This window comes from Hymenobacter telluris (assembly GCF_017313265.1).
Lineage (GTDB): Bacteria > Bacteroidota > Bacteroidia > Cytophagales > Hymenobacteraceae > Hymenobacter > Hymenobacter telluris.
Window position 1 is genome coordinate 1 of the sequence record NZ_JAFLQZ010000014.1, and the last position, 57671, is coordinate 57671.

General features: G+C 56.6%; 49 protein-coding genes and 2 tRNA genes (1 of these 51 running past the window's edge). 20 read left to right on the plus strand and 31 right to left on the minus strand.

The window, feature by feature from the left end:
* Positions 1 to 547 precede the first annotated feature (547 nt).
* The 8 genes from J0X19_RS17715 to rpmH form a co-directional block, all read right to left on the minus strand.
* A complete protein-coding gene (locus J0X19_RS17715; protein WP_206985763.1) occupies positions 548 to 1804 on the minus strand; it encodes a serine hydrolase in 1257 nt (418 codons plus the stop codon).
* A 153-nt stretch (positions 1805 to 1957) separates the two neighbouring features.
* Positions 1958 to 3208 carry a hypothetical protein gene (locus tag J0X19_RS17720; protein WP_206985764.1) on the minus strand — a complete coding sequence of 417 codons (1251 nt, stop codon included), beginning with the start codon at positions 3206 to 3208 and terminating at the stop codon, positions 1958 to 1960.
* Positions 3209 to 3364: 156 nt separating this feature from the next.
* On the minus strand, positions 3365 to 4678 hold the full coding sequence (locus J0X19_RS17725) for an APC family permease (protein WP_206985765.1): 1314 nt from the start codon (positions 4676 to 4678) through the stop codon (positions 3365 to 3367).
* Between the two features lie 166 nt (positions 4679 to 4844).
* Positions 4845 to 5360 (minus strand): DUF2480 family protein, encoded by a 516-nt coding sequence (locus J0X19_RS17730; protein WP_206985766.1) that lies wholly within the window; start codon positions 5358 to 5360, stop codon positions 4845 to 4847.
* Between the two features lie 85 nt (positions 5361 to 5445).
* Entirely contained in the window at positions 5446 to 6141 is a 696-nt protein-coding gene (tsaB, locus tag J0X19_RS17735; protein ID WP_206985767.1) for a tRNA (adenosine(37)-N6)-threonylcarbamoyltransferase complex dimerization subunit type 1 TsaB, read from the minus strand.
* Positions 6142 to 6247: 106 nt separating this feature from the next.
* Entirely contained in the window at positions 6248 to 7945 is a 1698-nt protein-coding gene (locus tag J0X19_RS17740) for a S41 family peptidase (protein WP_206985768.1), read from the minus strand.
* A 106-nt stretch (positions 7946 to 8051) separates the two neighbouring features.
* A complete protein-coding gene (locus tag J0X19_RS17745; protein WP_317194790.1) occupies positions 8052 to 8528 on the minus strand; it encodes a ribonuclease P protein component in 477 nt (158 codons plus the stop codon).
* 6 nt (positions 8529 to 8534) lie between these two features.
* Positions 8535 to 8693 (minus strand): 50S ribosomal protein L34, encoded by a 159-nt coding sequence (rpmH, locus tag J0X19_RS17750; protein WP_019948384.1) that lies wholly within the window; start codon positions 8691 to 8693, stop codon positions 8535 to 8537.
* A 240-nt stretch (positions 8694 to 8933) separates the two neighbouring features.
* Here rpmH and J0X19_RS17755 point away from each other — a divergent pair, with 240 nt between their 5' ends.
* Complete coding sequence (locus J0X19_RS17755) at positions 8934 to 10667, plus strand: M61 family metallopeptidase (protein ID WP_206985769.1); 1734 nt, start codon at positions 8934 to 8936, stop codon at positions 10665 to 10667.
* Positions 10668 to 10700: 33 nt separating this feature from the next.
* Positions 10701 to 11516, plus strand: a complete 816-nt coding sequence (locus J0X19_RS17760) for a hypothetical protein (RefSeq protein ID WP_206985770.1) — start codon at positions 10701 to 10703, stop codon at positions 11514 to 11516.
* 65 nt (positions 11517 to 11581) lie between these two features.
* Here J0X19_RS17760 and J0X19_RS17765 read toward each other — a convergent pair whose 3' ends face one another.
* From J0X19_RS17765 to J0X19_RS17775, 3 genes are all read right to left on the minus strand, one after another.
* Positions 11582 to 11824: a hypothetical protein gene (locus J0X19_RS17765; protein WP_157530812.1), complete on the minus strand. Its 243-nt coding sequence runs from the start codon at positions 11822 to 11824 to the stop codon at positions 11582 to 11584.
* Between the two features lie 154 nt (positions 11825 to 11978).
* Positions 11979 to 12914, minus strand: coding sequence for a PfkB family carbohydrate kinase (locus tag J0X19_RS17770; RefSeq protein WP_022825498.1), 936 nt, complete (start codon positions 12912 to 12914; stop codon positions 11979 to 11981).
* Between the two features lie 189 nt (positions 12915 to 13103).
* A tRNA-His gene (locus J0X19_RS17775) sits at positions 13104 to 13177 on the minus strand.
* 178 nt (positions 13178 to 13355) lie between these two features.
* On the opposite strand from J0X19_RS17775, the gene J0X19_RS17780 reads away from it, so the two are divergent.
* Positions 13356 to 14783, plus strand: a complete 1428-nt coding sequence (locus J0X19_RS17780; protein WP_206985771.1) for a DEAD/DEAH box helicase — start codon at positions 13356 to 13358, stop codon at positions 14781 to 14783.
* 166 nt (positions 14784 to 14949) lie between these two features.
* Here J0X19_RS17780 and J0X19_RS17785 read toward each other — a convergent pair whose 3' ends face one another.
* The 3 genes from J0X19_RS17785 to J0X19_RS17795 form a co-directional block, all read right to left on the minus strand.
* The gene (locus J0X19_RS17785) at positions 14950 to 15402 is read right to left on the minus strand and encodes a hypothetical protein (RefSeq protein WP_206985772.1); all 453 of its coding nucleotides are present in this window, start codon (positions 15400 to 15402) and stop codon (positions 14950 to 14952) included.
* Positions 15403 to 15541: 139 nt separating this feature from the next.
* On the minus strand, positions 15542 to 16237 hold the full coding sequence (upp, locus tag J0X19_RS17790) for a uracil phosphoribosyltransferase (RefSeq protein ID WP_206985773.1): 696 nt from the start codon (positions 16235 to 16237) through the stop codon (positions 15542 to 15544).
* Positions 16225 to 17184: a GNAT family N-acetyltransferase gene (locus J0X19_RS17795; protein ID WP_206985774.1), complete on the minus strand. Its 960-nt coding sequence runs from the start codon at positions 17182 to 17184 to the stop codon at positions 16225 to 16227. The genes upp and J0X19_RS17795 overlap by 13 nt, the downstream gene beginning before the upstream one ends.
* Positions 17185 to 17363: 179 nt before the next feature.
* On the opposite strand from J0X19_RS17795, the gene J0X19_RS17800 reads away from it, so the two are divergent.
* From J0X19_RS17800 to J0X19_RS17835, 8 genes are all read left to right on the plus strand, one after another.
* A complete protein-coding gene (locus J0X19_RS17800; RefSeq protein WP_206985775.1) occupies positions 17364 to 19187 on the plus strand; it encodes a hypothetical protein in 1824 nt (607 codons plus the stop codon).
* 101 nt (positions 19188 to 19288) lie between these two features.
* Complete coding sequence (locus tag J0X19_RS17805) at positions 19289 to 19648, plus strand: hypothetical protein (RefSeq protein ID WP_242582911.1); 360 nt, start codon at positions 19289 to 19291, stop codon at positions 19646 to 19648.
* Positions 19649 to 19779: 131 nt separating this feature from the next.
* Positions 19780 to 21627, plus strand: a complete 1848-nt coding sequence (locus J0X19_RS17810; protein ID WP_206985776.1) for an ABC transporter ATP-binding protein — start codon at positions 19780 to 19782, stop codon at positions 21625 to 21627.
* A 95-nt stretch (positions 21628 to 21722) separates the two neighbouring features.
* Positions 21723 to 22013 (plus strand): hypothetical protein, encoded by a 291-nt coding sequence (locus J0X19_RS17815; RefSeq protein ID WP_206985777.1) that lies wholly within the window; start codon positions 21723 to 21725, stop codon positions 22011 to 22013.
* Entirely contained in the window at positions 21997 to 22350 is a 354-nt protein-coding gene (locus J0X19_RS17820; protein WP_206985778.1) for a hypothetical protein, read from the plus strand. The genes J0X19_RS17815 and J0X19_RS17820 overlap by 17 nt, the downstream gene beginning before the upstream one ends.
* Positions 22351 to 22483: 133 nt before the next feature.
* Positions 22484 to 22900, plus strand: a complete 417-nt coding sequence (locus tag J0X19_RS17825) for a hypothetical protein (RefSeq protein WP_206985779.1) — start codon at positions 22484 to 22486, stop codon at positions 22898 to 22900.
* Between the two features lie 18 nt (positions 22901 to 22918).
* On the plus strand, positions 22919 to 23509 hold the full coding sequence (lpcA, locus tag J0X19_RS17830; RefSeq protein WP_317194791.1) for a D-sedoheptulose 7-phosphate isomerase: 591 nt from the start codon (positions 22919 to 22921) through the stop codon (positions 23507 to 23509).
* A gap of 162 nt (positions 23510 to 23671) precedes the next feature.
* Complete coding sequence (locus tag J0X19_RS17835; RefSeq protein ID WP_206985780.1) at positions 23672 to 25210, plus strand: YifB family Mg chelatase-like AAA ATPase; 1539 nt, start codon at positions 23672 to 23674, stop codon at positions 25208 to 25210.
* 123 nt (positions 25211 to 25333) lie between these two features.
* Here J0X19_RS17835 and J0X19_RS17840 read toward each other — a convergent pair whose 3' ends face one another.
* Both J0X19_RS17840 and J0X19_RS17845 read right to left on the minus strand, forming a co-directional pair.
* Positions 25334 to 26080 carry a LytR/AlgR family response regulator transcription factor gene (locus J0X19_RS17840; protein WP_206985781.1) on the minus strand — a complete coding sequence of 249 codons (747 nt, stop codon included), beginning with the start codon at positions 26078 to 26080 and terminating at the stop codon, positions 25334 to 25336.
* A gap of 51 nt (positions 26081 to 26131) precedes the next feature.
* Positions 26132 to 27163, minus strand: a complete 1032-nt coding sequence (locus tag J0X19_RS17845; RefSeq protein ID WP_206985782.1) for a sensor histidine kinase — start codon at positions 27161 to 27163, stop codon at positions 26132 to 26134.
* Positions 27164 to 27391: 228 nt separating this feature from the next.
* Between J0X19_RS17845 and J0X19_RS17850 the strand changes: the two genes are divergently transcribed.
* Entirely contained in the window at positions 27392 to 29815 is a 2424-nt protein-coding gene (locus tag J0X19_RS17850; protein ID WP_206985783.1) for an outer membrane beta-barrel protein, read from the plus strand.
* Positions 29816 to 29908: 93 nt separating this feature from the next.
* Here the strand turns inward: J0X19_RS17850 and J0X19_RS17855 are convergent.
* Positions 29909 to 29984: transfer RNA gene (locus J0X19_RS17855), tRNA-Lys, on the minus strand.
* Between the two features lie 234 nt (positions 29985 to 30218).
* On the opposite strand from J0X19_RS17855, the gene J0X19_RS17860 reads away from it, so the two are divergent.
* Complete coding sequence (locus J0X19_RS17860) at positions 30219 to 31247, plus strand: quinone-dependent dihydroorotate dehydrogenase (RefSeq protein WP_206985784.1); 1029 nt, start codon at positions 30219 to 30221, stop codon at positions 31245 to 31247.
* Here the strand turns inward: J0X19_RS17860 and J0X19_RS17865 are convergent.
* Together J0X19_RS17865 and J0X19_RS17870 are read right to left on the minus strand one after the other, a co-directional pair.
* Positions 31244 to 31930, minus strand: a complete 687-nt coding sequence (locus J0X19_RS17865; RefSeq protein WP_206985785.1) for a DUF2306 domain-containing protein — start codon at positions 31928 to 31930, stop codon at positions 31244 to 31246. The genes J0X19_RS17860 and J0X19_RS17865 overlap by 4 nt on opposite strands.
* Before the next feature lie 143 nt (positions 31931 to 32073).
* Entirely contained in the window at positions 32074 to 33201 is a 1128-nt protein-coding gene (locus J0X19_RS17870; RefSeq protein WP_206985786.1) for an acyloxyacyl hydrolase, read from the minus strand.
* A gap of 198 nt (positions 33202 to 33399) precedes the next feature.
* On the opposite strand from J0X19_RS17870, the gene J0X19_RS17875 reads away from it, so the two are divergent.
* The 3 genes from J0X19_RS17875 to J0X19_RS17885 all read left to right on the plus strand — a co-directional run bounded on the left by J0X19_RS17875 (position 33400) and on the right by J0X19_RS17885 (position 35907).
* Positions 33400 to 34158 (plus strand): porin family protein, encoded by a 759-nt coding sequence (locus tag J0X19_RS17875; protein WP_206985787.1) that lies wholly within the window; start codon positions 33400 to 33402, stop codon positions 34156 to 34158.
* A gap of 152 nt (positions 34159 to 34310) precedes the next feature.
* Positions 34311 to 34973 (plus strand): porin family protein, encoded by a 663-nt coding sequence (locus J0X19_RS17880; RefSeq protein ID WP_206985788.1) that lies wholly within the window; start codon positions 34311 to 34313, stop codon positions 34971 to 34973.
* A 337-nt stretch (positions 34974 to 35310) separates the two neighbouring features.
* Complete coding sequence (locus tag J0X19_RS17885) at positions 35311 to 35907, plus strand: porin family protein (RefSeq protein ID WP_206985789.1); 597 nt, start codon at positions 35311 to 35313, stop codon at positions 35905 to 35907.
* A gap of 78 nt (positions 35908 to 35985) precedes the next feature.
* Here J0X19_RS17885 and J0X19_RS17890 read toward each other — a convergent pair whose 3' ends face one another.
* The 5 genes from J0X19_RS17890 to J0X19_RS17910 form a co-directional block, all read right to left on the minus strand.
* Complete coding sequence (locus tag J0X19_RS17890) at positions 35986 to 37353, minus strand: dipeptidase (RefSeq protein ID WP_206985790.1); 1368 nt, start codon at positions 37351 to 37353, stop codon at positions 35986 to 35988.
* A 50-nt stretch (positions 37354 to 37403) separates the two neighbouring features.
* Positions 37404 to 37901 carry a DUF2199 domain-containing protein gene (locus tag J0X19_RS17895; RefSeq protein WP_242582946.1) on the minus strand — a complete coding sequence of 166 codons (498 nt, stop codon included), beginning with the start codon at positions 37899 to 37901 and terminating at the stop codon, positions 37404 to 37406.
* Positions 37902 to 37921: 20 nt separating this feature from the next.
* Positions 37922 to 38563, minus strand: a complete 642-nt coding sequence (plsY, locus tag J0X19_RS17900) for a glycerol-3-phosphate 1-O-acyltransferase PlsY (protein WP_206985792.1) — start codon at positions 38561 to 38563, stop codon at positions 37922 to 37924.
* A gap of 281 nt (positions 38564 to 38844) precedes the next feature.
* Positions 38845 to 44295: a hypothetical protein gene (locus J0X19_RS17905; protein WP_206985793.1), complete on the minus strand. Its 5451-nt coding sequence runs from the start codon at positions 44293 to 44295 to the stop codon at positions 38845 to 38847.
* Positions 44296 to 44649: 354 nt separating this feature from the next.
* Positions 44650 to 45669 carry a LacI family DNA-binding transcriptional regulator gene (locus J0X19_RS17910; RefSeq protein ID WP_206985794.1) on the minus strand — a complete coding sequence of 340 codons (1020 nt, stop codon included), beginning with the start codon at positions 45667 to 45669 and terminating at the stop codon, positions 44650 to 44652.
* A 338-nt stretch (positions 45670 to 46007) separates the two neighbouring features.
* Between J0X19_RS17910 and J0X19_RS17915 the strand changes: the two genes are divergently transcribed.
* Entirely contained in the window at positions 46008 to 46829 is an 822-nt protein-coding gene (locus J0X19_RS17915; RefSeq protein WP_206985795.1) for an SDR family oxidoreductase, read from the plus strand.
* 210 nt (positions 46830 to 47039) lie between these two features.
* Positions 47040 to 48212 (plus strand): mannonate dehydratase, encoded by a 1173-nt coding sequence (gene uxuA / locus J0X19_RS17920; protein ID WP_206985796.1) that lies wholly within the window; start codon positions 47040 to 47042, stop codon positions 48210 to 48212.
* Between the two features lie 218 nt (positions 48213 to 48430).
* Here the strand turns inward: uxuA and J0X19_RS17925 are convergent, their stop codons facing one another.
* From J0X19_RS17925 to J0X19_RS17935, 3 genes are all read right to left on the minus strand, one after another.
* Positions 48431 to 50035, minus strand: coding sequence for an alpha-N-arabinofuranosidase (locus J0X19_RS17925; RefSeq protein WP_242582914.1), 1605 nt, complete (start codon positions 50033 to 50035; stop codon positions 48431 to 48433).
* Positions 50036 to 50251: 216 nt separating this feature from the next.
* Entirely contained in the window at positions 50252 to 51583 is a 1332-nt protein-coding gene (xylA, locus tag J0X19_RS17930) for a xylose isomerase (protein WP_206985797.1), read from the minus strand.
* On the minus strand, positions 51561 to 53087 hold the full coding sequence (locus tag J0X19_RS17935; RefSeq protein WP_206985798.1) for a xylulokinase: 1527 nt from the start codon (positions 53085 to 53087) through the stop codon (positions 51561 to 51563). Before J0X19_RS17935 ends, xylA begins: the two co-directional genes overlap by 23 nt.
* 426 nt (positions 53088 to 53513) lie before the next feature.
* Here J0X19_RS17935 and J0X19_RS17940 point away from each other — a divergent pair, with 426 nt between their 5' ends.
* Positions 53514 to 54659, plus strand: coding sequence for a substrate-binding domain-containing protein (locus J0X19_RS17940; protein ID WP_242582917.1), 1146 nt, complete (start codon positions 53514 to 53516; stop codon positions 54657 to 54659).
* 233 nt (positions 54660 to 54892) lie between these two features.
* Entirely contained in the window at positions 54893 to 55234 is a 342-nt protein-coding gene (locus J0X19_RS17945; protein ID WP_022825463.1) for a hypothetical protein, read from the plus strand.
* A gap of 117 nt (positions 55235 to 55351) precedes the next feature.
* On the opposite strand, the gene prmA is transcribed toward J0X19_RS17945, so the two are convergent.
* The 4 genes from prmA to J0X19_RS17965 all read right to left on the minus strand — a co-directional run.
* Positions 55352 to 56182 (minus strand): 50S ribosomal protein L11 methyltransferase, encoded by an 831-nt coding sequence (gene prmA / locus J0X19_RS17950; RefSeq protein WP_206985800.1) that lies wholly within the window; start codon positions 56180 to 56182, stop codon positions 55352 to 55354.
* Between the two features lie 94 nt (positions 56183 to 56276).
* On the minus strand, positions 56277 to 56660 hold the full coding sequence (locus J0X19_RS17955; RefSeq protein WP_242582920.1) for a DUF6150 family protein: 384 nt from the start codon (positions 56658 to 56660) through the stop codon (positions 56277 to 56279).
* Positions 56661 to 56786: 126 nt separating this feature from the next.
* Positions 56787 to 57551 (minus strand): triose-phosphate isomerase, encoded by a 765-nt coding sequence (gene tpiA, locus J0X19_RS17960; protein ID WP_206985801.1) that lies wholly within the window; start codon positions 57549 to 57551, stop codon positions 56787 to 56789.
* A gap of 50 nt (positions 57552 to 57601) precedes the next feature.
* Positions 57602 to 57671 carry the end of a hypothetical protein gene (locus J0X19_RS17965; RefSeq protein WP_206985802.1) on the minus strand. Its footprint extends 746 nt past the window's final position, so 70 of the gene's 816 nt are visible here — the last part of the coding sequence; the start codon falls outside the window, past its right edge — the gene reads right to left on this strand; its stop codon occupies positions 57602 to 57604.

Below are 57671 nucleotides of genomic sequence, written 5' to 3' on the forward strand. Positions count from 1 at the left end.
AAGTTGAAATTTATTTTCTATCCCTTATCTCGCTCTCTTCTGCTGGTCGCCTCCCATCGAAGCGGGCTGCAAAGATAGAAAAGCTTTATTTCAAAACAAGAAGCTGTCAGATTTTTTTGAATTTTTCTGAGTTCTTATTTACCGCTTATCAATAAGACGGTGCAAAGCTAAACACTTTATTTCTTCACTCAAAGGCCAGAATCGAATTATTTCCCGACCTTTTTCTCGACCTCTTTCAAGTTAGAGACGCAAAGGTATGAGGATTATTTTTAGTTGAGCAATTACTTTCTCCTTTTATTTTCCTTTTGGAGGAAAGGTGAGAAATGAACTCAAAAAACGATAGCCAGCCTTTTGAAAACCCTTTTCAATCCGCGTTTCGAATTGGGAGTGCAAAAGTAGGAGGCTTAACTTGCTTTTGCAAGCGGATGCCTAAAAAACCGGTTTGCTTTCAAACAAGTATTCTCCTCCATACGGCATAGCCGAAACTCAGCACGCTGTTGACTAACTACTTGCGCTTACTATTTGGTTCACGGCAACTGTGTTTTTTCTACCGAATTATTTCGGGCGGAAAGGCGGCACTCGGGTTGTTGGGTTGCGAATGATTGCGGCTAGCCTCATATTGCTGGATAGCTTGCCCCAGATTAGCGAGAAACGGTAAGCCAATACTATTGTATTCGTAGACACCATCATTGATGACTCCGTCTTGGTTGACATAGAGCACGGCACTAAGCAAAAACTCGGTCTGCTGGCTGAGGTCAACGAAATAGGCTACGTCAGCAAGATAACCATGTGACATACCCACTATGTTATAGATGCGCATAGTGGAATCGGTGGGGGTTTGTGGAGAACGGCCGTAATAGAGGTACTTCTTGTAGGCATCGAAAAACTGCTTGGAATTGTAGGGGCTGTAGCTGGAACTATGGGGAGTATGGTGCAAATAATAGCGCAGGAAAGCGTAGTCATCGGGGGAGAGGTCGAACTGCTGGCTGGCAGGCGTGACTTCGGGAAAAAGCACAGCCTTTAGAATATCGGTGATGCTTTGGAGCGGCAAGTAGTTGGCAGTAGTGAAATCATAGGGACGGGGAATGATCCGACCACCCGCTTGGTAGGCGCGACCTTTGGTGATGCGGCCCAAAGGAGAAGTGAGAGCCACTGCATTGAAGGCGGCGGGCTGCTGGTAGACGAGTTGGCCGCTGGTATTAAGAAAGTCGATGGGATTGGTGTGGCGATTGGCGGTGGTGTCGCAGGGGGCGAAGCGCCGGGTGATGCGGCTACTGGGGTAGCCAAGCTGAGCTAACCGCTCGTTGAGTGGGCGCTGGCCAAGGAATTCGTAGAGCCGGTTGTACGCGCTATTGTCGCTAACCAATAGCATGCGCTTGATGTAGTTGCCAACCGTATTCACCCGGTCGGAATCGGCAGCAGGATTGTAAGGAGCGGCGGTTTGACATCGAAAAGCGGTGTGGGTGACCATTGGGCTACGCCGCGTGAGGCCGGGCAGGTGCAAACGGTTTAGCTTTTCGAGAGCCAGAGCGGCAACCGGTAGCTTTACTAAGCTGGCAGGATTGAAATATTGATGAGCATCGAGTTGGAAATCGTGCTGAATGAAATGCGGCTGATTACTGACGTCACGAGTAATCTGGGTGTAGATGATTTGCAACTCGTATTTGCGAGCTTGGCTCACTACCGGAGCAAGCCGCTTATCAGAGCGTAGCAGGCTGTCGAGCAACGGGCTGTTGGAGATGCGGACAGTTTGGGAAGGCTGACCAATGCTAACCAGTGGCAATAGTGCAGCGCTTAGTGACACAAGCAAAATGGCTATGAGGAGTTGGCGAAGCATGTTTGCAGTGAAAGGCAGAAAAGTGAATGTGCGCTATTTATATATAGTACACCATTAAACAGAACGAGCTGTGATAGTAAATCACAGCTCGTTCACGACAAATAATACGCCCGTATTGGTCTACAGTGGCTTTTGCCGGCGTGCTAGCAGCAGGTTTGAATCGTTTTGGCGCCAGTTGTAGCCGGTACCGAATGGTAGAGGGCGCGGCCGATGCACGGTATCGGTATAAGCGGCTGTCATGGCGGGCTGGTAATGGTTGGCGAATAGATTGATAGGGCGCTTGTACGTACCGTAATATGTCAACTGCCAATCAGCAGGGCGGAAATATTTGAGTGCAATGCCCGAATCGTCTTGCAGGATGTAGTTGCTACGCTCCAGAATTAGGTTGCGGACTTTGCTGAAATACGACTTATGCATCAGGTAAGTGGCCGACTTCACGTACGTGGTCAGTTCACCTAGGCTTTGCGCGTATTTGATAACTGCATCATTGGTGCTACCCATCTTCCAGTCGCTAATGTCGGCGGAGAAGTAATAGACCGTTTGCTCGGTTCCGGCTTGGCTGAGCATCTTGACCTCAACACCTGGTACTGTTTTGAAGCCTGGCTTACGGATTACGGTGCTGTCGGCATCAAGTAGCTGGCCTTCCTTATCAAGCTGCACGTAGCGGACGGCCTGCACTTGGTGGCCGGTGCGGGTGGCAAACAACAGAATCAGGGGGAGCGTGCCATCCAAGACAACTGCTTTAGTTGGCTTTACGGCCGTGGTATCAGGGGTAGTCTTCCCCTGAGACTTTCTGGCATTTCGGGCATTCAACTCAACGGCCATGTCGTTGGTGCGAAAGAAGCTGAAGTTGAGCACCGACCAGAGTGAAGCTTTGACGGCGGGAAACAGCTTAGGGTTTTCCAGTAAGCCAGCTTCCGGTATCGACCCAACGGGCTCCAGACCAAGCAGCACGTAGGTTTTGCTAGCGGGAAACATAGTTACCACATTCAGTAGATCGGGGCCGCTGAAGGGGTAGAAGATGGTAGGGCTGGCAACTCGCACCGAATCCAACTCGGTGGCGGCCCAGCTTTCTATCTTGGTGGTTCGGGTGGTATTATAGGTGGCCCAACTCTTATCAGCATCGGCGGCGAAGGCCTGCCAGGCAGGTTGAGTTGTGAGAGGTTGCAGCTTGCTTTGCTGGCTCACGGGCTGTCCGGCAAGGTAGGCAGCCACATCCTGCACGTAGGCGGTATCGGGGCGGACGGGCGCGGGCGGCGTAGTGGCAACGGTATCGATGGGTGCCGCCGGAGTAGCCGGTTGGGTTTGGGCGGTTTGCGGTTTTTTCTGCTCGGAACAGGCGGTGAGCAGGCTTAGAACGGTTGGCAGCATAAGTTGCCAAGCTGGAAAACGCATCGGGAGAGGAATTGATGAGAGGCGAAAGTTACTTGATACAAGTTGAGTGGCTTGGTGCTAGTACTGCTGCTAGCCTTGGGTATGGGTTACCGAAACCTAGTAAGGTTTTCGATTTACCTCACCCCCAACGCTTTACTCCGCCGACTGGCGGCGCAGACTCAGGAAGTACACCACCAAGCCAATACCTACTGTTAGTAAGCCATACAACGACTCAGTGGGCTTGTCGTGAACGATGAACCAGAGCGTCCAGCCGTTGAGCAGCAGAAACAACAGCGGTGTGATGGGGTAGCCCCAGGCGCGGTAGGGGCGCGGCAGATCAGGCTGGCGCACCCGCAATACAAACAAGCCTAGCACGGTCAGGAACGTGAACAAGCTCAACACAAAGCCTGCGTAAAGCAACACCTGCTCAAAAGTTGAGGTGATAATAAACAGCAGCGTAAGTGCCGTTTGAAACAGCATAGCCCGCACCGGAATGCCGGCACGGCTCCGCTTGGCCAGCACCGCCAAGGCCGGCAGGTCCTCCCCCATTACCTGCACCACGCGCGGACCGGCAAAAATCATGGAACTGATAGTGGATAAGAGCAAAGCGGCAATCATACCGCCCATCAGCCGCCCGCCCATCGAACCGAAAAGTTGAGTAGCGGCCACAAACGCAACTTCCACCTGACCGCGCAAGCTGGCTATAGGAGTTGAATACAGGAATACGAAATTCAGTGCTACATATAATAAGAGTACGGCAGCTGTGCCTATTAGCAGAATGCGGGGCAGGTTGCGCTGGGGCTCAGTTACTTCGCCCGTCAGGTATACTGCTGCATTCCAGCCGGAATACGCGTACGACACGTACACCAACGACACGGCAAAGGCTGGGCTTAGCATCTCCTGCCAGCTACTTGCTGTAGGACTAAATACAATAGGCTGCGGTGTAGCCATCAAGAGCCCAACACCGATGAAGGCTACCAGCACTGCCACCTTGAGCGTGGTAACTGCCACTTGCAGCCGACTACCGGCTTGCCGACTGGTAGCATGCACCGCAGTCAGGAGTAGCACCACGCCTATCGACAGCCACTCGGGCTGCAAAGGGGGCCATACGCTTTTGGCGTATTTGCCGAGGGCCATAGCCGCTAGTGCGGTGGGCGCCGCAAAGCCTACCGTAACTGAAACCCACCCCGACAAGAAACCGATGGCCGGATGATAGATGCGGGACAGAAAATGATATTCCCCGCCGGAACGGGGCATTGCCGCAGCCAGCTCGCCGTAGCTGAGGGCACCGCATAGCGCAATCAGGCCACCTACGGCCCATAGCATCAGCAGCGCGAAGCCACTTTGAATATCGAACAGCTGAAACCCTAAACTGGTGAAAACGCCCGTGCCCACCATATTGGCTACCACAATGGAGACGCCAGTGGTGAGGCCGATTTTGTAAGTAGCAGCAGACGGTTGGGCCATAGAAAGTGGATTGCGCGGTTAAATATGCGAAGTTGTGTTGACTGTCTCCGTTATATAGGGTACGAGCAGCACCTCCTCCGTCTGTAGCAGAAAAGCCGGACCCTACGTTTATCAACGCAGAGCCCGGCTTAAACAGACCAGTGGATTTCGTTCCTAACTAGAGGCGTTATGCTCCTTTCGGACGCTTATAAAGTGGCACCGTGCTGCACGGCTCGCCATACATGATGCTCGACGTAACGGGCAGCAGCTTCTGCATGATGGCCACGTAAGCGTAGGTAGGCACGGGCTTCTCGCCGCATCCTTTCACTACCAGTTTCGCGTCACGATACTCTTCGGCGTCTATGCTGGCAATGGCTTCATGAAACAACTCCTGCTCCAGTGCCTCTAAGTTGCCAAACACGTAGCGGTGCGCATGGCCTTGTAGCTTGCTAGCTAGCAGCATATAGGCCCAGGTGGGCACAATGGCATCGGCGGAGCAGATGATGGCCACGTTTTTACCGTCGTACTGAGCCCAATCGTGGGTTTTAATGAATTCGCGGAAGTCTTTTTCACGCAGCATAAGCCCATGAAAAAGGTTGTCCTTGATATCATATACCACCCGCTCGCCCGGATGAATGAACTCTTCCAGGTTGAGCGTGGTCAGGGCGCTGGTTGCAACGCGGTTGATGAGCGTGTCTTCCATAGTATGTGCTTTGTGCTTGCTTGGTGGTACCTCGTGCTTGGTTTGATTACTGGCTGCCTAAGCACGAAGCACTAATAACTAAGCACTATTTTTTCGGCGTGGTGGTGTACACTTCTTTCAAATAAAACGGCTCGTAGTAGGCTACGTCCCGGAACTCTTGGCGCCGATACGCTTCTACTGCCAACTCTCCTACCGCTACCGCCGACGGCTCGATGCCTGCCAGAAAGGTAGCGTTTGGGGTATCGGCCACGAGTGGTTGAAACTTCGCGGCGCCATTACCAAAGCATAACAACTGGTGGTGGGCTAATTGTTCGGCCAGCGGATCGGTATCGAGAAGCAACGGTGCGGGCGGCAGCACCTCCTCCCCGTTATGGGAGTACAAGGCCGCGTATACTTCCATGCGCCGCGCATCCAGCATGGGACAGAACAGCACCGCTTCGGGGCGGGCCGTAACGGCGGCCACTTGCCGAGCCAGCGCCTGTAACGTACTCACAGCTAGTAGCGGAATATCCAGCGCGAAGCACAGCCCCTTAGCCGCCGCCGCTCCAATCCGCAGCCCGGTGTAAGAACCCGGCCCATCGGAAACGGCCACGGCGGCCACGTCTTGCAAGCTATACTGGCTGTTTTCCAGCAGTTGGCTTACCAGCACGCTTAGATGCGAGGAGTGCGACTTTTCCAACCGCAGCTCTGATTGTCCAACCAACGTGCTATCATCCAGCCGGTGAAGGGCTACAGAACAAACAGGCGACGAAGTTTCGAGGGAGAGAACAAGGCTAGGCATAGGGCAAAGGTAACGCAAGCAGTATTGTAGGTTGTAAAACTTAAAAAGCAACCCTTGTGGGTTGCTTTTTAAGTTTATTGAATATGAGGAGTTACAAAATGCCTCCTTACTTCACCGTACCAGCTCCTTTGGTAGCGCTGGCTGCGCGGCCGTTGGGACGGAGTAGCGCGGCGTAGCGGTTGGGGTCGTTGAGCACGCTCATAGCCATCAGGATGTTGGGGTCGTCGTCGAAGGTGGCTTCAATCTGGCCTTTCTGGAAGTAGTAGCGCGACACAATCTCCTGCTCCAGCAAATCCTTAATTTCGGGCTTGAAGCGCACTAAGTCGTTGCTTTTGTTGGTGCTTACCTTGCGGCGCATAGCTTCCAACTCCACTTTCACGTCGTCGTAGTGCTTCTCGGCCTTCACCTTTTTGGTGAGGTCGTTAATGGCTTTTTCGGCGTCGGTGCTGTAGCTGATGTCTTTGCCCTTCAGGAAATCCTGGAATTTCTGGTAGTCGGCGTCGCTGAGCTTGAACTGCTTGGCCGGCGCAATGGTGGGGTGCTCGGCCCGGTAACGAGTAGCGAAGTCGAAGAGGTAGCTCTTTTGCAGCAGGACCCGGGTGATGTCAGCAATTTCGCGGTCCATCACTTCTACGTCGGGTGCTACGCCGCCGCCGTCGTACACGGTGCGACCGGCCTGGGTTTTGAAAGCCGTGCGCAACGAGTCGGGCACTTTGCCCAGCGTACCGTCATCGGCGCGGTGCGCGTAGTCGATTTCCTGGATGCACCGGCCGCTCGGAATGTAGTATTTGGCGGTGGTTACTTTCAACTGTGAGTTGTAGCTCAGCGGCCGGGTGGCCTGCACCAGTCCTTTCCCGAACGTCCGCTCCCCTACCACCACGGCCCGGTCGTAGTCCTGCAACACCCCCGACACGATTTCGGAAGCCGACGCCGAGCGGTTGCTGGTGATAATTACCACCGGAATCTGCGTATCAAACGGTACGTCGAGGGCTTTGTAAGTCTTGTTCCACTCCGTCACCTTGCCCTTGGTGCTTACAATGTCGAGGCCCTTATCTACAAATAGGTTGGAGATATTGACCGACTCGTTGAGCAAACCGCCGGGGTTGTCCCGAATGTCGAACACGATTTTCTTGGCGCCCTGTTCTTTCAGCTTGGTCAGGGCCATCCGCACTTCCTTGCCCGCATCCACGGTGAAGCCCGACAGCTGGAAATAGCCAATGTCATTGGAAAGCATACCGTAGTACGGCACGTTTTCCACTTGAATTTTGTCGCGGGTGATGTTGATTTCCACCGGCGCATCCTGCCCGTAGCGGGTCACCATCAGCTTCACCTGCGAGTTGGCCTGGCCTTTCAGCAGCTTGCTGATGTCGGAGTTGTTCTTCTTATCAACGTTCACGCCATTAATGGTCATGATTTCGTCGCCGGGCAGCAAACCCGCTTTCTGAGCCGGATAGCCTTCGTAAGCTGCCTGCACCACGGTTTTGCCACCGCGCTTCACTACTACGGCCCCAATGCCGCCGTACTGGCCGGTGGTCAGGGTGCGAAAGTCCTCAATGTCATCTTCGGGAATGTAGTTGGTGTACGGGTCCAGCGACTTAAGCATGGCGTCGATGCCCGTTTTCACCAGCTTGGCCGGTGGCACCTCATCCACATAATAGGTATTCACCTCCTTGAAAAGGGTGGCGAATATATCAAGGTTCTTGGCTATTTCGAAGTAACGCTCGTTGTCGGACGAGGTGGCTGCAACCGATACCAGCGCGGCTCCTCCCAGAAGCAAACCGGCCGCAATAGATCTTTTACGCATAAATGAGGGCTGGTGTACACCGCACCGCCACACGCCTCTTCCGCAGAAGAAACCTCAGGCGCTGAAGTGAAATGGTGCTACAACAACAGCGTGAGTTGCAGCTAGTTCAAGGACGCTTTTTTCGGTCCTTCGTTGCGGGCGCAACGTAAGGTTCGGTTAATAAACGCTCCAGCCCTGAAATTAATTTTTTTTCCACCAGCGCGAAAGGCTTTTTTTCTTTGCCGGTGTAGATAATAGCCAACTGCCCGATGGAGTGGCCGCCTGCCGCCTCGGTGAGGCGGTGCTTGTTGAGGCGGTAGGCTTCGCGCATGAGGCGCTTCAGCTCGTTGCGGTCTACGGCGCGCTTGAAGCTGCGCTTACTCACGCTCACCAGCACCTGCGGCGGCGCAGCAACGGAAGCGTCGGTGGGCAGCCAGACCAACCGCAAGGGGTATAAACCAAAAGAAGAACCCCGGCCGAAAAGCTCATCAATGAGCTTCTTGCGGCACAGGTGTTCTTCTTTCGGGAACGAATACGAACGAACCTTCTGCTCTGGCTTCTCCTCGGCAGAGGCAGAAACGCCAGACGGCAACAGGTTACTCACAGGCGCTTAGCGCTTGTGACGGCCTTCGTCGGATACAGTCAGGCGCTTGCGGCCTTTGGCACGACGGCGGGCAATTACGTTGCGGCCGTTGGCGGTTTCCATGCGGGAGCGGAAGCCATGCTTGTTGCGGCGTTTGCGCTGCGAAGGCTGGAAGGTACGTTTCATGGTATTGGTAGTGACTCAGTTACAAGTAAGGCCGGCAAAGGTACGCGGTTGAGTTGGAAAAGGCAAAGCCCGCGTCTACTTTTTTGCTGATTGATTTTCTGGCAACCGTAAGATTTTCCATCGGTTACAGTAGTCAGCGCTTGGGCTTTCTTCGTATCAAAGACCGGTTTTTATCCATGTTCTTCCCCTGGATAGCCGTAGCTTTACACCGGATTTTGTGCTTGCCCGCTTCGCGTTTCTATGATTCACTATTACGTCTCGTTTGAGAACCCGCTTACGTTCTATGTGCAACTGCAAATGACCTTTGAGGTGCCGAAAGATGCACCCGCAACGGTGGAATTGCAGTTGCCAGCCTGGCGGCCTGGGCGCTACGAGATTCAGAATTTCGCCCAGAAAATTCAGCGGGTGGAAGCCGCTGATGCTGCTTCGCAGGAAGTACTGGCCTTGCGCAAGCTAACCAAAGACCGGTGGGAAATAGCTGGCGTGGCGGGCCGTACGGTACAAGTGCACTATAACTTTTACGCCCACCAGATGGACGCTGGGGGCTCATGGCTGGATGAGAGCCAGCTGTACCTGAATCCGGTGCAGGGCTTTATGTACATCGAAGGGCGGCAGCAGGAGCCCTGCCAGGTGCAGCTGCAACTCCCCGACGGCTGGCAACTGGCTTGCGGCTTACCCCAGAGCGGCCCGAATACACTGCAAGCCCAAAGCTTCGACCATTTGGCCGATTCGCCGCTTATTGCCAGCCCAACGCTGCAATACCGCAACTATGAAGTGGATAGTCTCCCCTTCTACATCTGGATTCAGGGAGAGTGCCCCGTCGATTGGGCGCGGCTGGTAGCGGATTTCCGGGCTTTCAGCGCCGAGCAGCTGACCTTGTTCGGCTCGTTCCCGGCGCAGGATTACCACTTTCTGAACCAGATTCTGCCCTACAAGCACTACCACGGCGTTGAGCACCTGAACTCCACCGTTATTACGCTGGGCCCGGCCGAGCTGCTCATGACGGAGGGCTTATACAAGGAGCTGCTGGGTGTGAGCTGCCACGAGTTGTTTCACGCCTGGAACATCAAGAGCATCCGGCCCGTCGAAATGCAGCCGTACGACTACTCCAAGGAAAACTATTTCCGTACCTGCTTCATTGCGGAAGGTATTACCACCTATTACGGTGAGTACCTGCTGGCCCGCGCCGGGGTGCGCACGGCGGCGCAGTATTTCGCGGAGTTGAATACGGTGCTGCGCAAGCACTACGACGACTACGGCCGCTTCAATTTGTCGTTGGCCGATGCCAGCATGGATTTGTGGCTGGATGGCTACAAAGCCGGCGTGCCCGACCGGAAAGTGTCAGTGTATCACAAAGGCGCGCTGGCTGCTTTACTACTCGACCTCACGCTACGGCGCCTCTCCAACCACGCCCGCAGCCTCGATGAGGTAATGCGGCGGCTATGGGAGGAATTCGGGCAGACCGGCACCGGCTACACCGAGCAAGACTACATGCGGATTGTCACGGAAGTGGCCGGGCGCGACATGCAGGCGTATTTCGACAAGTTCATCTACGGCACGGCACCACTGGAAGAACCGCTAGACAAGGCGCTCAGCTTTGTGGGCTGCACACTCCGGATGCAGGAAAATGCCTCTCCTTCCGAAGGACTATTCGGCTTCCGCACCATAGTGAAGAATGAGCGAACCGAAGTAACTGATATTCTGCCCGACTCGCCGGCCGCCGCCTGCCTCACCGTAGACGACGAACTGTTGGCTGTAAATGGCCGCCGGGTGCAAATGAATTTGCATAGCCTGTTGGCTAGTGGTGCCGACCAATACGAAATCAGTGTATTTCGGCAAAACCGTCTGCTTACAGTGCCGTTACAGGCGCAGGTAGGGCAGCATTTCTGGCCGAAGATTACCATTGAAAAGCTGCCGGTGGCCACTCCCGAGCAGCAAGCCAGCTTCCGGAGTTGGTTGAAACAGGAGTTCTAGGCACAGACAGCGTTTGGATTTTCACTTACTCCCATGTTCCGGCTTCGTGCGGTGATAGTAGTGCTGCCGTTGGCGATACTCCTATTAGGTTGTTCTTTCCGAGGCCCCTCCGAGCGGGCCCAACCCGGTGTGCCTACTACCGTGCCCATCGTTCGGCTGCCGCGCCCTCAACCACCACGCATCTACCGTCTTGGCCACCTCGATACATTAGTGCAACTGCCCGGCCGGGTATTGCCCATTCATCAGGCTTCACGCGGGGTATATCAAAAGCTTCCCCAGACCCTATCTATCACGCTGAACCCGACCACGGCGGAAGAAGAGGAAGCTTTTGACTTTGAAGCGGAGGAGCGGCTACGATTGCGCAAAGCAGGCCCGTTGGTGCAACGCACCAAGCATACCTTGTGGCTCCGGCCATCTAAAACTAAACCGGTTGGCCTCGTCAGCAACCCTACTGAAGACGAAGCACGCAACATTGCCTATGAGTACGTGGCTACTATTCCGGCCATCCGGCAATGGCTGGTAGCCGTACGGCTGTATGAAGGAGGCTATTACCTGCTGATAGACCACCGTACGGGCCGCCGAACCCGCATCTGGAGCCCACCCGCCGTAGCCCCCGACGGGCGCCACTTTGTGTGCGGCAACTCTGATGTGCTGGCCCGTTATGAACCCAGCGGCTTACAGCTTTGGGCGGCGGATGAGAGTGGTTTGCGGCTGCTCTGGGAACGGCAAACCGAGTGGGGCTGTACGCAGCCTCGTTGGCTTGATAACCGTACCATCCTTTTTGAGCAAGACTTCTTCGACAATGGCGACGTAGATACCCGCGTGGTGCGCCTGACGGTGGTACCATAAGGTCAAAAACAAAACGTCCCGCCAAATAGCGGGACGCTTTGCTACGCTAGGTGCCGTAGACACAATTAATCAGCATTCTTGCCGGGGCCTTTGCCGCCACCATCTACCGACATCGGCTTGTTGCCTTGTGGGTTGTTGCGGATGGGCGGAATGTTGTTGCTACCCGATGAGTTGCCATCGGTGGTATTGCCGTGGGCCGACACGTCGGTGGTGTTGGGGCTTTGCACCTGCGTGCTTTTCTTTTTGGTATTAGCGGCCGGGTTGACGGACGTTTTATCGTTGGTCAGGTCGGTTTGTTTCTTGCTCATGCTCATGGCCGTAGGGGGTTACGGGTGGATGGATAGAATAGTAGTTCTACCTAACTCTGGCTTGTAGGGTTGCGTGAAATTGCGGCCACAAAAAGCCCTGACCAGTTTGTGGCCAGGGCTTGCGTTGATTTTATTAAGGCGGTGTTCTACGCGTTTATGCGTTCTGAACAGCCGTAGCCGGCACCACAGCCACCAAATCGGCAAACTGCTGCTCACGGGCTTCAATTTCTTCCTGCGTTAGGTTCAACAGGCGCTCCGTGCCGAATTTCTCAACGCAGAACGAGGCCATGGCCGAACCGTGCACCACGGCCCGCTTCATGTTCTCGAAGCTGATGTCGTCGGTGGCGGCGAGGTAGCCGATGAAGCCACCCGCAAACGTGTCGCCGGCGCCGGTTGGGTCGAATACCTCTTCCAAAGGCAGTGCGGGCGCAAAAAACACTTTGTTTTTGCAGAACAGCAGCGCGCCATGCTCACCCTTCTTGATGATGAGCGTTTTGGGACCCATGGCCATGATGATTTTGGCGGCCTTCACCAACGAGTGCTGCCCCGAAAGCTGCCGGGCTTCTTCGTCGTTGATGCTGAGCACATCCACCATTTCGATGGTCGTTTTCAGCTCGTCCAGGGCCACGTCCATCCAGAAGTTCATCGTGTCCATCACAATCAGCTTGGGCCGATTCACGAGGCGCTGAATCACGAGGCGCTGCACCTGCGGGGCCAGATTGCCCAGCATCAGGTATTTGCAGTCTTGGTAGCTGTCGGGGATGATGGGGTCGAAATCGGCCAGTACGTTCAGTTCGGTTACCAGCGTCTCGCGCGAGTTCAGGTCGTTGGAATATTTGCCCGACCAGAAGAACGACTTTTCGCCCTGCTTGATTTGTAGCCCTTCTGTATCGGCGCCATGCTCTTCAAGCAGCAAGATGTCGGATTGCGGAAAATCGTCGCCGACAACGGCCACCAGTTTCACCGGCTTCACCGAGTAGCTGGCCGAGAGGGAAATATAGGTGGCGGCACCGCCAATGATTTTATCGGTTTTACCGAACGGCGTTTCCAACGCATCAAAGGCTACGGAGCCAATTACAACCAAACTCATAGTTAAGCAGGGGAAAAGTGAGTCAAACTGTTAGATTTTTTCTTGCAACGCCACAAATATCCAAATCCTTCCGCACTGCCGCATTTTTTGTTGCCGCGGCACCCCACCTAAGCCGTTAAGATACTGACAGCTAGCCAATGGCTGAAAAAGAAAAAGCCTCAGACCGGAAGGCTGAGGCTTTGAAGAGAGGGTAAATAATGGGGCTCGAACCCACGACCTTCGGAATCACAATCCGACGCTCTAACCAGCTGAGCTATATCTACCATGTGGTGTGTTGCGGCTACAAAAGTAGCGGACGACAACGAATTTGCAAGCTTTCAGCGCTTTTTTTTGTTGCACGCACAGCCTTACTGCCGCTGCTGAAGCGGAGCTATTTATGGTTTCCGGACCGCTGCCGGCCCAAGGTTGCGTACCTTTGCGCCCCGTAACCCCCTCTTACTCATGTCCGATACGCCGCAACCGGCTTCTTTTGCCGACTTTAAGCTGAACAAGCAACTTCTTACCGCAGTAGCCGAAGCGGGCTTCACGGAGCCAACGCCCGTGCAGGTCCAAACCATTCCGTTGCTACTAGCGGGCCACGACGTGCTGGGCATTGCCCAGACCGGCACTGGCAAAACCGCCGCCTTTGGGTTGCCGCTGCTCATGAAAGTGAAATATGCCCAAGGTACTAACCCGCGGGCTTTGATTATGGCGCCCACCCGGGAGCTGGCCATGCAGATTGAAACGCACCTCAAGCGCCTCGCTACTTATACTGATTTGCGCATTTTCGCCATTTACGGCGGCCTGGGGCCAAAAACCCAGATTGAAACTATTGCCAAAGGCGTGGATATTCTGATTGCCACGCCGGGCCGCCTGCTGGAACTATACCTGCGCGGCGACTTGGTGCTAAAAGAGTTGAAAACCCTGGTTCTCGACGAGGCCGACAAGATGATGGATATGGGCTTCATGCCCCAGATCCGAAAGATTCTGGAGGTTATTCCGAATAAGCGCCAGAACGCCCTGTTCTCGGCGACGATGGCCGACAAGGTCACGACGCTGAGCGAGGAATTCCTGGAGTTTCCGATGCGGGTGGAAGTCACGCCTTCCGCTACATCGGCCCAGAATGTGGTGCAGAGCCTGTACGAAGTGCCCAACCTGGTTACCAAGATCAACCTGCTCGGCTATCTGCTCCGCGACCAGGCTACCTTCAACCGGGTGATGATTTTCACGCGCAGTAAGGTGCATGCCGAAAATGTGGCGCACTTTCTGGGCCGCCGGATTGCGGGCGAAGTGCGGGCCATTCACGGCAACAAGGGCCAGAACTCGCGCATCAATGCCATGGAAGCCTTTAAGGCGGGCGAAGTGCGGTTTCTGGTAGCTACTGACGTGGCCGCGCGCGGCATCGACGTGCCCGAGGTGAGCCACGTTATCAACTTCGATGTGCCGCTGATTTACGACGACTACGTGCACCGCATTGGCCGCACGGGCCGGGCGCAGCACACGGGCGCGGCCATCACCTTCGCCAATGAGGCCGAAATGCACCACATTGCTCAAATCGAGGAGCTCATCAAGCAGCCGATTCCGCTGATGCCCTTTCCGGCGGAGGTGGAAGTGGCGGAAACGCCCTTTGAGGAGCAGCAGAGCATGAACCGCGAGCAGGACGAACGCCGCCGCCGCGAAGACCCGAACTTCAAGGGCGCTTTCCACGAGCGGAAAGAGTACGTGAAGCCTGGCGTGACGATTGACAAGCGCACCGGCCGCACCTACGTGGAAGGCCCCAACCGCAGCCAGAAAGGCAACAAGGCCCGCCCTTCAAAAGGCAGCGCCTCCAAGCCCGCCGTAAAAGCGGTGAAAGCCGCCATTGCCCGCTCGAAAGGCCGCCGCAAATAGGAACGCGGATTTTGCAGATTAATCGGATTAGTCGGATTTCGGTGACGATTAACTCTTCCTAAAAACAAAACAGGCTTGCCAAATGGCAAGCCTGTTTTGTTGAATACTGGTTTAGTCGAATCGTCACCGAAATCCGACCAATCCGACTAATCTGCAAAATCCGCGCTCAGTGATGAAAGATGGCCAAGTGGCTGAAGCGGATGGCCAGCATAGTGAAGGCAGCGCCCCATAGCGCGGCGCTCCACAGCATGTGCACCAGAATGCGCCAACGTGGCACGTGCAATTGCGTGGCAATGACGGTGCCGCCAATGGGGCTGAACAGGATGGGCGTTAGGAAAGCAATGCCGCCCATGCCGAAGCGCCGAAAAACACCCACAATGCGGCGGCTTTTGCGGCTGAACAGCGGCTTGCCCTTCTCTTCGCGGCGGCGGCGCAGGTGCAGGGCCCACATCTTACCCACTCCCGATACCAACACTACCGTCGTCATCATGCCCGCCACCGACAGCCCCCAAATCAGCCCGAAAGGCAAGCCGGCCGCAATTCCTGCCACTGGGGCGGCTACAAACTTGACCATGCCCAGCAGAAAAACCGATGCGTATTTGAAGATATGAGCTAGCACGAGACAGAAGAAAGCAACAAGTAACGGAGAGGTACTACCGAGTTGAACCCGAAGTTACAAAGAAGCCAAGCTCCAAATAGGTTTCAAATGAAAAAGTAACGGCAAAATGATATATCTCCTTGCGCCGACCCTTTGCGCCTTACAGCTTGCTACCGTACGACAGGTCGCCGGCGTCGCCGAGGCCGGGCACGATGTAGGCTTGGTCGTTGAGCTTTTCGTCGATGGCGGCCACCCAGAGCGTAGCTTCCGGAATTTCGCGGGTGACGTGCGCGACACCTTCGGGTGAGGCAATAACGGCCGCAATGTGTACCTGCCGGGGCGTGCCGAAGCGCAGCATGGCCCGGTAGGTTTGTACCAATGACTTGCCGGAAGCCAGCATGGGGTCGGCCAAAATCAATACCCGCTCATCGAGCCGCGGCGCCGACAGGTAATCGACTTGCACCTGCACCTGAGCGGTGCCCTCAATGCGGTAAGCAGCCACGAAGGCACTCGGCGACTGGTCGAAATAGTTGAGGAAGCCTTGGTGAAATGGCAAGCCGGCGCGCAGCACAGTGGCCAGAATGGGGAAGTCGTGGAGCTGCTTGCTGCTGCACTCGCCCAGCGGCGTTTTCACGGTCTGGTCGGTGTAGCTCAGCTCGGAGCTGATGCGGTAGGCAATGATTTCGCCGAGGCGCTGGAGGTTACGGCGGAAACGCAGCGAGTCGCGCTGGATTTCCACGTCGCGCAGCTCGGCCAGGAAATGGTTGGCTACGGATGGTTCGGCGCACACCACGTGTACGCGGGCATCGGGCTCGATAGTAGAGAGGTCGGGAGTAATAGGGCTTAGCGGAGCCATTGCAGATACCAGGGACGTTGGGTGAAGGAAAGGGCCGCATACGGAACGGGCGCGGCCCCGAAGTTGGCAAAAAAACGAGCAATTGACGGTATCATGCCGCCTTCAAAATCGAGAACCAGGCCGGGCGTGCCGGCGTGCTGCTGAATGGCCGCATCGAGCAATAGCAACGGCGCGCTGGCTTTTTTACCGGCTTCGGAGGCAGCGGCAAACAAATACACCAAGCGGGTACGAAACAGCACGAACAGTGCACCGGCCAGTAATTCGCCGGTTTCGGGGTGACGCACTTCGAGTAGCGTAACTTGCTTGTGCTGCTGCCCGGCGGCTATCAACTGGCGGAGCTGCGCGTAGTGGGTGCGGCCCAAACCAGCGGCAGGGCCCTTCGTTTGCTGAAAAAGCGTCAGGAGCGGCTCGGCGTTTGACGTTGCTGTAACGGCTAGTGGCTGCGCGGCCTCGGCGTTGACACGCAGGCGGCGGCGGTAGTCAGCGGCGTAGCCCGCGTGCAGCGTAGTGTAGCTCGGGGTCAGCGGCAGATGGTACGTAATGCGCCGCTCGTAGGTCAGAATTTCATCGTAGCTATTTGCCAGCCGCTGAGGTAAGCCATTGGAATCATTTAGTTGCGTATACAGCTTACCGTACGATTCGGCCAGCTTGCCAATGGGGCTCATTACATTCAGCCAGTATGGAAATACACTGCCAGGCTGCGCAACACCAATTGCTCCTAATTGCTGCGTGAAAGGCGGCTGGTACACCTCGCGGCCCCAGGGCCGGCGCTTCACAGGCAACGGCAGCACCGCCAGATACTCGCCCTTCATTCCAATTTCCACTACGGCATCCCAGCGGCCGGCCGTGGCTTGCAGCCACCAGCTTTGCGCGTACGGCACCACTTGTTCGGCCTGGTTTACGCAGGTATCCCAGGCAGATAGGTCGAGTTCGGAATAACGGAGCAAACGGCGCGGCACGTGGCAAAGGTAGACGGCCCAGCGGCTTCTGGTGCTAACCTGACACAGGCAAACCGGCCAGTCACATGCGAAACAATGTCACTCGTGCGTTCCGGCGGTGGAGTGTTGCCGCAAGTGCGTAGGTTTGTTGAACTGTGCGTCTTTTCGCAGGCCGCAGTTCTGCTTTTATGAAAAAATGTCTTCTCTTTTTAGCTTTTAATGCGCTGCTAGGCAGCCAGGTGGCTGGGCAAAGCATGTCGTTGCAATTCAATGACCCTGTACCGCCTCCGCCGCCTGTGCCCGAAGCCGACATTCCGACGGCATCTAACACCGTACCGCTTGATGTAGATGTGTACCGCCTCATCGACCGATATGCCATCCAGTACGGCACCGATTCGTTGGGCAGCCTGCATACTTCCGTGCGGCCGTATACCCGCGCCGCAGTGGCCCGCATGGCCGAGCGGATGCTGGCCGACAGTGCCAACCTCTCGCAGCAGGACCGGTTCAACGCCGAATATCTACTGCGCGACAACTGGAATTTCTCTTCGCAAGCCGCCCGCTACAACCAGAGCCGCCGGCCGCTGTTCAAGCACTTCTACCAGCGCCAATCAGACCTATACAGCGTTTCTATTCCGGATTTTACGCTGCGCGTGAACCCCGTACTGGGCCTTTCGGCGGGCAAGGATTCGGAAACCGACGGGCTGCGCTACGTGAATACGCGGGGTGTGCAGGTGGAAGGCACTATTGATGAGCGGCTGGGCTTCTACACTTTCTTGGCCGACAACCAGCAGGGCGTGCCGTTGTACGTGCAGCAGCGCATCCGGCGCGACCGAATAGTGCCGCATGAGGGGTATTGGAAGGACTTCAAGACTATCGGCGGCAATCAGTACGACTTCTTCACGGCCCGCGGCTACGTTACGTACGCGGCTACCAAGCACATCAGCGCCCAACTTGGCCACGACCGAAACGTCATTGGTAATGGTTACCGCTCGTTGATTCTGTCGGATTACAGCGCGCCCTATTTCTTTCTGAAGCTGAATACCCGCATCTGGAAATTCAATTACCAGAACCTGTTTACGGAGATGATTGCCGACCGCAGCTACGATGCTAACGGTAGCCCAATAGATACCATCTACCGCAAGAAGTACATGGCGCTGCATCACCTCAGCTTCGATGTGACTTCCAATTTCAACGTGGGCGTATTCGAAAGCACCATTCTGGGCGGGCGCAATTTCCGGCGCGACAACACCGGCAAGATTATTCCAGGCAGCCAGCGGCGGGGGTTTGAGCTGGAATATCTGAATCCAATTATTTTCTATAGAGCGGTAGAACAGCACATTGGCTCGGCCGATAACACCGTGCTAGGCCTGGATTTTAAATGGAATATCAAGAACACCGGCCAGCTCTACGGTCAGTTGATGCTTGATGAATTCAAGCTGAGCGAGGTGCGGGCCCGCAACGGCTGGTGGGCCAACAAGCAAGCCTTTCAGCTGGGTGGGAAGTACGTGAATGTGGCCGGTATCCGCACGCTGGATGTACAGGTGGAGTTCAACTACATCCGCCCGTTTACCTACCAGCACGCCGACAGCTACACCAACTACCAGCACTACCAGCAGCCGCTGGCTCACCCGATGGGCGCCAACTTGTACGAGGTGCTAGGCATCCTGAGCTATCAGCCGCTACCACGCCTGCAGTTGGTTGGCAAGGCGTTCTACACCAAGCAGGGCCTAGACCGCACCAACCCCAACGGCTCCATCGTCAACTACGGCGGCAACCCATTGATTTCCTACGATACGCGGGTGCAGGAATTCGGCAACACCATCGGCCAGGGCAACCAGACGCGCTTGGTGCACACCGATTTCACGGCTACCTATCAGCCGCGCCACAATGTGTGGCTGGACGCCAAACTCATTGTGCGTCGCCAGTCGTTCACTGATGCCGCCACTCAAAACACGGTGTTTCCGCAAGTGGCCTTACGCTGGAATATTGCTCAGCGTTTGCATGAGTTTTGATGCGCTGATTATTGCTAAATAGATGGGCTGATACTCACTTTTAGTTCTTCATCCATCAACCACCAGCACATCACCTCATCAATAATCAGCGTATCAAAACCATGCGCCACGACCCGGAAGCTATGCTGCTGTACCGCCCCGTAAACCAGCAGGAATTGGATTTGATTGCCGCTTCGGGGTGGCGGGAGTTTCCGCCGCGCCTGCCGGAACAGCCAATTTTCTACCCCGTGCTCAATGAGCAGTACGCTGCCCAGATTGCCCGCGACTGGAACGTGCCGTACTATGGTGTGGGCTACGTGCTGCGCTTTGCGGTGGAGGCCGACTACGCCGCCACGTTTGAGGTACAGAACGTGGGCAACCAGGAGCACGAAGAGCTATGGGTACCCGCCGAGGAGCTGGCCGATTTCAACCGCCACATTTTAGGGCAAATTGAAGTGGTATCCGTCTTCAAAGCTGAATAACGCTCGTTGTCATTCCGACGCAGGAGGAAGCTCGGTTAATACAGTGATTGAACTACGCCAGATTCCTCCTGCGTCGGAATGACAAGCCAGCCTTCCGGACCTTTGCAGATGCGTTACCTTTGCCGATTCCGATGAAGACTTACCTCCGCATTCTGCATTACGCTCGGCCGCTAGCCAGCTTTCTGCCCCAATACCTGCTGTATACTGTGTTGGCTACGCTGTTCGGGCTAGCCAACTTCACGCTGATTATCCCGCTGCTCCAGGTGCTGTTCGAGAAAACCGACCAAGTCCCCACGCAGGCCTCCACCCAGCTGCCGGCCTTCCACTTCAGCTTGGATTGGGTGAAGGACACGTTCAACTACTTTTTTGCCGATGTGCTGGCCACACACGGCACGATGGGCGCCCTGACCTTCGTGTGCATTATCGTGGTGGTGTCGGTGCTGTGCAGCAACCTGTTCCGCTATTTGAGCTTGCGGCTACTGGCCAAGGTGCGCGCCCGTGTCATCCGGAACCTGCGCCATGATTTGTACCGCCGCATCTTGCAGCTTCAGTTGGGCTATTTTGCCGGCGAACGGAAGGGTGACTTAATGTCGCGCTTCACGGCCGACGTGCAGGAAGTGGAATCGTCGGTGGTGAATACGATGACGGCCGTAATTCAGGAGCCGCTCAAGATTATTGCCTTCTTCGCGGTGCTGTTCTACATGTCGGTACCTCTGACGCTATTTACCCTGATTCTACTGCCGATTTCGGGCATTCTGATTGCGGGGGTGGCCAAGCGGCTGCGGCAGCAGGCCAAGCAAAGCCAAAGCACGCTCGGCTCGATGCTGTCGGTGATTGACGAGACGCTGGGCGGCATTCGGGTTATCAAGGCGTTCAATGCGCAGCAGTACATCGAAGGCAAGTTTGAAGACCAGAACGACGAGTACGCCCGCACCTCGCGCCGCATAGACAATACCCGCGACTTGGCCTCACCATTTTCGGAATTTGCGGGCGTAGCCGTAGTAGCGGGTTTGCTGTACTTCGGCGGCACCCTGATTCTGGGCGGCGAGTCCAATCTGACAGGCGAAACATTTATTGGCTACGTGGTGCTGTTTTCGCAGGTACTCACGCCAGCCAAAGCGCTGTCGTCGTCGTTCGGCAACATCCAGCGCGGGCTAGTGGCTGGCGAGCGGGTATTGGGCATTATAGATACCGAACCGGCTATCCGGGACAAGCCTAACGCGCAGTTGCTGCCGGCTTTCGAGCAGCAGATTGAGTTGCGCAATCTGCAATTCGCCTACGGCACTGACCCCGTGCTTCAGGACATCAACCTCACCATTCAGAAAGGCAAAACCGTGGCGCTGGTAGGCCCATCGGGCTCGGGCAAAAGCACGCTGGCCGATTTGCTACCGCGCTTTTATGACCCTACCGGCGGCCAAATCCTCATTGATGGCCACGATGTGCGCGACTGTACTATTCATTCAGTACGCGAGCAAATGGGCATTGTCACGCAGGAAAGCATCCTGTTCAACGATACTATTTTCAATAACATCCGCTTCAACACCCAGGCTACCGAAGCCGAGGTGATGGAAGCCGCCCGCATTGCCAACGCCCACGACTTCATCACGGCCACGCCCGACGGCTACCAGACCATCATCGGTGACCGGGGCGGACGGCTGTCGGGGGGGCAGCGGCAGCGTTTGAGCATTGCCCGTGCCATCTTGCGCAACCCGCCCATCCTGATTCTTGACGAGGCCACTTCGGCCCTCGACACCGAAAGCGAAAAGCTGGTGCAGGAAGCCCTGACCCGCCTGATGCAGCACCGCACCTCCCTGGTTATTGCGCACCGCTTGAGCACCGTGCAGCACGCCGACGAAATCATAGTGCTGCACCAAGGCCGCATTGCCGAGCGCGGCACCCACGACGAGCTGCTGCGCCAGCCCGGTGGCCTCTACCAGCGCCTCAGCCAGATGCAGGCCACCAATGCCGCATTAGTGTAGCATTGGCCGTTCGCAGCTCGGTACATAGTAGGCCGAAGGAAATGGGTGTCAAAGAGTACTATTCAGAAATTCACAGCAACTGATGATTCTATTCAATGACCACTCCAACTCCTAAAGCGCCCTGGTATACGTCGCAATGGATCTGGATTTTGGTCTTGCCAATGATTGGGCTGCGGTTCGGCTACAAAACCTGGCGCCAAGAGCAGCGCCCCGGTTCGGCCATTCGCATAGAGCAAGTCAACGAGCGAAGCCGAGCCCTGGAACAACAAATCAGGGCCAGCCAAGCCGCCAGCACTGCCCCCGTAATCGTCGCCGATTCTGCCGTGCTATCTGGTACCGTTACAGTTGGGCCCCAAGCTGCCGAGGCATATGACTCCTTCATCTGATACCGGGCGGCGCTGGGTGGCCACCCTGATTGTGCTGCTGCTGCTGTTGCAAGCCGGCCGCTGGCTGTGGCGGAAGTACAACCAAGCCCAGGACGCCCCTCGCCAACAGGCCGAACTGGCTGTACAACAAAAAATAGCCGCCAGTCACGCCTACGATGATGCGCTGCTCCAAGCCAATGCCCTGCTCGACCGGCACGACACAGCGGCAGCCAAGCACCTACTCGATTCGTTGCAGCAGGTGCCCACCGACAGCTTGTTTCAGATTGAGCGCCAGAAACTACAAGCTGCGTTACAGCGCCTGGATTCAGCCCGCGCCGGTAGCCCCAGGTTAAAATAACCAGCAGTTCGTTTCCATCCCAAGCAGAAGCTCAACCACATCCGGTAATTACCATCAACGAAATCCTATATTTAACCCGGCCGGTATGTTTTTGCGTACGACGGGTCATATTCCACTTTAGCTTCGCCGCCTTATGCTTGCTTTGAAACGCCTGGTTACTGTTCTGGTGATGATTTATTTGCTGTTGGTTTTGCTGCTGGTGCTTAGTCCTGGCTCGCGCGACAGCCTGATATCGGTAACCGCCGGTAGCAACCCCACGAACTTCTACTATGGCCTGTTCCTGATTAGCGGGGTTCTGCTTTTGTTGCAGCTCGTCACTGAAAACCTCGACAGTGTGCTGCTACGCCGCGACGTAGCTTCGCGTGAAGGCAAAATCAACGAGCTAAAAGCCCGCCTCTACGACCAGCAGATAGAACAGCGCAGCCCCACCACGGTGGGCGGCACCCGCACGGGCACCACCGTTCACCCCGATGGCTACGTGGCCCCTACCCCTACTGCGGCGCCCACCCGGCCCCTGCCCACCGACCGCGACGGCACGCCGCTAGCCTAGCGCGCTTATCTTTGCGGTGTGATTGACGCAACCTCCTTAACTGACTCGATTCGGGCTGAACTGACGGAAGCCCGCAACGTTCTCGACCGTTTTCTTGCCGATCCGGCCAACCTAGCTGCCATCGAACAGGCTGCTCAGCTGATGGCGGGCAGTTTACGGCAGCGTGGCAAGATACTCAGCTGCGGCAACGGCGGCAGCCTCTGCGACGCCCAGCATTTTGCCGAAGAATTGAGTGGCCGCTACCGCAACGACCGGCCCGCCCTGGGCGCCATTTCCCTCACGGAGGCATCGCACATGAGCTGCGTAGCCAACGACTATGGCTACGACGCCGTATTCAGCCGCTTTGTGGAAGCCCTGGGCCGCCCTGGCGACGTGCTGCTGGCCATCAGCACCAGCGGCAACTCCCCCAACATTCTGCGAGCTGCCGAAGCCGCCAAAGCCAGCGGCATGCTAGTGGTAGGCCTGACCGGCAAAGACGGTGGCAAGCTAGCCGCGCTCTGCGACGTGGAAATCCGGGCACCACACTCCGGCTACGCCGACCGGATTCAGGAAATTCACATCAAGGCTATTCACATTCTGATTATGCTCATCGAACAGTTGATGGCCTGAGAGCCCGCTATTTTTCATGGCCCTGATTCAGGCTTGGAATGTACATTCAACTGATGAAGTTGGATTAACTTGACAGAATTTGAAAAGCCGGAAGAAGTTATATTCTTCCGGCTTTTTCGTGCTTATATTCGTTGGATTATTTTCTATATTTTCTTCTACTTCATGCTTACCAAAACCTTCGGCTCAGCCGTGCAGGGCGTTAATGCTTATACTATTACCATTGAAGTAGTTGTATCGCAGGGCACTAATTTCTATGTGGTTGGGCTACCCGATAATGCAATTAAGGAAAGCCAGCAGCGGATTGAAGCGGCCCTGAAATTTCGGGGGTATCGGATGCCGCGTACCAAGGTGGTGGTGAACATGGCCCCGGCCGACATCCGCAAGGAAGGCTCCAGCTACGACCTGCCCATTGCGCTGGGCATTCTGCACGGCTCCCAACAGCTTACTACCGACCGGCTCTCCGAGTACATCATTATGGGCGAGCTGGCGCTGGATGGGGCCTTGCGGCCGGTTAAGGGCGTGCTGCCCATTGCTATTCAGGCCCGCAAAGAGGGGTTCAAAGGCTTTATTCTACCTCGTGAAAACGCCAGGGAAGCGGCCATCGTCAACAACCTCGATGTTATTGCGGTGGATACCATGCAGGAGGCCATCGACTTCTTCGAGGGTCGGTTGGCTATTGAACCGCTGGTGCTGGACACGCGCGACATTTTCCAGCACGAGGCCAACCAGTACGCCGCCGACTTTGCCGATGTGCAGGGCCAGGAAAACATCAAGCGCGCCCTGGAAATAGCCGCGGCTGGCGGGCACAACGTTATTATGATAGGCCCGCCCGGCGCCGGCAAAACCATGCTGGCCAAGCGCCTCCCTACTATCCTGCCGGCGCTAAACATGCTGGAGGCGCTGGAAACCACCAAAATTCATTCGGTAGCGGGCAAGTTGGGGGCTAATGCTTCGTTGCTGGGCACCCGGCCGTTCAGGGCCCCGCACCACACTATATCCGATGTGGCACTGGTGGGAGGCGGTAGCAATCCGCAGCCGGGCGAAATCTCACTGGCGCACAATGGCGTGCTGTTCCTGGACGAGCTGCCGGAGTTCAAGCGGACGGTGCTGGAAGTAATGCGGCAGCCGCTGGAGGAACGCCGCGTGACTATCTCCAGGGCCAAGGTCAGCATCGACTTCCCGGCCAACTTCATGCTCATTGCCAGCATGAATCCGTGCCCGTGCGGCTACTACAACCACCCCGAGAAAGAATGCGTGTGCGGACCCGGCGTGGTGCAGCGCTACCTCAACAAAGTGAGCGGGCCGCTGCTCGACCGGATTGACCTGCACGTGGAAGTAACGCCCGTGACGTTCGACCAGATGACCGAAACGCGCAAATCGGAAACCAGCCACGACATTCAGCAACGGGTGGAAAAGGCCCGCAAGGTGCAAACAGCGCGGTTCACGGAGTTTCCCGACATCTTTTCCAACGCCATGATGCCGCCCCAAATGGTGAAGGACATTTGCCAGATTAGCCCGGAAGGCCGCACGTTGCTGAAAACCGCTATGGAGCGCCTCGGCCTCTCGGCCCGCGCCTACGACCGGATTCTGAAAGTGGCCCGTACCATTGCCGACCTGGCCGGCACCGACGACATTCGCATCGAGCACTTGGCCGAAGCCATTCAGTACCGCAGCCTCGACCGGGAAGGCTGGGCCGGCTAGCTGTCCTTTCCAGATTGTAGCTATTGTCATTCCGAGTGCCGCGAGGAATCTGAGTTATCAGCATTACAACCCAGATTCCTCGCGGCACTCGGAATGACAGGGTTTACCACAGCAGCCAACAGCTTACGCCTCCCGAATCAGGCGGTAGAACTGGTCCCGGTAGGTTTCACTGACGGGTATTTCCTTGTCCTGGATGTAGATGGTGTTGCCGTCAACCATCCGGATTTTGTCGAGCGACACGATGAACGACTTGTGCACCCGCAGAAAGGGCGGCTGGGGCAGGGTTTCGGCTAACTCGCGCAGGGTTTGATAGGTGACTAGCCGCTGGGTGGGCAAGTGGATGGACACGTAGTTGTTGAGCCCTTCGATGTAGAGAATATCAGTGTAATTGACCCGTAGAAACTTGTTTTTGGTTTCGCCCTTCACGAACATGTGACCCACTGCCGGCGCCAGTGCCGGTGGTGGCACGGCTCCAATTGGGGCGGCTGGTGGCGGGGCTGGCTCGGGTGGCGCCATAGGTTGCAGGGCCAGCACTTTCTGGGCGGCTTTCAGAAACCGCTCAAACGAAATCGGTTTGAGCAGATAATCCACTACATCGTTTTCGTAGCCTTCCAGCGCGTATTCCGGGTAGGCGGTGGTGAGCACCACTTTGCACTTGTTGCCGCTGAGCTTAAGAAATTGCAGCCCGGTGAGCTTGGGCATTTGAATATCCAGAAACACCAGGTCAACGCGGCCCTGCTGCACCCAGGTTAGCGCCTCAATAGGATTGGTGGTGGTGCCTACGAGCGTTAGAAAAGGCACTTGGCTGATGTAATCGGCAAGAATAGCCAGGGCAGGCGCTTCATCATCAACGGCGAGGCAACGAATCATAAGCAAACAGCGGATACAAAGGAATTCGGGAAGAAATTAAGTTGGGCAGCCCTAGCGCATCAGATGCAAAGACGTAATAAACTGCTTGCCCGTGGTATCAATCTGTAAGGTATGCTGCTGCGGATAAAGCAGCTCTAGGCGGCGGCGCAGATTGGGCAGCCCAATGCCCGTGGTGGCATCTTTCTGATAGTCGCTGCTTTGGTTGTGCACTTCAAAGGTGAGGCCCTGGGGCTGCAAAGCCAAGTGGATGCGCACGGGCGTGGCCGGGTCGTCGAGGACGCCGTGCTTGATGGCGTTTTCAACGAACGGAATGAACAGCAACGGTGCCACGCGGTGGCCGTCGGACTCGCCGGTTACCGTGAAATCGACGAAAAACTGGTCGGGAAAGCGCAGGCGGTACAAGTCCAGGTAGTTGTGCAGATACTCGATTTCCTGCGTCAGTTCCACCTGACCGTCGGAGCTGTCGTGCAGCATGTAGCGCATCAGGTCGGCCAGCTTGAGGATGGCGTTGGCCAGCGGCTTGGCCACCGGATAGGCCATGCCATAGAGCATGTTGAGCGTGTTGTACAGGAAATGCGGGTTGATTTGGGTTTTAAGAAAAGCCAGCTCGGCCGTCCGTTTTTCGCCGCGTAGCAGCTGGTTTTCCCGTTCCCGGCGCAAGGCCGCCTGCGCGCTCCACACGGCGGCGCTTATCACTATCATGGGGCTGGCAAAGAAGAGGTTATCGAAAATATAGTAGGTCACGCTGGTATCTGGGGTGTAGTTATGAAAGCCCAGTACCGCCGGGTAGATAACCTCCTCAATAAGCGCACGAGCCCCGATATACAACGCAATAACTCCGGCTAGCGCAATGGCGAGCCGCCCCCCCTTGCCCGCACGCAATAACCGCGGATATACTATCGAATAGCATAGATAAAACTCTATTAGCCGGATAAATAACACCGAAAATGTCAGCCACAGGCTTATTCTCAGAGAAGTGCCCTGGTGCAGAAACACGCCCCAAATCTGGTAGCCGCTATACAGCAGCCAGCCCAGTACGTGCCAATGGAGAGCGGACTTGGAAGCGGTGTTTATTGGCAGCATAGGGCGTTAGGCAGGCCGCAGAAGCAGCAAGTGAAAGGCAAGGCCAAAACTAGCGCCGGTAGGTAGCGCCCGGTACTTTTTTATTTGAAACCCTCAGTTTGTGATGTGAACCGGAAATAAGCCGACAGCATGCTTTCACATCGGGTTTGAAGCAGGTAGGATAATGTTTTTTCAGCTGGGCTCTGGGCGGCGAACCTTTGAATCGTCAATCAGCCAACGCCTTTCCCGATGTCTACTCTCTACTCTTTCCGCCGCCACTGCCTGCTGTTCGTGCTGCTCATGCTGGCTGGCTTCACCCAGCGCAGTTTCGCCCAAGCCCCTGTTACCGGCTCAATACAGGATGCGGCAAATCAGCCGCTGGGCTTCGCTACGGCCGTGCTGCTGCACCTCCCCGACTCGGTAGTTGCCAACTCGCAGGCTACCACCGAGCAGGGCACCTACAGCTTCGGCAACGTGCAGCCCGGCAGCTACTGCGTGAAGGCCTTACTGATGAGCTACACGTCGGCCCGTAGCAGCGCCTTCACGGTGGGAAAAGAACTGGTCACGGTACCTGCGCTGCGCCTGCAAGCCACGGCCACAGCCCTGCGGGAAGTAACCGTGCAAGGCACTACGCCCGTGCTGGAGCAGCACGCCGACCGCACCGTGCTGAACGTGTCGCGCCTGAACACCGCCGGCGACAACGCCCTGGAGGTACTACGCAAAGCCCCCGGCGTCACGCTCGACAAAGACGACCACCTCGTGTACCGGGGCAGTGCTGGCGTAAACGTGCTGATTGATGGCAAGCTCACCTACATGTCGGGAGAGGCCCTAACCAACTATCTGAAGTCGTTGCCAGCCTCGGCTATCAGCCAGATTGAGCTGCTGCCCAATCCGCCGGCATCCATGGATGCTGCCGGTACGGCGGGCGTGCTCAACATCAAGCTGCGCCGCAGCCAGCTGCCCGGCCTCAGCGGCACCGCTACGGCCGGCCTGGGCCAGGGCCGCTTCGAGAAAAGCTGGGCCGGCACCAACCTCTCGTACAACGTGGGCAAGGTACGGCTGTTTACCCGCCTCGATGGGGGCCGCTACAACTCGTTCAACCGCCTGACCATGACGCGCATCATCCGCGACAGTGCATTCAGCCAGGAAAATTACTGGCGCCCATTGACGTACAGCGGCACCTACGCAGCCGGTGCCGACGTGGCCCTCACCACCAAGCACAGCATTGGGGCGCAGGTGCGCGGCAACCACAACCAGACCGACGCCGCCGTAACCAGCAACTCCAGGACCACCGATGCGGCGGGCAACCCCGCCGGCCGCCGCCAGATGGACAACCCACGCAACAACAACAGCAGCAACCAAGGCCTGAACCTGTATTACCGCTGGACACTGGACAGCACTGGCCGCGAGCTAAGCGCCAACGCCGACTACGTGCGCTACACCAGCGCCAGCAAGCAGCAGTTTTTCAACCGGCAGTACGTTTCCGGCAACGAGCAAGCTCAGGACGCCGGGCAGCTACGCAGCGCTGAGTCGTCGGAAACCACCATCCGGGCTGCCAAGGTAGATTACGTGCACCCGGTGGCGGGCACCAAGCTGCAACTGGAAACCGGCGCGAAAACCAGTTGGGTGACGTCGCGCAGTGCCATCCAATTCGATAAGCTCGCCGAAACCACTTGGCTGCCTGACACGCTCCGCACCAACCAGTTCCGGTACGACGAGCACATCAGTGCCGGCTACCTGAGCGCCAATACCACCCTGAACCGGTTGGAATTGAAAGCCGGTCTGCGCGGTGAGCTCACCCACTCAACGGGGGTATCGGCCACTACGGGCCAGCGGGTAGCGTGGCGCTACTTCCAGCTGTTTCCCAGCGCTTTTGCCAGCTACAAGCTCAACGAGCAGAACCAGGTCAGCGCCTCGGTCAGCCGCCGCATCACCCGGCCTTCCTACCAGAGCCTCAACCCCTTCCTCATCTACACCGACGCCTATACTGCTCAACAGGGCAACCCATTCCTGGCGCCTTCTCTGTCGCAATCTTTCGTGGTCAACTACCTGCACAAAGACTTTCAGGTGCTGAGCGTGAGCTACCTGCACGAAACCAATGCCCAGAACGACGTAGTGTACCAGAACGACAAAACCAAGGTATCAACCAGCCGCCCCGAAAACCTGGCCCAGGCGTCGACGCTCACACTCAGCTCCGGCGGCCATACCGACCTCAACAAATGGTGGGGCATGGACAACCAACTCAACGGCTCCTACAACAAGGTGCGTACTCGGGTGGAAGGCCAAGCGGTGAATCTAGCCAGCTACAGCTGGTCGGCCAGCTCCGACCATACCTTCACGATGCCCCGCAGCTACAAGCTACTGGTAGGCGGCTTCTACAGCTCGCCCGCGGTGCAGGGCCTGTTTCACACCAAAGCCAACGGGGCCGTAAACCTGGGCTTGAAAAAGCAGCTTTGGGCCGACAAAGCCACGCTGAGTTTGCGGGTAAACGACGTTTTCTCAACCAGCCGCTTCCGTAGTACTTTGCGCTATAACAACGTGAACATGACCTGGAACAACCAGTGGGAAAGCCGGCGGGTGCTACTGACGCTCACTTGCAAGATTGGTAGCGGCAAAACGCTGGCCCGCCGCACCACCGGCAGCAGCGACGAGGAAGGCCGGGCAGGAAATTGAGGCTCTTTCGTAGCCGACGAGTTGCCACAGAAAATTTAACCGATGGCTGAGTGAAAACAAAAAACCCGGTCTGCACGCTTGCAGACCGGGTTTTGGTGATCCCGCTGGGATTCGAACCCAGGACCCATACATTAAAAGTGTATTGCTCTACCAGCTGAGCTACAGAATCATTTTCCACTGCCAGACAGCTATTTTCTGGAAGGGATGGCAAAAGTACGGGGTACATTTTCAATCTCCAAATCCACACATGAATTTATATTCGGTTAAACTGCTCTGTTCTTTCAACTCACCTCTTTATCAATTATATAGACAAGCAAATAAATCATAGGAATAAAGCGCAATCTATACTTTCTGGTACCAGAATAAGTAGGAGCTTTGCATCTCAGAACCTTTGTAGCCTGTTATGTACAAAGCCTTACTAAAGCCATTGTTTTTTCGGCTGGATGCCGAACGCGCCCACCATTTGGTGTTCGACAACCTGAAACGGGCGCACCGGGTACCGGGCACACCAGCCTTGTTGCGCCAGCTCTATGATTTTCAACATCCCAGCTTGGAGCGGGAAGTATTTGGGCTACGGTTTCGGAACCCGGTAGGACTAGCCGCCGGCCTCGACAAGAATGCTGAATTCACGGACGAGCTGGGCGCATTGGGTTTTGGCTTTGTGGAAATTGGCACCGTGACGCCCCGCCCCCAGCCTGGCAATCCGCAGCCGCGGTTGTTCCGGCTGCCGCAGGACGAGGCGTTGGTGAATCGGATGGGCTTTAATAACGGAGGGGCCGCCGCTGCGGCTGCCCGGTTGCGCCAGCGCCGCAACCGAAACCTGCTTATTGGCGGCAACATTGGCAAGAACAAGGACACGCCCAACGAACAGGCTGCCGCCGACTACGTGGCCTGCGTGGAAGCCCTGCACGAGGTAGTCGATTACTTCGTGGTGAACGTGTCGTCGCCGAATACGCCGAACCTGCGGCAGCTCCAAGAGCGGGAGCCGCTGATTCAACTGCTGCAACAGGTGCAGGAGCGCAACAAGGCGCTGCCTACTCCCCGGCCGCTTTTGCTCAAAATTGCCCCCGACCTCACGGATACCCAACTCGACGATATTCTGCTGATTGCGCGAGAAACTCAGCTTAGCGGTTTGGTAGCTACCAACACTACCATCAGCCGGGAGGGCCTGACCACCGCAGCGGAGCGTGTAACGGCGCTGGGGGCGGGCGGCCTCAGCGGCCGGCCGTTGCGCCAACGAGCCACCGAGGTTATCCGCTACCTGCACCAGCATTCCGATGGCGCGCTGCCCATTATTGGGGTGGGCGGTATTCATTCGGCCGAGGATGCGCAGGAGAAGCTGGCCGCGGGAGCATCGTTGGTGCAGCTCTACAGCGGCTTCATTTACGAGGGGCCGGGCCTGATAAAGCGCATCAACCACGCATTGGTTTAAGCAGCTTCGGGCTGGATGCGCACCTCCACTACATCGGCGGGGCGCTGGCCTTTGGCAAAACGGGCTTTGTAGCGACGCTGCACCCACACCATGGGCGGCACGATGAGCAAGGTGGGCCACAGAAAATTCCAGGGCCAAGGAATGAAATGCAGGCTAGTGGCTGAAAAGGCCGATACCGCCGCAATGTAGGAGCCCACGAAACCCGATATGTGGTTGAGCAGCCATTGCCCCGGCGCTTGCGGTTTTGCCTGCACATACGACCAAAGCTGCCGGCCGGTGGTCATCACGCCAATGGCCCCAAACACCAACGATGGCACCGCCCCCGACTTCACGCCGAATACCAGCGTACTGAGGAACACCAGCAGCCCCGCACAGACCAGCAGCCAATCGAACAAGCCAGGGCGCTGGCCTTGCCCCAAGTGCTTGAGGTAGAGGGAACGGTAGCCGAAAAAGGCGAGATACAAACTGAAAATACCCGTCAGCAGCAGAAACGTGAGGCCTTTGAGCGAAGCCGCCAGCAGCGCCGTAATGCCTGCTACCAACATAGCCCAGAAAAACACCTGCCCCCACCGCCGGTGCGCCGCGCCACCCTTGCGGACGTACAGCGCCACCGGCGCCACAAAAAAGCCTACAAAACCTGCCGCAATGTGCAGCCAGCGGTTATACAGCAAGAAGGTTTCCATTGGTGAAACAGAGAGGGAGTGAAAGGATGAGGTGAAGATCCAACATCAGCTTCTCTACTCCAACCACCATTTACTCAAGCCGCAATTCCGGGGTATGAAGCTACTTACAGAGCTTCTTAAGCGGTAAGCCACACTGTAGCTTGTCATAGCTTTACGCCGGCTTTCAGCTCCAGCACATCGGCAGAGCCACGGTGTACCTTTAAGTCAACGGCGCCAAAAATGCGGTTGGTGAAGTGGTATTTCAAGCCAATCCGCTCGTAGTAAAAGTCGTTGGATTTGTACGGGTTGTACACGTAGAATCCCAGGTGCGTCACCATTGCCAGGCGCCCAAATAGCAGCTCGTGGCCAAGCACCAGGCCGGCCTTTTTCACGTCGGGTAGGTTGCTGGTGCTGCGGGCGGTATCGCGCTGCTGGCGTACCAAGCTTCGGTCGTAGAAGCCTTCAAGCCCTACCAGCAGGTTACTTTTGCGGCTGATGCGCCGTCCTGCCAACACCGACACCGACTGCACTACGTATTTCTGCTTGTTTGCAGGGTTCAGCTGTTTGAAGCCGACACTGGTGCTCAGGTTCAAAAAGTTCTGGCCAATATCAGCAGGCAAATCATGGGGGGGCACTACCAACGGCACGAAGGGGCGCTGCTGGTGGTAGTTGATACCCAGGAAAAGAGTGGGCAGGTTGATGCCCATATTGGGCTTGGCAGTAGAGCCGTTGGAATAGTGATTCAGCCCCAGCCCAACCAGCAACCCTACATGTTCGGCCACGGCTACGTCATACTCAAAGCGCATCTGCAAGGTAGCGTTCAGGCGGGAGCTGACAATGGCGTTTTTGTGGTTGGTTTCGAGGTTGAAAGGGTTAGGAAAGTACGCCAGGCCAGTTCCCAATCGGAAATTCAGCTCCTGCTTGGGTGTCCGGAACAAACTTTTGCCTATATAAATGGTGCTGGCGTAGGATTGCGCCAGCACGGGATTGTGATAATTGTAATACACCAGCGCCACCCCAATACGAGGGTACCGATACCAGGCGTGCCAGGGCTCAGAGCCATTGGTTTGCCGCTGCAAATTCAGCTCCACTCCCGTGGGGTGCGACACGGCCAAGTGTTGCACGGCCGGCGTATGCGCAATGATAAAGCTGCCTTGCGCGTACACCCCCAGAATAAGCGGCCCCGGAGCGGCCGGCGGAGGCTCGGCTATTGGTGCCTGAGCGTGGCTGGGAACTACCAATGAAGCCGCTAAACCTAGCAGAATGAGTACAATACGCGTAAAAAACCGCATAGTCAGAGAGTAGAGGAACGCAAAAATATGCATTGACTTGATAGACAAGCACCCAGCACACTATTAGATTATTTTTCAATGATAGTGTAACAAAAGGAGGTGGTTTGGGAGTATGAGGCCCTGTAAGCGGCTCACCGGAGCCTTGGGCTCAGGCTTGTGCTGTTGCTTTGTGTTTGCCACCTCCACCTTTATTTTTTCATGAAAAAGTTTCTCACCCTTGCCCTGGCAACTGCTGCCTCTGTTTCTGTTGCCCAAGCCCAAGATGCCGGCGGATTCCGCCTCGGCGTTAAGGTTGGCGGTACCTTCTCCAACGTTTCCGGCGACGACGTAAACTTGCTCACAGGCCCAGGTTATAGCTCCGACCTTAAAGATTACAAGCTAGGCTACAATGCAGGCCTAAGCTTCTCGATTCCGTTGAGCAGCGACGGCTTTTTCTCGTTTGCTCCCGAGTTGTTATATAACCGCAAAGGCTACGAAATCGAGTCTGAGTCAAAGTCTGGCACCACTTTCCCAAATGCACCTGCTGGTACTGTGAAAGCTGAAATTGAGCAGCAGCGCGTACTGCATTATATTGATGTGCCCTTGCTAGCAAAAATTAATGCTGGTGGCCTATTCTTTGAATTAGGCCCGCAGGTAAGCTACTTGTTCGGCTCGAAGCTGAAACAGCAAACGACTTACAAAGACGCCGCTGGTAATAAAACGAAAGAGACTAGCAATTCCGACTTCCAGCTCTACGCCGGTTCCGGCATTAAAGACAGCGAAAAGTCTGATCTTTCTAATGTAGATATCAGCGGCGTAGCTGGTGTAGGCTACATGACCGACGGTGGTATTAGCCTGGGCCTGCGTTATGCCCGTGGCTTTAACTCTATCCTCGACTCAAAAAACACCGACAACGAGCCGAAGGCATTCAACAATGCCTTTACGCTGCAACTCGGTTACCTGATTCCAACCAAGTAATTGTTGGCATAAACCAAACGAAAACCGGCTGTTTCTCATGTGAGAGCAGCCGGTTTTTTGTTTTTAATAGCTCTGCGTTAACACCAACTGTTCTGTTACGTAAGTAGGGCTGTTTGCAGTGCTTGCTCTTTTACCTCCATTTCTTCATTGTAATGAAAAAGCAACTCTTTATCCTGGCTACGGTAGCTGCGGCCTTTGCGCTGGCACCAGCCGCTCACGCACAAGGCATCCGACTAGGTGTTAAGGCCGGTGCCAACCTCTCTAACCTGTCCGGCGACCTAACTGATGAGGACCGTTTTCAAAATAAAGTAGGCTTTCATGGCGGTGTAATGCTCAATGTAGGACTGATTGACGACGGTTTTCTTTCGCTCCAACCAGAGGTTTTGTTTTCACAGAAGGGCTTTGAATTTGATGAAAACAGGCTATTTGGGCTCTACAATAACAAGGGTAATGTCACTTACAATTACCTTGATGTACCTGTACTACTCAAGATCAAAGCAGGAGGGTTTTATGTAGAAGCAGGTCCGCAATACAGTTACCTGTTGAAAATAAAAGATGAATCGACGCGGACTATAGCAGGTGTTATTACTGCTCGCAGTGAATCAGAGAGAAATATCGATAATATCAACCGCAATGAACTAGGGTACGCTGCTGGCTTAGGATATCAGTCAGAGCTAGGCTTACTTATTGGTTTGCGCTACAATGGAAGCCTAACAGATTTTGCCAAAAACAACACCTATTACAACGGGGAATTGCGCAATGCCCGCAACTCGGTGTTTCAGGCCTCGGTTGGGTTTCTGCTGCCCGGTAAGTAATCTGTTTTACTGCAAAGCTTAAACGCTCCGCACCAGTATTGGTGCGGAGCGTTTTGTTTTTCTTATCATACAAATAAGCTGCTGTCTGTCTTGTGTGTGCCGGCTCTACCCTGCACCGGGCTTTTGGGTCAAGGGCCACAACAGCGTATTTCGACTGTACGTAGGGTATCTGCTACCGGGCGTATAAGGGGGCCGTTCTAGATAAGCACTGCATCTTCTGCCAAAAGCAATTCATACGCCTTATCGAAGGTTTACGGTGCTATATAGTGGAGCTACACGCATTTTCCTTTTAGCTTCGGGCCGTTTTTCCACGGCTTTCGCAGCCATATGCTTACTTATGAAGAAGGAATTTGTCTTGTTGCTACTCCTCACCATCCTTGCCGGAACTGCCCACGCCCAGCGCAACGTATCATTGGGCCTCAAAGCCGGTGGTACGCTATCTGACCTGACCGGCAAGCAGGCTTCCGGCTACGAAAGTGCATTTGGCTTTCAGGCAGGCGGCTTTCTTAATGTCGGGTTGAGCCGCTTATTTGCGTTTCAGCCAGAGGTTATCTATTCCCGCAAGGGGGCCAAACTCGCTACATCACCCACGGTTCATGCCCGCCTCGACTACGTAGACGTGCCCCTGGTATTCCATATCAACGTGGATGGCTTGTTCTTTGAGGCCGGCCCGCAGGTGGGTTTCCTGGTAGCGGCCCATGACAAAGTGGATACCCAGCAGTTTGACACCAAAGCACGCTACAACACCGTGGACGCTGGCTATATATTCGGCCTGGGCTACCAGCGCAAAGCCGGGCTCGGGGTTGGCCTGCGTTACAACGGTGGCATCACCAACATCGAAAAATCGGTACTGGTAGGCACTACCAAAGTGCAGAACAACATCCGCAACGGCGCCTTCCAGCTATACCTTACTTACTCGTTTCAAGGCAACTGACAGAGGCACAAACAACCTACAAAAAAGCCCGGCCACTGTTAATGTAGCTGGGCTTTTTCATGCGTTATTATGAGCGGGTTACGCCTTCATAGCTGCCGCGTAGTTGCGGTAGAAGTGCGGAATGGTTTCAATGCCTTTCAGGAAGTTGAAGACGCCGTAGTGTTCGTTTGGCGAGTGGATGGCATCGGAATCCAGCCCGAAGCCGAGTAGCACGGTATCCAGGCCCAGCTCGCTCTTGAACATGGCCACAATCGGGATGGAGCCACCGCCACGCGTAGGAATGGGGCGCTTGCCGAAGGTAGTTTCCATGGCATCAGCCGCCGCTTTGTAGGCCACCGAGTCGGTGGGGGTTACTACCGGCTCGCCGCCGTGGTGGGGCCGCACTACTACTGTTACGCCGGCGGGCGCAATGCTTTCGAAGTGCTGCTGAAACAGGGCCGTAATTTCGTCGGAGGTCTGGTTGGGCACCAGGCGCATGGAAATCTTGGCGAAGGCCTTGCTGGCAATGACGGTTTTAGCTCCCTCGCCGGTGTAACCGCCCCAGATGCCGTTCACGTCCAGCGTGGGCCGGATACCGACGCGCTCCACGGTGGTGTAATCCTTCTCGCCGTAGATGTCTTTGAGGCCAATGCTTTGCTTGAACTCGTCGTCGGAGTGCGGCACGCGGTTCAGCTCGGCGCGCTCGTCGGCGCTGAGCACGGCCACGTTGTCGTAGAAAGCGGGAATGGTAATGTGGTTGTTTTCGTCGTGCAGGCTGGCAATCATCTTGCAGAGCACGTTGATGGGGTTGGGCACGGCACCGCCGTAGAGGCCGGAATGCAGGTCGCGGTTCGGGCCGGTTACTTCCACTTCGTGGTAGCTCAGGCCGCGCAAGCCTACTTCAATGCTGGGCACATCGTTGGCGAGCATGCCGGTGTCGGAAATCAGGATGACATCGGCAGCCAGCTTCTCTTTGTTGGCTTTCACGAAGATGCCCAGGTTGTTGGACCCGATTTCCTCTTCGCCCTCAAACATCACCTTCACGTTGCAGGGCACGCCGCCGTCTTCCTGCATCATCACCTCAAAGGCTTTCACGTGCATGTACACCTGGCCTTTGTCGTCGCAGGCGCCGCGGGCGTAAATCTTCTCGTCTTTGATAACCGGCTCGAACGGCGGCGAGGTCCACAGCTCGTAGGGGTCGGCGGGCTGCACGTCGTAGTGGCCGTATACCAGCACGGTAGGCAGGCTCGGGTCGATGATTTTATCGGCGTAGACGATGGGGTTGCCAGCGGTTTCGCACAGCTCTACGTTTTCGAGGCCGGCTTCGCGCAGCCGGTCGGCTAGGTAGTCGGCGGCTTTGCGCACATCGGCCTGAAACTTGGGGTCGGCGGAAACGGACGGTATGCGGAGCCAGTCGATCAGCTCGGTTAGGAAACGCTCTTGGTTGCTAGCGAGGTAAGAAGCCATGCGGGCAGTAGTGTTAGTGGGGAAATGCGGGGTAAAAGTAGGAACTTCTGTTAACCGTCAGCGCCAGATGGCAGGTACTCATGCACGATTTCCCAAGCCCTTTCTAGACTTATGCCCTCGCGCTGCGCTATTGCTAGCGGCTCTTCCGTGGGTTCAAGTTCTATTTGCGGACGCCGATTATCTCCTTGAAAGTGTGCTTTTGTCTTCAACAAGTAGGTGTTGCCGAAAGCTAAGATACTAGAGCACAACCAGCCAAAATATGGTCCTATCTCGGCAGTATTAGGCTGTTCTAGGTACGTATAGAAATGCTCTTTCTTTTGACTGACCCATACACCAAGTCCGAAGCTTTCTTCTTGCTCGTGTACAGGTATTTCTAGTATGCCACGGATAAAATAATGCTCTTCGTCAATGATGCAGGTGTCCGAAGTCAACTGGACTCTTAATTTCCTTTCTTCTTCGGGAACATCGAAATATGGCTCTGGCTTAGCAAAGCCTAAATCGGGTAAAGCATCATGCGTTTTCCCACAGCAAGCGCAAATAAAGCTCATCACGTCTCAGATCAAAAGAGTTACTTCCGTTTCCACGGCAGCGGCACGCGGCTTTCGGTGCCGGCGCGTAGGCGGCCGATGTTGGCGCGGTGCGTGTAAATCAGCAGCGCCGCCAGCACAAAGCCAAACCACAGCAGCAGCGGGTTCTGCGGCCGAAATGCAGGCAGCAGCTGCAACAGCGCAAACGTGACGCCTGCCGTCATGGAGGATAGGGAAACGTACTGCGAAACGGCCAGCACCGCCAGAAACACCAGAATGCAGACGCCCACCGTGGCCGGGGCAATGGCCAGCATCATGCCCAGCACCGTGGCCACGCCTTTGCCACCCCGAAACCCCGCGAATATCGGGTAGATGTGCCCCAGAATAGCCAGGATGCCGCACGCCAGCTGGAAGTACAGCAGCTGCTCAGACCGGATGGCACCCTGACTGAGCATCACCTGCGCCAGCGAGGTGGCGGCCCAACCTTTCAGCACATCAATGGCCATTACGAAGGAGCCCGGCTTTTTGCCCAGCACCCGAAACGTGTTGGTGGCGCCCGCATTGCCGGAGCCGTGCTCCCGAATATCAAGGCCGAAAAAGCGCTGCCCAACCCATAAGGCAGTTGGGATGGAACCCAGCAGGTAAGCGGCCACCAACAGGCCGATGATTAAAGGTAAGTTCATACAGTGTGGGAACGGGCAGGAAGATGTGGGGCAGTACGCCAAAGATAGAAGTACGGCTAAAAAGCCAGCTGGCTATAGGCCGGAAAGCTAGGTTTATCTCCCCTCCTTTTTTCAAGGAGGGGCAGGGGTGGTAAAAACCATTAGAACGATAACTAGGTCTAGCTTTTTAACTCTAGTTAACCACCCCTAACCCCTCCTTAAAAAAGGAGGGGAACTAGCTTTCTAGCTTTTAGCCCGTTATTAAAAACAACGCCCCGGCTTGGGGCCGGGGCGTTGGGTTATCAGGAGTCGCCGAAGGGGTCGTTTTCTTTGGCTTTCTTCTTCTTCTCTTCCTCCTTCGCTTTTTTCTCGTCTTCTTTCTTCTGCTTTTCGGCCTCCTTGGCTTTGCGCTCTTCCTCTTTCTTGGCCGCCTTAGCGTCTACGGGAGGTTCGGCATCGGCGGGTTCGGCAGCAGCGGGTTCAGCTTTGGCCTTTTGCTTCTTGCTGGGGTCTTCAGCGGGAGCAGCGGCAGGTTCGGCTTTCGCTTTCGCTTTTTTGCTGGTATCCTCGGTTGGAGCGTCAGCAGCGGGGTCGGCGGCGGGCTCTTCCTTCTTCTTTTTCTTTACCGGCTCGGCAGGCGCAGCGTTGGCGTCACCCCCACCGAAGGGGTCGTTGGCTTCGGCGGCCAGCTCTTTCTTGCTTTTCTTTTTCACGGGCGCTTCTTCTATCGGCATCCCATCGGCATCGAAGGCAGGCTCATTGCCCTTCTTCTTTTTCTTTTTGCCGGTTTCCTCTTCCGCGTCAAAGTTGCTGCTACCCGCCGGGGCCGATGTTACAATAGCACGTTTCTTTTTCGGGTCCTCGTTGAGGTAGTCCTTGCGGAAGTGAGTCAGGAACTGCTGCACCTCCTGGTCGTCGCCGAGGTAGAAGCCGTACTGGGTGGCCGTGTTGTAGTCGCCCTTGGCTTTGTAGCCGATGATTTCGTCGAACGAGCCGTGCTGGGCCTTGGCCAGCAGCGCCGCACCCGAGTACTTGAGGTAGTACCAGGTTTGCGGCTCGGCCTCCAGGTACACGTCCACAATATCGGCACCGGCTTCCTTGCGGATTTCAATGTGGCCGTCAATCAGCACGTTCAAGTCTTTCTTGCCCACGCTCACCAAGCCAATCTTACCCACCGAGTACCAGGCTTTGAACTTCGGGCTCCAGCGCAGGTCCACTTTGTTGAGCACCAGCGTGTGCAGCAGCTTCGGCGAGAGTTTCTGGAGGGGCTCGTACTTGCCGCGCCGCTCGGCGTAGCTCTGCACGGCCTTGCTGCCCATGAACTCGCCCAGCTTGTAAAACTCTTCCTGCGACCCATTAAGGGCTTCCGGCGAGCCTTTGGTATTGGCCGCCATATCAGCACCCATTGCCTCAATGGCTTTTTCGGGCAGGTTGATGTCGAAGGCCAGGAAGGCGTCCAGCGCGTACCGGCTGCTGTCCACGTTGCCGGTACCAACGCCCGCCGCCGTGATGCTGTAGTCCTTGTTGGAGGTAATCAGGTTCAGCTTGCCCCGGAACTTCATGGCCTCCGTCGAGTCGTTGAAGGTTAGCATGGAACCTTCGTAGATGTTGGGGTCGGTCAGGTCGTGGTTGGCAATGGTGAAGATGCGCTTGCGGGCATCAAACGTCAGGTGCCCGTTCACCGTGAACAGGTTCATGTCGGTGGCCGAGGGCTTACTGCCCACAAACAGCGGGTAGATGCCGCCCGCATCGTCCGACACGAACAAGCCCGTCAGCATGGGTAGCCCGTCGTCGGTTTTTGGCTCCACCACCTTGATGCGCACCGCCTTGGGGTCGATACTATCCTGCACGGCAAACCACTCGGCCGAGTTGGGCTTGTCGCTGAATTCCAGCCGGGCCTGCCCATCAAAGGTGAAGCCTTTCTGCTTGGAACTCATGTTCACGCCGCCCCGATACGCAATCCGCGGTGCCAGATGGAATTTCTCGGTGGCCTGAATATTGGCCACGGCCAACGTAGCCGGCGCTATCGGCTCGTCGGTTTGCTTGCGCTTCTTGGCGCTTACCTTGGCAGGCTTGCCGTCCTTGTCTTTGGCCAGTACCAAGCCAGTGCCGGTCGAGTCCACTTGGAAGTTGGCAAATTTGATGGCAAACGAGTCGGCGGCGGCATTCTTGTAGCTGTACAAGGCGCTGCCCGTGAAGGCGTTACGCGAAGTTACCTGCACGGCACCCTTGTAGAGGCTGTGGAACTTGGCCAGCGTGTCCATCACAATATTGGCGTTCTGGAACGGCCGCATCACGGCGTTGGCCAGGATATATACCTTGTTGGAATCGGGCTCAATCCAGGCGTCGGCGGCGGCAATACGGGGTACACCGCCGGCCACCAGGCGGTAGCGCGCCAGGTCGTACTGCCCGGTAGCGGCCCGGAACTTCAGGCCGTTTTGCTCTTTCTTGGTGGAGTAGAAGTACGAGCGGGTGGAGTCGGCACCGGGTGCCACTTTCAGCTGCACAATCTTCTTCTTGAAGTCCCACTTACCGCCCGACAGCGTGGTTTTATAGTCGGAGTACGGCAGGTCGATGCTGGACTTGTTATCGCCTTCCATGCGGGCAAACGACGTGTTGGCGTTCTTCACGTCGAAGGCAAATTCCACGTTGTTGGCCGTCAGGGCGGGCTTGTTCACCTCCGCCGACTTGATGCTCAGCGTGGAGTTCTTACCCGAGTAACTGGTGGGCTTGAATGCCATTTTCGGGGAGCGAATAAAGGACTGTGGGCCTTCCATCCCCCCGTCGCCGTAGAGGCCGCCGGGCGTGAGCGTGGCCGTGCCCTTGAAGCCGTATTGGTCGCCATACATCTTCAGCGGCAGGCCGTTGGGCTGGCTGCTCAGGTACATCGAATCCGACTTCACGGCCCACTTCATCTGGTAGCCCACCGGCAGGTTCACCTTCGCAAACTCCACCCCGTTCAGCGGACCCGGCTGTACCACGCCCGCTTTGCCTACCGTCACCACCGAGTCTTTGTAGAACACGAACTGGTCGGATTTCAGCGAGGCGGTCAGGTATTTCAAGTCACCGTCGCCCTGAATACCCTGGTTGCTCATCTTCACTTTGTTGAAGAGCCGGGCCTTGCCGCCGTACACCGGCACACCCTCTTTGGGCAGAGCGTAATCGAAGCCCAGCGAGCCATCATCCATCAGGCCCAGCTTGGTTTTGATGGGGGGCAGAATCCCGCCCGACACGAACGTGCCTTTAAAGCCCACGGCCGCGCGGTTTTTGTTGTTGAGCGAGTCGAGCTTGAACGGCGGAATATCGAAGTACACCGTGGTATCGTAGGCACCGCCCAGCACCTCCGGCTTGTCGAAATACACGTAGGCGCCGGTGCTGGCATCAAACGAAGGATAGGCCCCCAGCTTCTTGCGGCCCGATTTGTTGTTGGGGTGGTTGATGTAGAGCTTACCCGACGACTCCTTCTTCTTGTTGGTGAGCGTGAAGTCGGTGGCTTTGGCTTTCATCACCGAGCCTTTCGAGTTTTTACCCTTCACGATAATCGAGTCAATCTTAGCCAGGTCGATAAAGAACCCATCGTAGTCGAACTTGAACTCCTTGCCTTTGAATACGAAAGCCGAGGCCACTACCGTACCGTTGAACAGTACGCCGCGGTTTTTCTGGATGCGAATAATGCTGGAATCGGGCCGGACGAATACGGTAGCCGAGTCATCGGAGAAGTTGAACCGGTCCACGCCCCGCACAATCAGGTCGTTGCTGTTCAGGTCGAGGGTGGCGTTTTTGCCCGAGGGCGACAAGCTTTTGATGGCAATGTGGTCGTAATCCTTCTTGCCGCGCGACGAGTTGACGTAGTGCAGTGCCTTGGGCCGCAGCGTAATCTGCTGGGTCTGCGCGTTCCAATCGATGTACCCATCACGCGCCAACCCGGCCACGGTGGAGCGCACGTTGGCCGCCGGAATATTGCGGAACGTGGCCACATCCTGCACCGTGAAGCGCCGCACGTTGCCGTTTTCGGCGCTGTAGCCCACCACCAGCTGCAAAGGGTGCAGCTTGTTGATGGATTTGATTTGCTGGTAGCGGGTGTTGGTATAAAATTCCTTACTCTCGAAACCGGCCGTAACCTGGTTTTTGGCGGTCAGAATGGAGAAGTCGATGTAGGGCGTGGTGATGGGCCACGTCAGCAGCTCCGACGTAATTTCCATCTGGTGGTAAGAATCGAAGTAGGGCGTGGTTTTGTAGAGGCCGTTTTCGCGGGCCAGCTGCAACACCTGCCGCTTCTTCGAGAACTTCAGCTTCACGCCGGGGTGGGTGAGTGAGTCAATCTTGTCTTCGAAAATGGTTACCGAAGCACGGTCGGCAGTAATCAGCGAGTCGCCGAGCACGTAGGCGCGGCTGGCCGCCCGAAACTTGGGCTTGCCATCCAAATCCACGAAAATGCGCGACAACGACCCATCCAGCGAGGCCGACAACGTGCGCGCCCCGGCCAGCGAGAACCCGCCGTAGTAGCGCATGTTGTCGCCGATGTTTTTCACGCGGGCATTGTTGGTAAGCGAGATGAAGCGCGGGTAACCCGAATCGGTAGCGCCCGGCTTTTTCTTCACGCTCTTGTACGACAGCGCCCCTTTCACTGGGGCTTCCAGCACGGCCGGGTACGTGAGCATCACTGGCTCGGCTGTAAACTCGGCGCGGCTCAACTCGAAGTCATAGGAAGTCAAATCGGCCGTAACGGGGTTGCCGTTTACCTGCCAGTTGTGCTGCCCGCCGTAGCCCACAAAGTGGCCCGTGAGGGGCACCACGGCGCCGCTGGTTTTGCTGATGGTAACGGAGTCACCGTTGGCGGAAATTACCAGGTCGGCATCTTTGAGCACCAGTACCGGGCCTTTGGTGGGTGGTGCCACGTAGTTGTCGTAGTACGGAGCGGGCGTAAATACCGGCTCCGGCTCCGGGGCGGCGGGCTTGGCGGCAGTACCAGCTTTAGCGGGGGTTTTGGCCGGCGTTTTTTTGGCGGGGGTGCCCCAGCCGTCGTCGCCCCAGCCGCTGCTGCTGCCGCCGCTCCACATATCGGCGGTGTCCCAGCCGTCGCTGCTGCGTTTTTTGGGAGCGGCTTTCTTAGCGGCGGGTTTGGCACCGGGCTTAGCAGGTGTAGCGGGCGCAGGCGTGGGCGTGGGGGCTACTACCGGCGCAGGAGCCGGGGCCATGCTGGGCATGTCTTCCACGTTGTAGGCAAACGAGAAGGTACCGCCCGTTACGCGCAGCTTGTTGTAGCGCGAACTGTACAGCACCTTGTTTTCCAGAAACTGGGTGGTAGACGCAATAAACTTGGCCGCTTCCGGCCCCGGAATGTTGTGCACCGTTTTGGCCAGCACATCCAACAGCCCGTCCATTTGCTGGTCGTTCATGTTCTGCACCGTGGCGCCCGCTACCAAGCCCGTAAACAGCGTCTCGAAGTGCGGGCGGGGCTTGTAGCCTAGCTTCAGCATCTCCTGCGACAACGCAATTACGCTCCGCTGCTGAGTGGCCGTTAGCTTGTTGCTGGCCCAGAGCTGCTGAAGCCGAATGCCGGAGCTGATAGCCGAGGCACTTTTGGTGGTGGCCATCATCAGCTGCACATCCTGCATGAACTGGAAGGGCTCCGACGACAGCGTGCCGGCAAACTTGGGTACCGCCGTGGCAGCAGCGCCGGCAGGCGTGGTAGGCTGTTGGGGCTTAGATGGTTGCGGCTTTGTTTGCTGGGCTAGCCCAGGGGTACTCATCCCCAGCATCACCATGCAAAGCCATCTGAAAGCAGCTTGCTTCATAGAGAATTCCCTCAGAACGTGATAAGTCGCCTACAATTTCGGTAATAGAGCTGGCATTCCCGCAGCATGTTGCATTGAGGGCTCAGAATCACAATTTTAGCCATTTTCAGGTAGGTACCGTCCAACTTCTGCGCCGCCCCTAGCTGGCTGCCTAGCTTTGGGCACGCCACAGGCAAGGGCAAGCAGCCGCCTGCCACCGAATAACAGGGCTCTTTTGAGCGTGCTCAACCTAATAACCACGACTTAGCCACCACTCGTTCAACGAACTGAGAGTCAGCCTAAAAGTTCTTTCCAACAACTTATCTACAACTAGTCGCGGGCGGTGGAGCGGCGCGGAAAGAGCGTGGAGTTTAGCACCACACTTTGCGAAGGCAGAATCGGGTGTTTCTTTTCAATGGCCCGCAGCAAAATAGTGGCCGCCTCCCGCCCGATTTCGTAGGCTGGCTGAGTGATAGTGGTTAGGGCCGGATTCAGTAAAGACGCCACCCCAAGGTTGGAGAAACCTACAATTTTAACATCAGCCGGAATAGCGCGCCCCAGGGCCTGGCAGGCCTGGTAACTACTGATAGCCAGGCGCTCAACCGACGCAAACATTCCATCTATTTCGGGGCGCTGGCGCAGCAGGTCGGTTATTAGGTGGGTGTTGCCGTCGTCGTCGTCGCTGCCGTTCACTACCAAGGTTTCGTCGAAGGCAATGCCGTGGCTTTCCAAGGCGGCATGGTAGCCCTGCATCCGCATGCGGCCAATTGAGAGGTTACCCGCAATCATTAAATGCACAATATGGCGGCAGCCAGCCTCAATCAGGTGCTGGGTAGCAAGGTAGCCACTCTCGTAGTCGTTGGTCGTGACGCTGGCCGTGGGCAATTCCTCGCACACCCGATCAAAGAACACAATGGCCGGTTTGCTGTCATAAAGCTTCTTTAAATGGCTGAAATCCTGGCTGGCACTGGCCGCTACCGACATCAGCAGCCCATCCACGCGCCCTCCGGTTAAGTACTGCGTAATGTCGGCTTCCCGGTCGTGGTCTTCGTGGGTGAGATAAATCAAAACGTGGTAGCCTTGCTGACGCGCCACTGCTTCTATCCCGTTGATAGCCAACGAAAAGAAATGATTGTTCACCTCCGGGATAACCACCCCAATCGTTTTGCTGACGTTGCGGCGCAAGCTGCTGGCGTAGGCATTCGGCTGGTAGTTCAGCTCGGCGGCCAAGGCCTTCACCCGCTCCTTGGTTTGCGTGGATACCTCATGGCTGTCCTGCAAGGCCCTGGAAACCGTGGCAATGGACAGGTTCAGTTTTTGAGCGAGTAGCTTTAAGTTAACTGGATTCATTGAGACGCTTTATGGGCGCTAAAATGTGGGCGGGAATGGGTAGTGCAGCTTCGTGTGGCAAGTAAAACTACTGGATTTCCAGTAACGCCAAGGCCTGCATTTGGCCCTGTAAGTGGTAGGCAACGCGCTAAGTCAAGCACTCGAACAGCGGCCAGCAGCTCGGCTGCCTGATGGAAACGTTTACGTAGATAAACCAGCCTCAAAGCCATAAACTCCTGTTGAATGTGCGGTTATTCGTGCTGTAAAGTGCCAAAACCAGCATTGGTTACGTGTAGTCGCCAACGGCTATTTCTCTTCGATTCTCATTCATTTCACTTTCTGGCAGAGCCTCCCGTTTTATGTCTTCACTCGACCAATTTTCACTACGCGGCAAAGTAATCGTCATGACGGGCGCAACGGGCATTTTAGGCGAGGCGCTGTCGTTGGCCGTGGCGGAAGCCGGTGCCAAAGTGGCGGTTCTGGGCCGCGACGCCGACCGGGCTGCTGAGCGGGTTGCGGCCATTAAAGCTGCTGGGGGCGAGGCCATTGCCGTGCTGGCTGATGTGCTCGACAAAGACAAAATGCAGGCCGCCTGCAACGAAATCCTGACCACCTGGGGCACCGTGGACGGCCTGGTAAACGCCGCCGGCGGCAATATGCCCGGCGCCACCGTCGGCCCCGACCAGGACTTGTTTGATTTCAGCCTGGAAGATACCCGCCGGGCCGTGGACCTGAATTTGTTCGGCACGGTAATTCCGACCACCATATTTGGCCGGGTAATGGCCGAGAAAGGCAAAGGCTCCATCGTGAACATATCGAGCCTGACGGCGCAACGGCCCCTGACGCGGGTGCTGGGCTATACGATGGCCAAGAAAGCAGTGGAAGCCTACACGCAATGGATGGCCGTGGAGCTGGGCTTGCGCTACGGCGGCGGCATCCGCATGAACGCCATTGCGCCCGGCGTGTTCCTGACCGAGCAAAACCGCAACCTCCTGCTCCAACCCGACGGCAGCCCCACCGACCGGGCCCGCAAGTTCATCAACCACACGCCCTTCCAGCGTTTCGGGGAGGCCGCAGAGCTAACCGGCACCCTCATCTACCTGCTCAGCGACGCCTCCCGCTTCGTAACCGGCGAAACCGTGCTGGTAGATGGCGGCTTCAACGCGTATAGCGGGGTGTAGCCAAAAGAATACGACGCACAACTAACAGGGCATGTCATTCCGAGCATGCGAGGAATCTGGCGTGCTGAGGTTGCCCAACTGATTTTGTCATGCTGAGTTGGTCGAAGCATCTCTACCGCGCTGGTATATGATTTACTTTGGCGGCAGAGATGCTTCGACCAGCTCAGCATGACATTCTGTTTTAAATTCAATTAAATAACCAGACATAATATGCCCATCATTCAAAGCTGGCGCTGGTACGGCCCCAAGGACCCCGTTAGCCTTTCCGATATCCGCCAGGCCGGCGCCACCGACGTGGTAACGGCGCTGCACCACATTCCAAACGGCCAGGTATGGACGGTGGAAGAAATCCGGAAGCGGCAGCAGGAAGTTGCCGCCGCTGGCCTGACGTGGAGCGTGGTGGAAAGCGTACCGGTGCACGAGCAAATCAAAACCCGCACTGGTGCTTTCCAGCAACACATCAGCAACTATCAGCAGAGCCTGCGCAACTTAGCGGCCTGCGGCATCTTCACGGTCACTTACAACTTCATGCCGGTGCTCGACTGGACCCGCACCGACTTAGCCTACGAGGTGGAAGATGGCTCGAAAGCTCTGCGCTTCGAGAAAGCCGCCTTTGTGGCCTTTGATGCGCTACTGCTGAAGCGGCGCGGCGCCGCCGAAGAATACACCGCCGAGGAGCTGGCCACCGCCGAAGCCCGCCTAGCCGGCATGAGCGACGACGAAAAGCAGCTGCTACAGCGCAACATCATTGCGGGCTTGCCGGGCTCCGAGGAAAGCTTCACGCTCCAGCAGTTTCAGCAGGCCTTGGATGCCTATGATGGTATTGATGCCGCCAAGCTGCGGGAACATCTGATTTTGTTCTTGCAGGAAATTGTACCGGTGGCCGAAGAAGTGGGCATCAACCTCGCCATTCACCCCGACGACCCGCCCTACCCCATCCTGGGGCTACCCCGCGTGGTAAGCACCGCCGCCGACGTGCAGGCCCTGGCCGATGCCGTACCTTCCTTGCGTAATGGACTCTGCTTCTGCACCGGCTCGTTCGGCGTCCGCCCCGACAACGACCTGCCTGCCATGGTGCGGCAGTTCACCGAGCGGATTCACTTCATTCATCTGCGCAGCACCCAGCGCGACGCAGCCGGCAACTTCTACGAAGCCAACCACTTGGAAGGCGACGTAGACATGTACGCCGTAATGCGCGAGTTAGTACGCGTAATGCAGCAGCGCCAAACCAACCTGCCCATGCGCCCCGACCACGGCCACCAGATGCTCGACGACCTGCACAAGAAAACCAACCCCGGCTATTCCGCCATCGGCCGCCTGCGCGGCCTAGCTGAATTACGAGGCTTGGAAATAGGCATCACGCGTAGCCTGTCCGCTTTGTGATGGAATATTGAACGGTGTAGAGACGCGACACTTCGCGTCTCGTCGTTCGCGCCACTCGAACGAACAGATTGAACAACATCAGCAACGACGAGACGCGAAGTGTCGCGTTTCTACACCGTTCAAGCGAGAATCCGTTCTGCTTCAGAACTTACAGCAAAGCAAAAGCGCCCGCTCAATAAGTTGAGTGGGCGCTTTTGCTTTGCTGTAAACTTGACTGGCTACTTCAATTCCAGCACTACTATGGATTTGGCGGGCAGCGTCACGGCCAGGGTTTCACCTTTTTTCTTGGCGCCTTTGAAATCGGCTAGCTGCACAGCGTTGGGCTTCTCGAACGTGTTGTGGTCACTCACGTTGGCTGAGGTCAGCACGCGGCCGGTTACCGTTTTCCACTGCACGCCGGGCAGCGCCGTTTCCAACGTCAGGGCTTTCTTGGGGTCGAGGTTGACCAGGGAAATGTGCACCGCGCCGTTTTTGTCTTTCGAGGCCGACGCATTCAGGGCCGGGATTTTCTCGCCGTTCAGCACGTAATCGGGGCTGCTGAATTGCAGCGGCAGGTACTGGGCATCTTGGTGCACCTGGTACAGGTCGAACACGTGGTAGGTGGGCGTGAGCAGCATCTTCTCCTTATTGGTAAGGATGACGGCCTGCAACACGTTTACCACCTGGGCCAGGTTGGCGCCTTTCACCCGGTCGCAGTGGTTGTTGAAGATGTTGAGCGTGGTGCCAGCCAGCAGGGCGTCGCGCAGGGTGTTTTGCTGGTACAGGTGGCCGGGGTTGGTGCCGGGCTCCACATCAGTCCACACGCCCCACTCATCCACCAGCAGCGCTACCTTTTTGTCTTTGTCGTACTTGTCCATGATGGCCGCGTGCTTGGCCACAATGGCGTCCATGCGCAGCCCGTTACGCAGGGTATTGAAGTATTCCTGCTCGCCGAACCCGGTGGCTTTGCCCTTGCTGCCGCTCCAGCTGCCGGTGGGCAGCGTGTACTGGTGCAGCGTCAGGCCCCACATCTGGTTGAGCGGAATGTTCTTCATGCACGTCTCGGTCCAGTTAGCGTCGTCGCCGTTGGCCCCGCTCACAATCTTCTTCAACCGAGTGCCGGGGTAGTCGTGGGCGAAGGTGGCGTAGCGCTTGTACACGTCGGTGTAGTACTGGGCCGTCATGTTGCCGCCGCAGCCCCAGCTTTCGTTGCCAATACCCCACCAGCTCACTTTGTAAGGCGCAGGGTGGCCATTTTTGCGGCGTTCCTGCACCATGGGCGTATCCTCGTCGGAGTTGAGGTACTCCATCCAGTTGCTCATTTCCTGCACGGTGCCGCTGCCTACGTTGGCCGCCAGGTAAGGCTCGGTGCCCAGCAGGTCGCACAGCTCCAGAAATTCGTGCGTTCCGAAGCTATTGTCTTCCAGCGTATTACCCCACCACAGGTTCAGCATCTTGGGCCGTTGGGCAGTGGGCCCTACCCCGTCGTGCCAATGGTAGGTATCGGCGAAGCAGCCACCGGGCCAGCGCAGGTTGGGCACGTGTATTTTCTTGAGGGCATCCACTACGTCCATACGGATGCGGCCTTTCTTGGGCACATTCAGGCCAGGCTCCACCCAGAAACCGTCGTAGATGCAGCGGCCCAGGTGCTCGGCAAATTGGCCCTGGATGTGCTTGCTAACGATGAGCTTCGGGTCGCCGGGCTGCACGGTCATCTGCACGGTTTGGGCCGTGGCCGGCCCAGCCAGCGCCAGCGCTAAGCCAGTAGTTAGGAAGGTGGAGAAACCCAATTTCCACTTGCGGCGGGAATTGGTAAACGGGTGGGATACGGAAAAAGAGGGCATAAAAAAGAGCACCAGCAAGTTAAAACTCAGTGGTGCTCAAGATACCCGTTTACAAATAACAAACAGCGCCGGCCGGCTCCTCCCCTGGGTTCCCACGCCCTTTCGAAGACCGGCCGGTTCCGTTTGTAATTTCTTTATGGTAGCAAGTCACACCCGGTGAGCCAAGGGTCAGCAGGCAGTTGCCTGCCAACCCGTTACCTGCTATCAGTTTTTAGGTTAGATGTATTGGTTGATGATGGCTTCCAGCCACTCTTGCTTGCCGCTGCGCATCACCGGCTCGCCCGATTTGTGGGCAATGGTGCGCAGGTCTTCCAAAGTCAATTGGCCTTTCTCGAAAGCCGCGCCGTCGCCGGAATCAAACGAGGCATAGCGCTCCGTGCGGAACTGCTTGTAAGGCGACTTCTCCAGAATGTCGTTGGCCACCACCAAAGCGCGGGCAAACGTGTCCATTCCGGCAATGTGGGCAATGAAGATGTCCTCTAGGTCGGTGGAGTTGCGGCGGGTTTTGGCGTCGAAGTTGATGCCGCCCGGCTTGATGCCGCCGTGCTCCAGAATGATGAGCATCGACTCGGTCAGCTCGTTCAGGTTGTTCGGGAACTGGTCGGTGTCCCAGCCGTTCTGGTAGTCGCCGCGGTTGGCGTCGATGCTGCCGAGCAGGTTGGCGTCGGCGGCTACTTGCAGCTCGTGCTGGAACGTGTGGCCGGCCAGCGTGGCGTGGTTCACTTCCAGGTTCAGCATGAAGTCGTTTTCCAGGCCGTGCTCTTTCAGGAAGCCGATTACCGTGGCCGCGTCGAAGTCGTACTGGTGCTTGGTGGGCTCGGCGGGTTTCGGCTCGATGAAGAACTTGCCGGTGAAGCCCTGCTTGCGGGCGTAGTCACGGGCTATGGTCAGGAACTGACCCAGGTGCGCCAGCTCGCGCTTCATGTTGGTGTTGAGCAAGGTCATGTAGCCCTCGCGGCCACCCCAGAAGGTGTAGCCCTCACCCCCCAGCGCAATGGTAGCATCAATGGAGTTTTTCACTTGCGTGCCAGCGTAGGCCACCACCGAAAAATCGGGGTTGGTGCTGGCGCCGTTCATGTAGCGCGGATTGGAAAACACGTTGGCCGTGCCCCACAGCAGCTTCACGCCGCTTTCCTGCTGGTGCTCCTTCAGGTAGTCAACCACCGTGCTTAGGTTGCTTTCGTACTCTTTCAACGAAGCGCCTTCGTCCACCAAGTCAATGTCGTGGAAGCAGTAGTACGGCGTGCCGAGCTTGGTGAAGAACTCGAAGGCTGCATCAGCCTTGTCTTTGGCGCGGCCCACAATTTCGTGGTGCGCGTCCCAGGCAAACTGCTTGGTGCCGGGGCCGAATGGGTCGCCGCCAGTGCCCGTGAACGTGTGCCAGTACGATACCGCGAAGCGCAGGTGGTCCTGCATGGTTTTGCCGGCTACCACGCGGGTCGGGTCGTACCACTTAAATGCCAGCGGGTTGTCCGACTCGCGGCCTTCGTACTTGATGGGCTCGATGCCCGTGAAAAATTCCGTCTTAGAAAGCGTGCTGAGCGACATTCGAGGGGGTGGTTGTAGATGGAAGAATCTGGTTAGTAAGAGCCTGTTGCCAGCGGGCATACGCGGCCTGATATTGTTCTTGCAGCGCCGGGGTGGGTTCCAGCGTTAGAATGCGCTCCAGGCTGCCAAAGGCTTCGGCGGCACTGGCGTACACGCCGGCCCCAATGCCGGCCCCGCGGGCAGCACCCTGGGCGGCGTCGGTATTGTAGAGTTCCAGCGTTACGTTGGCAGTATTCACGAAAGCCTCGCGAAAAACCGGGCTCAAAAACATGTTGGCATTGCCGGCGCGCACGGTTTGCATCGGTACGCCCATGCTGCGCATGATGTCCAGACCGTAGTGCAGCGCATACACAATACCTTCCTGGGCGGCGCGCAGCACGTGGTTGCGCGAGTGGATGTTGAAGCTCAGCCCGTGCAGTTCGGCTTCGGTGGGGCTGTTTTCCAGAATCCGCTCGGCACCGTTGCCGAAGGGCAGGAACAGCAGGCCATCGGCGCCCACCGGGGCCTGCGCGGCCAGCTGGTTCATGGTTTCGTAGGGCAGCTCGCCCACCACTTTGCGCAGCCAGCTGTTCAGGATACCGGTACCGTTCACGCACATCAGCACTCCGTTGCGCGGCTGCTCGATGGTGCTGTTTACGTGTACAAAGGCATTCACGCGCGACTGAGGGTCGGAAGCCGGAGCATCGGTGATGCCGTACACCACACCCGAGGTACCAGCGGTGGCGGCTACTTCGCCGGGTTGCAGCACGTTCAGCGAGAAGGCATTGTTGGGCTGGTCGCCGGCCCGGTAGCTGATGGGCGTGCCGGCGTGCAAGCCTAGCTCCTGCGCTGCTTCGGCAGTCAGTTGGCCTTGCTCGGAGAAAGTATCGACTACCTCGGGCAGCAGTTCGCGGCTGATGCCGTAGTAAGCCAGCAAATCATAGGCAATGCCCTGCTCCCGGAAATTCCAGAACACGCCTTCCGACAAGCCCGAAACCGTGGTTTGCATGCGCCCGGTCAGCTGATAGGCAATGTAGTCGCCGGGCAGCTGTATTTTATGAATGCGGGCGTACAACTCGGGCTCGTTTTCCTTCACCCACTTCAGCTTGGAAGCCGTGAAGTTGCCCGGCGAGTTCAGGTAGTTATCCAGGCAATAGGTTTCGCCCAGCGCGGCAAATGCCTGGTTGCCAAATTCCACGGCCCGGCTGTCGCACCAGATAATGGCGGGGCGCAGCACCTGGCCGGCCTTATCGAGCAGGACCAGCCCGTGCATTTGGTAGGTGATGCCGATGCCCGCCACCAACGCCGGATCGAAGGCGTATTTCTGCTTCAGCAACTGGGTGGCATTCACCACCTCCTGCCACCACCGCTCGGGGCGTTGCTCGGCCCAGCCGGCCACCTGCGCCGTGATTTCCATCTCGGTACTCGGCGACGTGACGCTGGCCACGCACTGGCCGGTGTCTACGCTGAGCAGGGCCGCCTTTATCGAGGAGCTACCAATGTCGTAGCCAAGCAGGTATTTCATACGTTGGAAAGGTTCGAAAACAAGGGGTGGGAGAGCGGGGCCGGCAGAACTATGCTTACTTTTGCCGACAACGGAAAATTCAATTATCCAGTAAACCTTCAGCTATCGGTTTGATACCAGCAGAAAACTATCGGTTGCGGTTGTTTTGGCTGTTCAACTATCGAATATAGTGCAGAACGACATACTACAATCATAAAAAAACAGGCAAAACAGCCTGTATTCAAACAAAACCTATCTGAATCGTTGCCGGAAACGCTGCCGATAGCTGAAGGCTTATTCTTTTCGCCCGAAATAAAAATGGTATATTATACTTCCAAATCATGTATTTACTTAGAAGGATAATTCGGGCGAAGGCTTGCCTCAGTTTCAAATAATCACATTCTCGCCATGATTAAATGCACCAAATGCCAGCTAGCTGATTCCGTAATGCGGGCCGGATTCGTGCGGGGCCGGCAACGCTACCAGTGCAAAGCCTGCAACTTTCATTTCACCGACGAAAAGCCGCTGGCTGTTCCGGAGCGCAAGCGCCGCCAAACCACTATCAGCGACGTAGCCAAAGCCCTGGGCGTGGCGCCGTCCACCGTATCAAGAGCGCTAAACGGGCACTCCGATATCAGTGCCACCACTCGGCAGGCCATTATAGACGTGGCGCGGCAGCTCGATTACCAGCCCAACCTTCTGGCGCAGAGCCTCAAAAGCAGTGAAACCAATACCATCGGGGTGGTTATTCCGGATATTGAGCGGCCGTTTTTTGCCACGGCCATCAGCGGGATTCAGCAGGTAGCGGCCGAAGCGGGCTACCGGGTAATGATTTGCCAGTCCAAGGAATCGTACGCCACCGAGGTCAGCAACGTGCAGGCCCTGATTGCCAGCCGTGTGGATGGCCTGCTGATTTGCCACTCGCGCGAAACCGAAAACTTCGACCACGTGAAGCCCCAGGCCTGCCGGGGTATTCCGGTGATTCACTTTGATAGGGTCAGCAACGAGGTAGACAGCGCCAAGGTGATTCTGGATGACTGGAACGGCGCTTTTCACGTAACCGAGCACCTGATTGAGCAGGGCGCCCGGCGCATTGCCATCTTGGCCGGCCCCGAGTCGTTGCTGATTAGCCGCAACCGGCTGGCGGGCTACCTGAGCGCCCTCCAGAAATACAAGCTGCCAATCCTTGATGAGCTACGGGCACACATCGACTTCCGGACGGAGTCGGCGGTGGCGGCCCTGGATGCCTGGCTGGCCCTGCCCAATCCACCCGATGCCATTTTTGCCATCAACTACGTGAATGCCTTTGATTTGCTGATTGCGCTGAAAGCCCGGCAGGTGCGGGTACCGGAAGAGGTGGCGGTAGTAGGCTTCGGCGACGAGTTTATGGCTTCAATGATTGAGCCGGGCCTGACCACCGTGAACCTGCACCCGCACCGGATTGGACAGCAGGCGGCCCGCTTGTTTCTGGAGCAGATTCAGCAGAAAGAGCAGTTCCAGCCCCGCACCTTCGTGATTACCGGCGACCTGGTTATTCGGCAGTCGTCGTTGAAAGGGAAAGGTCAAGCCAGCTTCTTCAAGCTCAACATATGATAGGAGAGAAAACGGAATATCAGTTGTGAGCAGGGCTTGACTGAGGCCGGTATCCAACCCATTCCGTTGAACATTGCCAGTAACAATCTGCCTCGATGAGCGAAGAGCATTTTCTTGAAGAAATATGGTTTATGGCTATATTATTTCTTTGAAATCTATCGGCTATCCTCCGCTAAAAGGGTATCTTTCCAAACCCCAACTGCGTATTATTTAGGGTACTCCTTTTTACTACTATGCTTAACGCTGCTTCTCGGCTTTCCGCCCTTGCCCCGAACGCGCTGCTGCGCGTAGTACAGAACTTACGCGACGACATAACGGAACGCCTCGGTAAATCGTCGGCGACGGTAGCCGAGTGGCGTGACCTGTTGCTGCTCGTTGACCCTGTGATACAAGAACGCCCGGAGTGCGGTACCATTATCGTACGCCGCGGCCGCGCCGCCCTTGACCGGATTGCCAGCGACTATCTGGTGCCGCCGCAGAACATTTTACCCAAGCTCAGCAACCGGGCCTTGGTGCACGAAAACCCCATCGACTACGGCCTCTCCGATGAAGAATGGCTGGCTCTCTGCCTCTAATAGTAGACAGGAGCCAGGAGGTAGAAGCGAAGAAGTCAGGAGCCTGTAGAATTATTAACCAATGGCGTTAATGGATTCTACAGGCTCCTGACTTCTTCGCTTCTACCTCCTGGCTCCTTACTTGTAGAACACCGCCGATACCCAATGATTTTGGGTGCGGTGGTTTTCGTAGCGCAAGCCGTGCCGCTCGGCCGCTTCCCGGATCAAGGGTAGGTCTTCTTCGTAGAAACCGGAAAACAGAATAGGGCAGTTGGGTTTCAGATACTGGCCGTACGCCCCCATGTCTTCGAGGAGCACGTTGCGGTTGATGTTGGCCAGAATAATATCGAACGGCTCCTCCCCTTCCAAGGCGGTGATGTCGCCGAGACGGGCTTCCACTTTGTCTTGCACGTTGTTTTCGAGGGCGTTGTCGGCGGCGTTTTCGGCGGTCCAGGGTTCCACGTCCACGGCCAGCACGTAGTTCGCGCCCAGGTGCACGGCCATGATGGCCAGAATACCCGTGCCGCAACCCATATCCAGCACCCGCTTGCCTTGATGGTTGATGTCGAGCTGGTTGGTAATCATGAGGGCCGTGGTATCGTGGTGGCCGGTACCGAACGACATGCGCGGCATGATTACAATTTCGTATTCCAGGTCGGGCCGTGCTTCATGAAACGGTGCCCGCACCGATACCTTATCGGCAATAACCAGTGGCTCGAAGTTTTTTTCCCACTCGGCATTCCAGTTTTGGCGCGTAATCACGCGGTGCTCGTGGGTTAGCTCGCCGATACCTTCGTAGCGGCTCATGATTTCGGCCACGGCATCGGGCGCGAATTGGTCTTCGTCGATGTAGGCGCAAAAGCCTTCGTCGTTGTCCTCGAAGGTGTTGTAGCCAACTTCGGCCAACTCGGCTACCAGAATGTCGGCCAATTCGCGGGGGGCCTGCACGCGCAGTTCTACAAAATCCATAAGTACGTGTCAGTAAAAGAGCAAAAAAAGCCGTTCCACACAACGGGTGTGGAACGGCAAAGGTCGGAGGAAAGCGCTAGAGTCCGGCTTACGCCTACTGTTTTCGGCAACCGGCAAAGGACCGCACTTTGGTGTAGTGGATGCTGAAGTCGGCTAGGCCGCGGTTGTCGGTCACGAACAGGGCGTAATCGGCAAAGTCGCGGGCTTCGGTGAAGTACCAGAGGCCGGGTTTGTCGGCGAACAGCTTATTGTCTTCAGGAAACACCAGCAAATCGGCAAAGCCTTCTTCGGGTTCCACGTACACCACCCCAAAACAGTAGCCCCGGCGGCGCGGGTCCCGCTCTAAATACACCGACCCATAAATCCGGCACGGCTCGATGGCGCGGGCCGGTGCCGCCGCCACGAACGGCACCCGCGGGGCAGGCGCAGCAAACGGATTCAGGGCCAGCAAACCAGAGACAAGGAAGGCAGAGAGCATAGGTGGAGTTGAGAAGAAGAATTTAGGACCCAGAAAACCGCCATGTGCAAAGAACCTGCCTAAGTGGTACGCCAAACCACCAGAGCCATCCTCTAAGTTCTAAACTCTTACTTCTAATTGCTGAATTTAGAACGACTTAATAATATCTGTAAAGTCGCGCGACTTGAGGGAAGCCCCCCCGATGAGGCCGCCGTCTACGTCGGGCTGGCTGAACAGCTCACGGGCGTTTTGCGCGTTGGCCGAGCCGCCGTACAGGATGGTAGTATTCAGAGCGGCTTCGGCGTCGTAGGCTTGGGCAATCTGCTCCCGGATGTAGGCGTGCACCTCCTGCGCCTGGGCGCTGGTGGCTGTTTTACCGGTTCCGATGGCCCAGATGGGCTCATAGGCAATTACCACCTGGTCGAATTCCTCGTTGGAGAGGTGAAATAAGCCTTCTTGCAACTGCTGGCTGATGAACTTGAAAGTGTCGTCGGCTTCGCGGGTTTCCAGGGATTCGCCCACGCAGAAAATGGGTTTCAGGCCGGTGGCCAGGGCGGCTTTCAGCTTCTGGCTCAGTAGCTCGTTGTCTTCGCGGAAGTACTGGCGGCGCTCCGAGTGGCCCAGAATTACGTATTCACAGCCCACTGATTGCAGCATTCTGGCCGATACTTCACCAGTGTAGGCCCCGCTTTCCTTCTGGCTGCAATTCTGCGCGCCCAAATGAAAACGGCTGTTTTCGGGAAGCTGCTTGCCAATGGCGGCCAAAAACGGAAACGGCGGACAAATCACCACCTCTACATCGGAGCCGGTAACTTCATCCTGCACCATATTGGTGATTTCGGATACCAGGGCCAGGCCGTCCTGGTAGGTGGTATTCATTTTCCAGTTGCCGGCAACGAGGTTTTTACGCATGGAGTGCGGAGTTGAAGTGAAGAAGATAGGCCCGCAAGGTACGCCACAAATCAGACGTCCGCCACGTGCCGGCCCCGGCCCGCCGCCAGCACTAGGCCGCCTGCCGCCACTACCACCGCT

Coding starts and splice junctions, on each gene's coding strand:
- J0X19_RS17720 (WP_206985764.1), bottom strand. CDS start 3,208: ATGCTGCCAACCGTTCTAAGCCTGCTCACCGCCTGTTCCGAGCAGAAA.
- J0X19_RS17725 (WP_206985765.1), bottom strand. CDS start 4,678: ATGGCCCAACCGTCTGCTGCTACTTACAAAATCGGCCTCACCACTGGC.
- J0X19_RS17730 (WP_206985766.1), bottom strand. CDS start 5,360: ATGGAAGACACGCTCATCAACCGCGTTGCAACCAGCGCCCTGACCACG.
- tsaB (WP_206985767.1), bottom strand. CDS start 6,141: ATGCCTAGCCTTGTTCTCTCCCTCGAAACTTCGTCGCCTGTTTGTTCT.
- J0X19_RS17740 (WP_206985768.1), bottom strand. CDS start 7,945: ATGCGTAAAAGATCTATTGCGGCCGGTTTGCTTCTGGGAGGAGCCGCG.
- rpmH (WP_019948384.1), bottom strand. CDS start 8,693: ATGAAACGTACCTTCCAGCCTTCGCAGCGCAAACGCCGCAACAAGCAT.
- J0X19_RS17755 (WP_206985769.1), top strand. CDS start 8,934: ATGATTCACTATTACGTCTCGTTTGAGAACCCGCTTACGTTCTATGTG.
- J0X19_RS17760 (WP_206985770.1), top strand. CDS start 10,701: ATGTTCCGGCTTCGTGCGGTGATAGTAGTGCTGCCGTTGGCGATACTC.
- J0X19_RS17765 (WP_157530812.1), bottom strand. CDS start 11,824: ATGAGCAAGAAACAAACCGACCTGACCAACGATAAAACGTCCGTCAAC.
- J0X19_RS17770 (WP_022825498.1), bottom strand. CDS start 12,914: ATGAGTTTGGTTGTAATTGGCTCCGTAGCCTTTGATGCGTTGGAAACG.
- J0X19_RS17780 (WP_206985771.1), top strand. CDS start 13,356: ATGTCCGATACGCCGCAACCGGCTTCTTTTGCCGACTTTAAGCTGAAC.
- upp (WP_206985773.1), bottom strand. CDS start 16,237: ATGGCTCCGCTAAGCCCTATTACTCCCGACCTCTCTACTATCGAGCCC.
- J0X19_RS17800 (WP_206985775.1), top strand. CDS start 17,364: ATGAAAAAATGTCTTCTCTTTTTAGCTTTTAATGCGCTGCTAGGCAGC.
- J0X19_RS17805 (WP_242582911.1), top strand. CDS start 19,289: ATGCGCCACGACCCGGAAGCTATGCTGCTGTACCGCCCCGTAAACCAG.
- J0X19_RS17810 (WP_206985776.1), top strand. CDS start 19,780: ATGAAGACTTACCTCCGCATTCTGCATTACGCTCGGCCGCTAGCCAGC.
- J0X19_RS17815 (WP_206985777.1), top strand. CDS start 21,723: ATGACCACTCCAACTCCTAAAGCGCCCTGGTATACGTCGCAATGGATC.
- J0X19_RS17820 (WP_206985778.1), top strand. CDS start 21,997: ATGACTCCTTCATCTGATACCGGGCGGCGCTGGGTGGCCACCCTGATT.
- J0X19_RS17825 (WP_206985779.1), top strand. CDS start 22,484: ATGCTTGCTTTGAAACGCCTGGTTACTGTTCTGGTGATGATTTATTTG.
- J0X19_RS17835 (WP_206985780.1), top strand. CDS start 23,672: ATGCTTACCAAAACCTTCGGCTCAGCCGTGCAGGGCGTTAATGCTTAT.
- J0X19_RS17840 (WP_206985781.1), bottom strand. CDS start 26,080: ATGATTCGTTGCCTCGCCGTTGATGATGAAGCGCCTGCCCTGGCTATT.
- J0X19_RS17845 (WP_206985782.1), bottom strand. CDS start 27,163: ATGCTGCCAATAAACACCGCTTCCAAGTCCGCTCTCCATTGGCACGTA.
- J0X19_RS17850 (WP_206985783.1), top strand. CDS start 27,392: ATGTCTACTCTCTACTCTTTCCGCCGCCACTGCCTGCTGTTCGTGCTG.
- J0X19_RS17860 (WP_206985784.1), top strand. CDS start 30,219: ATGTACAAAGCCTTACTAAAGCCATTGTTTTTTCGGCTGGATGCCGAA.
- J0X19_RS17865 (WP_206985785.1), bottom strand. CDS start 31,930: ATGGAAACCTTCTTGCTGTATAACCGCTGGCTGCACATTGCGGCAGGT.
- J0X19_RS17870 (WP_206985786.1), bottom strand. CDS start 33,201: ATGCGGTTTTTTACGCGTATTGTACTCATTCTGCTAGGTTTAGCGGCT.
- J0X19_RS17875 (WP_206985787.1), top strand. CDS start 33,400: ATGAAAAAGTTTCTCACCCTTGCCCTGGCAACTGCTGCCTCTGTTTCT.
- J0X19_RS17880 (WP_206985788.1), top strand. CDS start 34,311: ATGAAAAAGCAACTCTTTATCCTGGCTACGGTAGCTGCGGCCTTTGCG.
- J0X19_RS17885 (WP_206985789.1), top strand. CDS start 35,311: ATGAAGAAGGAATTTGTCTTGTTGCTACTCCTCACCATCCTTGCCGGA.
- J0X19_RS17890 (WP_206985790.1), bottom strand. CDS start 37,353: ATGGCTTCTTACCTCGCTAGCAACCAAGAGCGTTTCCTAACCGAGCTG.
- J0X19_RS17895 (WP_242582946.1), bottom strand. CDS start 37,901: ATGAGCTTTATTTGCGCTTGCTGTGGGAAAACGCATGATGCTTTACCC.
- plsY (WP_206985792.1), bottom strand. CDS start 38,563: ATGAACTTACCTTTAATCATCGGCCTGTTGGTGGCCGCTTACCTGCTG.
- J0X19_RS17905 (WP_206985793.1), bottom strand. CDS start 44,295: ATGAGTACCCCTGGGCTAGCCCAGCAAACAAAGCCGCAACCATCTAAG.
- J0X19_RS17910 (WP_206985794.1), bottom strand. CDS start 45,669: ATGAATCCAGTTAACTTAAAGCTACTCGCTCAAAAACTGAACCTGTCC.
- J0X19_RS17915 (WP_206985795.1), top strand. CDS start 46,008: ATGTCTTCACTCGACCAATTTTCACTACGCGGCAAAGTAATCGTCATG.
- uxuA (WP_206985796.1), top strand. CDS start 47,040: ATGCCCATCATTCAAAGCTGGCGCTGGTACGGCCCCAAGGACCCCGTT.
- J0X19_RS17925 (WP_242582914.1), bottom strand. CDS start 50,035: ATGCCCTCTTTTTCCGTATCCCACCCGTTTACCAATTCCCGCCGCAAG.
- xylA (WP_206985797.1), bottom strand. CDS start 51,583: ATGTCGCTCAGCACGCTTTCTAAGACGGAATTTTTCACGGGCATCGAG.
- J0X19_RS17935 (WP_206985798.1), bottom strand. CDS start 53,087: ATGAAATACCTGCTTGGCTACGACATTGGTAGCTCCTCGATAAAGGCG.
- J0X19_RS17940 (WP_242582917.1), top strand. CDS start 53,514: ATGCGGGCCGGATTCGTGCGGGGCCGGCAACGCTACCAGTGCAAAGCC.
- J0X19_RS17945 (WP_022825463.1), top strand. CDS start 54,893: ATGCTTAACGCTGCTTCTCGGCTTTCCGCCCTTGCCCCGAACGCGCTG.
- prmA (WP_206985800.1), bottom strand. CDS start 56,182: ATGGATTTTGTAGAACTGCGCGTGCAGGCCCCCCGCGAATTGGCCGAC.
- J0X19_RS17955 (WP_242582920.1), bottom strand. CDS start 56,660: ATGCTCTCTGCCTTCCTTGTCTCTGGTTTGCTGGCCCTGAATCCGTTT.
- tpiA (WP_206985801.1), bottom strand. CDS start 57,551: ATGCGTAAAAACCTCGTTGCCGGCAACTGGAAAATGAATACCACCTAC.